Genomic DNA, 57,671 nt, shown 5'->3' on the forward strand with positions numbered 1-57,671 from the left:
GCTCCCCTAATAGTCTTACATCGTGCGAGCTAATGAACTGCGACACCATGTCGAACGGCTTATTGATGATAAAGTATCGATCCAAAATAAAAAAAATAAAATCAGTGTAATCAGTATAATCCGGAACAAGACAAACAGCTGCTTAAATCAACAGAATGTCGATCCGGTGTGCCTGTACCAGTTGTTGCTGGTCTGACCAGGAAAATACGGTGAAGTAGCCATCCTGGGAGGCCACCAGAGCATGTGAATCGCGCTGGTCATGCACAAACTGTGCAGCAGAGAGATGCCTTGTACCACCAATCGCAGATGGATGAATCAGGGTGGGTACGCCGCCTTCTATTGGCTCTGCCAGCAACACTTTATCTATCGGCGCAGCATCTCTGGCGCGGGTGATTTTAGCACCGAAGGCCAGCAGCTCCTGTTGGTCATTTACGATAGTGGCGCCATCAACGGCGGTTAGCCCGGTGATATTTTCTACTTCTCTGCGCAGCGCATTCTGCCAGAAAATTTCTGTTACACTTTTACCGTCATATCGCAACAAATCGGCTACGCCCGAAAAAGCCGGACTAATAGGATATTGCAGCGGGTGTATAATAGATTCCCGCCATGCTTCACTGTTAGAAGGGGTTACCAGCAAGATGCCGCCCCGCTTATGCGCCCGCATGGATACCGCAATTTGTATCAATACATTCACGCCGTTATTCCATAAACAGGAAGGCGTTAGTCCCAGCAATGATTTGAGGATATCCGGGCTGTCGGGCAACAGGCCACTGTCTTCATTCACTACTTTTACCTGATCGCCACGCAGTACAGCTACGTTGGTAAACTTGCCCAATCCTGCTGCACGCCGGTGTTTCACTACCAGCAATCCTGGTTCAGATACGTCCAGGACGAAACACAGGTTAGGTAATTTTATAGTGGTTCCCCATACATACAGTTCTTCGCCTTCGGCCCATACACCTACATGGATACCGGGACGTTCTACGCCCGGTCCCAGCTTGGTCAGCAGCTGCGGTGTTAACAGCAATGGCTGCTCAAACAGCAGGGGCTTGCCGGCTTGTGAGGGGGGTAAAAATGCGAGGGATATACGAATCGGATTGCCTTCTTCTTTCCGTAAGCTGGACCAGAACGCCACGTCAATCATTTTCTCTACCTGTCGCGCTGCAGGCACTACGGCGAGGTCATCTTCCCCATTTTCTTTCGCTAAACACAGATGCTTTCTAAAATGGGCTTCTATTGTTCCGGCTACTTTGGCGGCCGCCTGATAAGTCGCTTCATTAACTATTTCCATAATGCCAGGTTCACTTTTGGGTCCGGATTAAACTGCTAAATTAAGGGATTTTTCAGCGACTAGCGGCTTGCTTTTAGCTTTTGGCAAATACGGCGGGAATCAATAGCTGATAATCTTCGCTGCATTTGCCAATTGCTAACTGCCAATAGCTAAAAGCTAAAATACTATCACTCCCGGAGAATTTAGGACAAACAAGCAATATAATAATGCAGTAATTTGCTTCCGCTGTAACCACGGATGGAATCCGCGTAACCACGTATGGAAATCAATACCTATAATGAAAGGGAGTTATTATTAAGTCTGGCAGCAGGCAATGATGATGCCTTTGCAGGAGTGTTCCATCACTATCGTCATCGCATATACGCCATTGCTTTTCGTTTATTGGGTACCGCCTCTCAAGCAGAAGATACCGTACAGGATGTTTTCCTGAAGATGTGGCTGAAACGGCAGGAGCTGCATGAAATCAGTCACTTTAAAGCATATCTTTTTACGGTTACCCGTAATCATATTTTTACTTCTCTTAAATTATTGGCCCGCGAGCAACGGATGGAATCAGAGCTCTCTGCTACCATGGTGTATAATATCCGGGAAGCTGCCATTATTCAGAAAGAATATGAACAGATTTTGCGCAATGCCATCGCTCAATTACCGCCTCAACAGGAATTGATTTATAAATTAAGTAAAGAAGAAGGCCTGAAGAGAAATGAAATTGCRGACCGCCTGCAATTATCTCCGGAAACGATCAAAGTCCATCTGGCTAACGCTATGCGCTCTATCCGCGCTTTCTGCCTGGCACGTATGGACCTCAATACCTTCCTTATTTTAATATGCCTTTTTAGCTAAATCGAATTTTTTTTGAAAAGCACTAACCCATCCGCATTTTTTTATAGTCTCCTCTATTAGCCACGTTGATTTAAATCGCTATACATGACAGTATCCCGTTTCAGATACTTGTTCAGTCGCTATGCTTCCGGACAATGTACCCCGGAAGAACAGCAGGAGTTTATGCTCCTCGTAGAACAGACAGAACATGATGAAGAACTCAAGCAGCTGCTGGACGACCTCCTGTCAGGAGAAGATAACATCGGCGCCATGCCCGATGATGTTGCGGCCAACATGTTGCAGGCAATCATGCAAACCACGCCAGCCGGCGCAGTACCAGTACCGGTGCGGGTGATGCCTGTCTGGAAACGGGTCGCTATTGCGGCCAGCATCCTGGGGGTGATCGGTATTGCCGGATATAAACTATATACCAAAAGCAGCGCAGATAACAGGCCCATGGCCAACAGCCACCGGGCATCAACTAAAAATCAACATGCGCGACTGGTACTGGGTGATAACGCGGTGATTAACCTGGAGAAAAACGATACCAGTACCCTGGCCGTACAAACAGGCGTATCCATCAACAAACAAGGCAACCTACTTTCCTATAACAGCAATAATTCCATCCATCCCACTGTCAACACCATCTATACCAACAAAGGCGGCACCTACCAGGTGATCCTGCCTGATGGCACGAAAGCCTGGCTGAACGCCGCTTCATCCATTCGTTTCCCCACTGCTTTTAAAGATAGTACCCGCGAAGTAACCATACAAGGGGAAGTTTATTTTGAAATAGCTGCACAAGCCAACCAACCATTTATTGTAAAAACCAACACCATGAAAATCGCAGTACTCGGTACTCACTTTAATGTCATGGCCTATGAAGAGGAAAATAATATCTGTACCTCTTTACTGGAAGGCGGCGTGAACATTCATAGTGGTACTTCCGTAAAACGCCTGCTGCCAGGGCAACAGGCACTTGTCAACCGGGAACATAATGGTATCAGCATCAGTAATGCCGACGTCAACAATGCCATCGCCTGGAAAGAAGGCCGCTTTGAATTCAATGGCAACATCAAAACAATTATGCGGGAACTGGCACGCTGGTACGATATTCAGGTGAACTATGAAGGGGCGGTCACCGATAAAGCTTTCTCCGCTTCTTTCTCCCGACAGGATAGCTTGCAGGAAATACTGCGACAATTAGAATTAACAGGATCAATACATTTTAATATTGCTGACAACACGGTAACTGTCGGCCCATAAAAAAAAACCTACAATCTATCGTTATGTTATTATCAACCATCAGCCAAAGTCAACGCTAGCTTAGTATTTGGTACTACATCCGGACATGTGAACTACACTGACGACAAGTGCGTCCAGCCAATGTTTTGACCTCACGTTCCGGTATCCATTCACCTTATTAAACACTCATGATGCATTTTTTATCAGCACCCCGTCCGCTACATCGACGGGGGTTATCAAACCAAAAACTAATTCGCCGTATGAAATTTCTATTCGTATTGCTACTGACTGTAGTATTGCAGGCTAACGCCAACGGCTATGCGCAGGCGGTAACCCTGCATGTAAAAGCAGCGCCGCTAACGGAAGTTTTCAAATCCATCCGTCAGCAAACCGGCTATGTATTTGTGTTCGACCTACAGATCATGGAACATGCCCGCCCCGTTAATTGCTCACAGGATGGAGCACCCCTGGAACGTGTGCTGGAAGAGATATTCAGGGATCAACCCCTGGAGTATTCCATCGTTAAAAAAACGATCATCATCAAAAAGAAAACGACTACACCAGTGGCGACTGCTCCGGCCGTAGTCCGTATTAAAATAAAGGGACAAGTCACGGAGAACAACGGAAACCCTGTAGTAGGCGTTACGGTGGTCAATAAAACCGGACACTCCAATGCACTCTCCGATGAGCTGGGGATTTTTACTATTGAAGCCAACTTCGGCGATAGTCTCCTTTTTACCATGGTGGGTATGCAACCACAAACAGTAGCGGTAAAAAATGATAAGCTCCTGAAAATAGTGATGCAGCCCAAAGTATCCGATGTAGGCGAAGTAGTGGTAGTAGCCTATGGTACCCAGAAAAAAACCAGTATGGTGAGCGCGGTAACCAGTATCAATCCGAAAGAGCTGAAAGGGCCTACCAGCAACCTCACCACCATGTTGGCCGGCCGCCTGGCCGGGGTAATTTCCTACCAACGCAGTGGTGAACCGGGAAAAGACAACGCCAGCTTTTTCATCAGGGGTATCACCACTTTTGGTACCGGTAAAGTAGATCCGCTGATTCTGATAGATGGTATTGAATCCGGTACCAATGACCTGGCCCGTTTGCAGCCAGATGATATTGCTGGTTTTTCTATTTTGAAAGATGCCACCGCATCGTCTCTATATGGTGCCAGAGGCGCCAACGGCGTGGTATTGGTAACTACCAAAAGCGGCGTGGAAGCAAAAACATCTTTTAATGTACGGGTGGAAAATTCGCTGTCCAGCAATACCAGTAACCTGAAATTTGCGGACAACATCACCTATATGAAACTGGCCAACGAAGCCATCCTCACCAGGAATCCACTACAAGCCGTACAGTACAGCCAGGCAAAAATAGACCATACGGCAGCAGGCGATGATCCGTTATTATATCCTAACAATAACTGGATTAAACTCCTGATCAAGGACTACACCAATAACCAACGCTCTAACTTTAGCGTGAAAGGCRGTGGAAAGGTAGCGCAGTTTTATGTAGCCGGTACCTATAACATCGACAATGGTATTCTGAATATCGATAGCCGGAATAATTTCAATAGTAACATCAAACTGAAAAATTATTCCCTTCGCTCCAATGTAAATATTAACCTCACTCCTACTACTACTGCTATTGTACGTACCTACGGCCAGTTCGATGATTACAATGGTCCTGTTGGCGGTGGTGGTGCTTTGTTTTCACAGGCGGTATGGGCCAATCCGGTGATGTTCCCGGCCATATACCCTTCCAGCTATGCGCCTGAAATGAAGCATCCATTATTTGGTAATGCAGTAAAACCAGGGTTTCGCTCTGAGCCAGGTTCCGGAGACAACTTATACAATAACCCTTATGCCAACTCGGTGTCCGGCTACTCTCAATATAATTCCTCTACCCTGCTCGTACAGGGAGAGCTAAAGCAGGATTTGAAATTCATCCTCCCCGGACTGAGCGCCAGAGCGATGGGATACACCGAACGCTATTCTTATTTTGATGTTAATCGTCAATATATCCCTTATTTCTACAACGCCATTTACGATAAGGACGAAAAAACGGCGAGACTCAATTCTCTCAACACCATTGGTACCGAATACCTCAACTATGTGCCCGGCGATAAAAAGTTGAACACCACCACTTACCTGGAAACAGCCATCAACTATAATCAACAATTTAACGAGGTACACTCGGTATCGGGTATGCTCATTGGATTGGCCCGGAATTTCCTGACAGCCAATCCATATAACAATGACGACAACGACAGAAACAAAAATCAGCTACAACTGTCATTGCCACACCGCAACCTGGGTGTTTCCGGCCGTTTCACCTATGGCTACGATAACCGCTACCTGGCAGAAGTGAACTTTGGCTATAATGGGTCTGAACGATTTGCCAGTAATCACCGCTTTGGTTTTTTCCCCTCTGCAGGTGTTGCCTGGAATGTACAGGAAGAAGCCTTCTTCAAGCCATTCCTAAAAACCATTGATAAGCTGAAACTCCGTGCCACCTATGGTATTGTGGGAAATGACCAGATTGGTAACGAAAAAGATCGCTTTTTTTATCTCTCTGATGTAACGATGAATGACGGTGGTAAAGGCGCTACTTTCGGCGAGAAAAAAAGTGCCTCCAGCCCTGGCGTATCAGTAAACAGGTATGAAAACAGGGACATCACCTGGGAGAAGTCGTACAAAACCAACCTGGGACTGGAACTCAGCTTATTCAACGCCCTGAACCTGCAGCTGGACGTTTATAAAGAACACCGCACCAACATCCTGATGGTCCGTGAAACCGTTCCTACCACTATGGGGTTGAGTGCCAACCCACAGGCCAACGTGGGTGAAGCATCCGGCAAAGGTGTGGACCTTTCGTTAGATTATACTAAAGGCTTCACCAATAATTCGTTTGTGCAGTTCCGTGGTACCTTCACTTATGCCACCAGCAAAATGCTGGCAAATGAAGAACCCAATTACCCCGAATCCTATCGTTCCCGCATMGGACAATCGCTCAGCCAGAACTTTGGATATATCGGTGAAAGATTGTTTGTAGATGACCAGGAAGTGGCCAACTCCGCATTTCAGGGTTTTGGAAAAACGATGGGAGGAGATATCAAATATCACGATGTAAACGGCGATGGTCAAATCAACAGTGCGGATGTAGTGCCCATTGGACTCCCTAAAACACCGGAAATCACCTATGGCTTCGGGGTTACATTCGACTACAAAGGAGTCGACTTCAGCTTCTTCTTTCAGGGCTCTGCCAGATCTTCTTTCATCATGAACTCCTATATCACCACTCCCTTTGTGTTGAATGGTGGCGGACAACATGGCCTGTTAACGGAAATTGCCAACAGCCACTGGAGCGAAAGCAACCGAGATCTTTATGCTTTCTGGCCGCGACTGAGCGATTACTTCGTTGACAACAACAACCAGTCATCTACCTGGTGGCTGCGCAGCGGCGACTTCCTCCGCCTAAAGTCCGTGGAACTGGGCTACAAATTTCCCAAGCGTTTGCTGGACAGAATACATGTAAGCAATGCGCGGATTTATGCGAATGGTCTCAACCTGTTCATCCTCAGCAAATTTAAAACCTGGGACCCCGAAATGGGCGAAGATGGCCTGAAATATCCGGTACAACGTGTAGTAAATCTGGGCATCAACCTGGGATTTTGATTCATCGCTTAATTGTATAAAAAATGACTGCTTCAATGATCAACTATAAACACTCCTTCCGCAGAAATATGCAGCGGGCCTTGTTATGCCTGCTGCTTTTTCACCTCTCCGCCTGTAAAAAGTACCTGGATGTAGTGCCGGATAACGTGCCTACCATCGATAACGCATTTACCATGCGACAAGAGGCGATAAAATATTTATACACCTGCTATTCCTATCTTCCAAAAAGCTCCACCTTCTACGACAACCCGGCATTGCTGGCCGGAGATGAATACTGGATGGTACGCCCCTATAGCTCGGGCGACGCACCATGGCAGATAGCAGAAGGCAATCTCAGCCCGAATGCTACTTATATGTCGCAGTGGACACAAATGTTCAAGGCTCTTCGCGACTGTAACATCTTCATCGACAATATTAACAAAGTAGTAGACATGCGCCAGCCTGAAAAAGACCGGTGGGCGGCAGAAGTGAAATTCCTGAAAGCCTACTATCACTGGTATCTGTTACGCATGTACGGCCCGATACCTATCATCGATAAAAACATCTCCATTGTCAGCTCTATAGAGGAAACAAAAATACCGCGCGTACACGTAGACAGCGTGGTGAATTATATTTCGCGACTGCTGGATACCGCAGCTGCCGGCCTGCCAACGGTTATTGCCAACAGATCTACAGAACTGGGCCGCATCACCCGTCCCATTGCCCTGGCTATCAAAGCCCGCGTACTGGTAACCGCTGCCAGTCCACTATTCAATGGTAACCCTGATTATAACGGCTACAAAAATTATGATGGTAGTCCCTTATTTAATCCGGTCTATGACCCGGAAAAATGGACAAAAGCTGCAGCAGCCTGTAAAGATGCCATCACCCTGTGTGAGCAGGTAGGCATGCAACTCTATAAATTCAATCAGCTGGGAGTAACCCTTTCCGATACCATCACGCGGCAAATGTCGCTGCGCAATGCCGTGTGTGAAGAATGGAACGCGGAAGTAATCTGGAATAATCCTAACACCAGCACATACGACATGCAACGGCAAATGATGCCCCGCATTGATCCATCCAAACTCGGTAATGAATCCGTGGTAGGCAGCGTGGCCCCCACTATGAAAATGGCAGAACTGTTTTATACCCATAATGGCGTCCCCATTTCGGAAGACAAAACCTGGGATTATACCAACCGTACCAAACTAAGAACAGCTACTGCTGCAGAAGGAGAAATGATACAGGACGGATATACCACCGCCTCTCTGCACTTCGACCGCGAACCCCGCTTTTATGCGGATCTCGCATTTGATGGCTCCATGTGGGTAACGCAGAAAAAAGTATTTCATATAGAAAACAAATCCGGACAATGGCAGGCCAGAAAAAATATCTACGATAACAACGTTACCGGCTACTACTGTAAAAAACTGATCAGTTGGAAAAATGAAATCCTGGAACAACAAGGGCTGTACATCGAATCTTATGCCTGGCCGGAAATGCGGCTCGCTGAGCTTTACCTGTTATATGCAGAAGCATTAAATGAAGCAGGAGGTCCGCAACCAGAAGCATTTACTTACATCGATAAGGTAAGAGCCAGAGCCGGCATCCCTCCCGTGCAAACAGCCTGGAGTAACTATTCCAGACAACCCGGAAAATTCCAGACCAAAGAAGGCTTTCGCCAGATTATTCAGCAGGAACGACTCATTGAACTCGCTTTTGAAGGCGCCCGGTTCTGGGACCTGCGCCGCTGGAAAAGAAGTACAGAAGAGCTGAATAAACCAATTACCGGATGGGACGTAACACAAGCTGACGCCGCATTCTACTATCGTGTCAGGACATTGTTCCGTCAAACGTTCAGCCCCCGGCATTACTTCTGGCCCGTTTCCAACGATGATTTGCTCATCAATCCCAAACTGGTGCAAACCTTCGGATGGTAACCACATTTATTTACTTCAACTGCTCACCATATGCAACCATATAAATTATTATTACTGCTTAGCACCACTGCTTCCCTGCTGCTGGCTGCCTGTCAGAAAGATCTACATACACCTGTTAATACCAGCGGCGAAAAGCCAGATGTCATAAAAAACGTCTCCATCACCAATTTACCCGGTGCTGCGAAAATCTCCTACAGCCTGCCGCAAAATCCCGACATCCTGTACGTGAAAGCAGTATACACGATCAAAGGAGGCGAAGCCAGAGAAATGAGATCTTCTTATTACAACAACTTCCTGATAGTAGATGGCTTCGGCGATACCGCCATCCACAACATCCAGTTGTATGTGGTAAGCCGCAATGAAAAAGCTTCTGATCCGGTGACCGCTCAAATTAAGCCACTGACACCACCCATGCTGAACGTGCGTAAATCGTTGCAGGTAAAAGAAGATTTCGGCGGCATTAATATCCACTTTCTGAATGACGCCAAAGCAGATGTTGGCATCGTAACACTTACCACCGACTCCAACGGCGTATTTGGCCCCGCAGATGTACACTATACCAAGCTGCCAGGCGGTAGCTACTCTGTAAGAGGCTTTGCCGCAGAGAAAAGAAAGTTCGGTTTTTATGTAGTAGATCATTGGGGCAACCTGTCCGACACCATTATGCAGGACTTCGTCCCTTACTTTGAAAAGCAGCTCGAAAAAGTGAATTTCAAAGAAGTAAAATTACCTGGAGATACCGACTTCGGCTGGGGTTACCCTATCTCCGGTTTATGGAACGGCACCATGTGGCACTCCGCAGATAAACTGGACGGCTTCCCCATGTCTATCACCCTTGACCTGGGCGTCATGGCACAGTTAAGCCGTATTACGTTATGGCAACGCCCCGATGAATGGATTTACCTGCAAAACAACGTACGCAAATTCGAAATATGGGGCTCCACCAATCCGGCCACCGATGGTAGCTGGGATAGCTGGACGCGGCTGGTGGAACATACCGTGATCAAGCCTTCCGGCCTGCCAGTAGGGCAAACCACACAAGATGATATCGATGCAGCCAAAGCCGGAGAACAGATGGATGTACCTATTGAGGCTCCCCGAGTAAGATACATCCGCATCAAAATTCTCCGCACCTGGACAGATGGCGGATATGCCGCCAACATCCAGAAAATGTTATTCTGGGGTAACGACAAATAATGATCATCTACCTAAAAAAAAATTATGCGCACACTTAGCTATATCATAGGCTGCCTGCTGATTTTGTCCGCCTGCAGCAAACAGGATGACTACAAAAGATTTATTAAAAACGGGGAGATTCTATACACCGGAAAAGCTGATTCCCTGCAAATACATCCGGGCCGCGACCGAATAGAACTCTACTGGCTATTGATTGCTGACCCTAAAGTCAGCAAATCAAAAATCTACTGGAATAATCGCAAGGATTCCGCGATCATCGATATTAAACGCACTGAGGGCATAGATACCATCCGCTTCCTGATCGAACACCTGGAAGAAAGAGCCTACAGTTTTGAAGTCTATAATTTCGATAAAGAGGGACGCATCTCTGTAAGGTCAGAGGTTACCGGTTTTGCATATGGCCATTTATATGAGGATGCTTTACTCAACAGACCCCATGGTATGGTGGAAGTAAAAAACGGCACTGCCACCATTCCCTGGGTAAACGCTGACACTACCCAGGGCATCATTGGGATGCAACTACAATACACTACCAGCGACCATATCCTGCATGATACCATCATCCATGTTATTCCTGAATCACAGGTCACCAAACTGGATAATTATCTCTCCGGAAGTAATTTCCGCTATCGTACTTTATATCTTCCAGATCCACTGGCCATCGATACTTTTTATGCGGCCTTTGTTACTACTGGTGTAAAGGAAGACCTCACGGCGAAGTATATCGTAAACCCTGGTGCGCCATTTATCAGAGACCCCGCACATATGCCAGACGGACGTTTCGGGCAATTACAGGGCTGGCAGTATAACAGCGAAGCCGGCAGAAATGGCACCTACGATGAAATCGGCGGAAACAAAAACGGTATGCTCACGCTCTGGATCTGGGATAACGGCCCTATCATCAACGGCAAAATATACCAGACATTCACCCTGCAACCCGGCGACTACCGCTTTGAGGCCGATATCGCCAATATCGACAACTCCCTCGAAAATACCTTCCTGGTAGTAGCGGCAGGCAATCAATTGCCTGATGTGGAACAAATGAATACTGCGTTGGGGTCCGCAAAACTCTCCAACAACAGCCACAAATATGTGTCTGCTGCATTCAGTCTGACCACTGCAACCACTGTTACCGTTGGATTCACGGGAACACTAACATCTCCGGCAGAACAAACACTTCGTGTAAACAAAGTACTATTGATCAAAGATAAATAACGACAAATGCTAAAGAAACAATTGCTGATGGCGGCGCTGATGGCCAGTCCCTTCTTCTCTGTACAGGCACAGGAATTAAAACACATCGGCACGGAAACCGCCGCACAAAAAGAACAACGCATGGCCTGGTGGACACATGACCGCTTCGGTATGTTCATCCACTGGGGCCTGTATGCCATGCCCGCCAGACATGAATGGGTAAAACACAACGAACGCCTCACCAACGAACAATATCAAAATTATTTCGACCTGTTCAATCCCACACAGTTCGATCCGAAAGCCTGGGCCAAACAAGCCAAAGCCGCCGGTATGAAGTACGCCGTACTCACCACCAAACACCACGAAGGCTTTTGTCTGTTCGACTCAAAATTCACCGACTACAAAGCCACCAATACCCCCGCCCATCGCGACCTGGTACGGGAATTTGTAGACGCCTTCCGCGCCGAAGGTATTAAAGTAGGCTTCTACTATTCGCTGATCGACTGGCATCATCCGGACTTTACCATCGACTATGTGCACCCGCAACGCCCTGCTGATAACGCCGACAGCACCTATGCCCGCCTGAATGCCGGAAAGGATATGAACAAATACCGTCAGTATATGCGTGATCAGATTAAAGAACTGCTTACCCGCTACGGCAAAATCGATATCCTCTGGCTCGACTTCTCCTATGCCGGCAAAAACGGTAAGGGTAAAGACGACTGGGCTGCCGTTGACCTGCTCAAAATGATCCGCAAACTCCAACCCGGCATCATTGTAGACAACCGCCTCAACCTGGAAGAATACGAAGATGGCGCCGACTTCCTCACTCCTGAACAAGTGAAGGTAGAAGAGCTGGAACAATTCCGTGGTAAAACATGGGAAACCTGCCAAACCTTCTCCGGCTCCTGGGGCTACTATCGCGATGAAAACTCCTGGAAAAGCACCCACGAACTGCTGCAACTCCTGATCGGCTCCGTGAGCAGAGGCGGTAACCTGATCCTCAACGTAGGCCCTACCGCCCGCGGCGTATTTGATGCCCGCGCCCAAAATGCCCTCGGCAACATCGGCGACTGGATGAAAGGCAACAGCGAATCCATCTACGGCTGTACCTACGCACCCACCTCATTCGCCGTACCACAAAATTCCATGCTCACCTACAATCCCACCACCAAAAGATTGTACGTTCACCTGCTGGAATACAACACCAAAGTAGTACTGCCCGGATACAAAGGCAAAGTAAAATATGCCCAGCTCCTGCACGATAACTCCGAAGTGAAGTTTACCACAGATGGCGATAACCTGGCATTATCACTGCCGGAGAAAAAACCAGCTATGGAGATTCCGGTGGTTGAACTGATACTGCAGTAGCAGAAAGCAAAAAGCAGAAGGCAAAAAGCTATTGTTGCGAATAGACCAAAGCGGATATTATACGCACTGATCAATCGCAACAATAGCTTTTTGCCTTCTGCTTTTTCCTTTCTGCTCTACAGATCAACCTTTTMCGCTCCCTTTTGTTTAGTTGCTAAAAGCCATCATGAAAGCAGCACCAGGCATCCAGGTAAAAGTAACCACCGACGGTCCTTACGAAGTGAGCGGCAAGGTACCTTTACGGCTCGAAACCATTGGCACCAATGTGCACAAAGAATCACTGAAATGGATTCCCGGCAAAAGCTTTCAGCCTGCGGAACAACCCTTCCACCTTTGCCGCTGCGGCCACTCCAAAAACAAACCCTTCTGCGATAATACCCACCGGAAAATTAAATTCGAGGGCACCGAAACCGCCGGGCATACCAACTATATAGATGACGCGGAAGTACTGGAAGGCCCCACCATGCTACTCACCGACGTACAACACCTCTGCGCTTTTGCACGCTTCTGCGATCCTAACGGGCAGGTATGGAATATGGTGAACGATACCAATCATGCTGCTATCAAAGCGCAGTTTATTAAACAGGTAGGCGAATGTCCTTCCGGGCGCCTCGTTGCATGGGACCGCGCCACACAAACCCCGGTAGAACCCGAACTAACACCCGCCATTGGTATCATAGAAGATCCTGCCAAAGACATCAGCGGTCCGCTATGGCTGCAGGGAGGCATTGAAGTATTAGATGCGGAAGGCATTCCTTATGAAATACGTAACCGTGTTACCTTATGCAGATGCGGCGCCTCCGCCAACAAACCCTTCTGCGACGGCTCACATGCCGCCATCGGATTCAAAGATGGCATCGAACCGTAATTCGTAATTTGTTATTCGTAATTCTACACTATATTTAGCCCCAAATCCCGATAAGTTCCTTTATGAAAAAACTTATTTTCACCTCCTGCATCGCCGTGTCGATGCTATGCGGTGCTGCCAACGTCAACGCACAAACGCGCAGCTTATTCAACTTTAAAGACCTGAGCGGCTGGCATATTGATGTACCCGCCATGGACAAAGATCCAAACGTGAAAACCCCTTTCATACTGCGGGATGGCGTATTCGTCAGCCTGGCCAGTCCACAGGGACATATCATCACAGATGCCAGCTATGAAAACTTCCGTCTGGAAGTACAATACCGCTTCCCCGCCAAACCAGGCAACTGTGGCGTATTGGTATTTGCCTCCACCCCACGGGTGCTGTACGGCATGTTTCCTAAATCCATCGAAGTACAAATGCAACACCAGGATGCCGGCGACTTCTGGTGCATCGGGGAAGACATCACCGTGCCCGATATGGAAAAACGCCGCGGTCCTAAAAGTGAATGGGGCTCCGTGGATGGTAAAAAACGCCGCATCATCAATCTCACCGATGGCTCCGAAAAACCATTGGGCGAATGGAATACGATGATCATAGAATGCGTAGGCAACGCCATCAAAGTATGGGTGAACGGCGATCTCGTTAACTATGGTACCCAGGCTACTGCCCGTAAAGGCCAGATTGCCCTGCAGGCAGAAGGCTCAGAAGTGGAATTCCGCAAAGTAGACCTCACCCCTATAAAAGCATTTTCAGCAAAAGGACACTAATATGAAATCACCGGAAGCCTGCGAAAACATGCAGGATATACGCACCGAAATTGATGCCATTGATCACGAAGTAGTGCAGTTATTAGGTAAACGTTTTGCGTATGTAAAAGCCGCTGCAGCCTTTAAAACCAGCGCCTCTGCGGTACAGGCGCCGGAGCGGTTCAAGGCCATGTTAGAACAACGGAGAGCATGGGCGATCGAAGCCGGACTAAACCCCGACGCCATCGAAAAAATGTACAGTGATCTCGTTAAACATTTTATTGAAGAAGAAATGCTACACTGGCAGGCAAAGAAATAATTACGAATTACGAATTACGGATTTGTGGGTAGATATAAGCGAAGTTGATCTTCGCGTTTACCATCTACCCACAAATCCGTAATTCGTAATTCGTAATTATTTCTTTGCCTGCCTGTCTGCTTTTTCTTTGGCCTTCTGCGCCTTTCTTTCCCGCTTCGCCTGTTTTCTGAAATAGCCGCGGAAAAGGAAGTTATTCCGGATGGCCATCATATTGGTATCCAGCCTTTCTGTACTGGTTTCCAGATTATAGATTGTCGCTTTAAAAGCATCCGCCAGCAATGTGTCCTGTAGCAACATGCCTATAGGCGCATCGCTGTTGGACATGCCCGCTTTCACACCCGCACTCGTTGCCTGCAAATCCGATACTGCTTTGTTGGCATTGCCCGCCACCTCATTCATCTGTGATACCGCCGAACGCAATTTGGAGAATACCATCGTATCCGTTACCAGCTCATTGGAAAGTACGCCTTTGGTTTGGAGCTTATCCGCATATGCGGATAAGGCACTGGTAAGCCGGCGGGTATTGGCTACGGCGTTATTGAGTCCGGCCATGGAAGCATTCAGGTTTTTATACACCGAATCGTCTGTCAGTAGTTTACCCAATGTCCCTTTTCCATCTACCATCCCTTTGGTAATCACTTTAAGGTTATCTGTTATTTCCACCAGGCTTTTATTATTTACCTGCAACGTATTCATGATCTCTTCTGTACTCAGTCCACTGCCCACCGTGAGCTGATCCCCATCTTCAATCTGCGGCATGTTGGGCGTGCCACCGGACAACATCACAATTTTATTCCCCATCAACCCCTCAGAGCTGATACGGGCTACCACATCTTTATGTATAAACTCCTGCGCACTCTGATCAATGTTCATCAGCACCAGAATTTCATTAGCCCGCACAAAACTGATTTTCTTTACGGTACCTATTTTTACACCGGAATACAGAATATTCCGGCCCACCGCCAATCCATTTACATCTTTGAATATGGCGTTTACCTGTACAGATTTATTGAACAGCTTCTGTTGCTTGCCCAGCATCATCACGGCCGTTACAAAAATTGCCAACCCCAGTACTACGAAAATGCCGACAATCACTGCGCGTTTTTTTCCTGCTTCCATAGCTTATTGTATAAAGTTATAGTCGTAAAAACTTTTTATCAGTCCTTCCTTCTCTGTAAAAACTTCTTCAAAAGTACCCTGTCGTACAAACCGGCCTTCGTCCATCACAGCTACCCGGTCGCCCACTTCTTTGGCGCAGGTAAGATCGTGTGTGATGATAATGGAACTGGTGTTGAACCGCTCTTTCACGGCATTAATCAGCTTATTTAATTCCATGCAGGTGATGGGGTCCAGTCCGGCTGTAGGCTCATCATACAGCATAATTTCCGGACGCAGGATCAGCGTGCGCCCAATCCCAATCCGTTTCTTTTGTCCACCGGATAACTCAGATGGATACTGGTTAATCGTATCGGGTAGCCCAATCGCATCCAATACCACATCAATCGTTTTCCGGATCTGGTCCCGGGTCAGGCTACGGTTATTTCGCTTCAGCGGAAACGCCAGGTTTTCACCTACCGTCATACTATCATATAAGGCACTGCTTTGAAAGGAGAATCCTACTTTCAGTCGCAACGCCCGCAGCTCCACATCTTTGAGCTGATCTACTTCTTCCCCCAGCACATTGACGGTACCCGCATCCGGCATCAACAACCCAATGATAATTTTGATTAATACGGATTTCCCTGTGCCGGAGCGGCCCAGTACCACTACGTTTTCTCCTTTAAACACATCGAGGTTGATGCCTTGTAATACATGTTTATCGCCGAACGACTTATACAGATCACGTATTTGGATCACTGTTTCATTCTTATCGATATGGTGTTCGTTTTCTTTCATATGCTATCGGATAGAATTAAACACGTGAACAATAATCACTTCTTCAATAAAAATCAGGAACATGGATACAATCACGGACACATTAGCCGCCTTACCCACGCCCATGGTGCCCTGAGAAGCATTCCAGCCCTGGTAGCAGCTCACTATACCGATGGTAAAACCGTACAGGATGGCTTTGGTGAGTGCGGTGGTATAATCCAGGAAAGTAATTTGTGCAAAGGCATTATCGAAAAAAGCAATGAGACTGGTTTGTTCATGCGCATGTACATCGAAGTAAGAACCGAGGCAACCTATCAGCGCATTGTAGAACATCAGCAACGGCAGACAGATGGTCATGGCCGTTACCCGGGTAACAATCAGATAGCGGAATGGGTTAATGGCGGATACCTCCATGGCATCTATTTGCTCCGTTACTTTCATGGAGCCCAGTTCGGCGCCGATGCTGGAACCTACCTTACCCGCACAAATCAGGGCGGCGATCAATGGCGCCAGCGCCCTTACTACGGCAATAGCTACCAGTGAGGGCAGCCAGGCCGTGACCCCAAATTCTGATAAAGTGGGACGCGACTGTTCGGTAAATACCACTCCGGTAATAAAACCGGTGACCGTCACCAATGCCAGTGATTTATAGCCCACCTGGTAACATTGCCGTACAAATTCCCCCCATTCTACCGGCGGCCGAAATGCCTCCCGGAAGAAACGGGCTATAAAGACAGCGATATCATAGAAGGTGATAAAAAAACCATCAATTCTGGCGGTGATAACCGGCTTATCCTGTTTTTCGTTGGTAGAACTCATCTGTATGTAAAATGCTTACACACTAATTACAATTCTATGCCGCTTTTGTTAACGATGGCGGGGAATATGTTGGCGCCCGCCAGGAAAGGGAATTTGTTTTTATGGTGATAAATAATGCGGATCAGCGGGTATTTTTTTAAACACCAGCGCTGAGGATCACAATGCCCACTACGGTACATTCCTTCCACAACATGCCGGTATAACGGTTACCGTACTACGCGGATACCACCGAAATAATTTCTGCCGGGAGCAGGATTATAAAACCGGTTGCCCACGGCATTCAGGTCGCTGCCCAGGCTGTATTTTACATCCAGCAGATTGTCCGCGCCCGCACGTACATACACGGCATAGCGCGTATGCAACGGCAGTTTCCAGTTCACATTGGCCTGAAGCAGGTGATAGCTGCGGGCAAAAGTACTGTTAGCGTCATCCAGTGGAATACGGCTGGTAAAAGTATGTTGGATATATAGGGAGATGTCTGCCGGGAATTGCCATTGCACACTGCTTAGGAGCACGTGTTGGGGCACTCCGGTGAGTTGGTTGCCGGAATAATTTTTCGCACCGCTGATATAATCGTTGAATTTAAAATCACTGAACGTATATCCTTCCTGCCATTTAATACCCCGTAATACGCCTGAAGGCCGGGGCAACAAAATCCACCACATCCCCTGCAACTCTATCCCTTTCTGGTGTACGCCACCGGCGTTCACAAAATAATCTTCTCCCTGGGCATTCTGCCGTTTTACAATAGCGTTTCGCATCCGGTAGTAAAAGAAGGCGGCATCCACCATGGCGCGATGGCGGCGGGTAGCGGCGCGTACCCCCGCTTCATAGTTCCAGCCGGTTTCTGGTTGCAGCGTGGTATTAATAACGTTGTCGGATGCACGTACTTCGGCGGTGGCGGGTGGCGAATAGCCTCGGCTCACCGTGATACGTCCGGTCACCAGGGGTGTAAATGCATATGACATCGACAAGCGCGGCATCAGCTGCGGCGTAAAACGAATATTCGTGTGGCCCTGGCTGTTATAACTGTAACCATAGTAATTTAAGCTGGCGGCGGCTTCCAGGGTAAACTGCCGCAGGGTAGCATGAAAGCGGCTAAAGAAGAAATACTGATGTGCGGTAAGTTGATCGGCCGCCATCACCGTATCTCTTTTTCCGCCGCGGTTACCATAATTAATGACGTCGGTAGTGGTTTGTTGCCACTCTGCCCCATTCAGCCATTTCCATTGTATGTCATGGACTTTCGCCGGATCATTCACCCATTGGAGATAGGTGCGGAAGCCGGCAGTATTTTCATCTCTTGCTTCATAATTGGTAATGAACGGATTTTCGAAGTGGGTATTGGCGCCAAATACAGCAAGTACATGTTGCAAGCGGGGCGTAAATTGGGCTTCGTGTATCAGTCCGCCCTGGAAAGTGCGGTTGTAAATCCCCGCCTGTTGGGCAATAGCGCCGGGTAAAGTAGTCGTTGCCGGACGGGCTGCACGCGGATTCGCTTCACTTTGGGCGAGGGTTAATCCACCGGGCGTGCGGTACGACAAGTCCGAATAAAAAGCCAGCAGCTTCAATGCGTAACCGGGTTTGTATTCCCAGCGTTGTGCAGTTTGGGTATACGATCTTTTCATGGCGGTATTCTGGCGGTAGCCATCTGCCCGCTGATATCCCTGAAATACCTGCAGCTGGTAATTTTTCCATTGCTGTTGCCAGCCAATGCTGCCATGAAACAGGCCATAGCTACCGCCCTGCAGATTTACCTGCAGGTGCTGCGTATCACCCGGCAGTGGCGCCAGATCCAGACGTACCACGCCACCGGAGTTAGCACCAAACAGGCTGCCATCGGGTCCTTTCAATACTTCTGCCCGGCTGATGACATCCGGATCAAGGAGATTCAGATAAGTATTACCGCCCGCATCGGTGAGCGGAATTTCATCTGCATATATTTTAATATTACGGATACCAAAAGGTGAACGCAGCAAACTACCCCTGATGGATAAACGATAACTTCCGGGCGACCGCTCCTCCATGCGTATGCCCGGCACCGTATTAAAGGCCGGCAATAGGGAAGCGCCCTGCTGCAGCTGCATATCAGCCGGTGATAACACACTCAYGGCAGTGGGTACACGCTGCAAGGGTGTTTTGGATACATACGATTGAATCACTACCTCTGGTAGTTGTTGTAGTGTGTCCTGCGCAAGCAGGCGGTTTGTCATAAAACAAGTGGTCAATAAAACGCCTGCCAATAAAATTCTCATGCTTATGCCGTGTTAATCCTCAAGGGGCATAAGATAAATATATTTCCGGGAATGGCGCTGGTATTTGTGTTGAGCTTACTAGCTGATTGTTTTGGTGGTAATTCTCACCTGATGGGTATTAAACACCTGCGAAAAGGGCGGAACACTTTTAGTAATAAACACGCTGCCACCAATAATGCTGCCTTTGCCAATCGTCGTATTCCCTCCAAGGATGGTACTGCGGGCATAAATAATCACATCATCTTCTACTGTAGGATGTCTTTTCACTTCAGATAATTCCTTGGTAACCTGCAGCGCGCCCAGTGTAACGCCCTGGTAAATCACCACATTGGCGCCAATGATACTGGTGGCCCCGATAACAATGCCCGTACCATGGTCAATAATAAAAGGCACTTCAATTTGCGCATTGGGATGAATATCGATGCCTGTTTTGCCATGTGCATACTCACTGATAATACGGGGCAGTACCGGCACGTGCAACCGGGTGAGCCGGTGGGCAATGCGGTATACGGTGATGGCGTAAAAGCCGGGATAGGACACAATGACTTCATTCACGCTGGTAGCGGCGGGATCATATTCATGAATTTTGGTGGCATCCTGCCGCAGATCCTGATAGATGGTTCCCAACGAGTTATAAAAGGCGTTTGCAATATCTTCTATAGGTACTTCCTGCGGGTCCAGATAACTGAGCAGGATATTTTCCAGGTCTATCTGGTTCTTTTTGAGAATACCCTTATAGGAGGTTTGTTTGGGAAGATGATTACCTGGGAAGAGGAAACTCACCAGGTCATTCAACCAGGCGATGGCATCCTGCGCAGCAGGGGTAGCCTCCCACTCGGCATGATGGGTTTGGCGCAGCAAATTGATAAGCGATTGTGTATGACGACTATCCAAAACACTTGATTTAACAGTAAGATATGAATAATCTACTAAATTAGTAGGATAATGTTTTGCGGGATAAAAAAATAATGGTTGCGGGTCGTGAATGTCTTAATTTCGCAGTTATATTATAGGAAATCATGAAAAATCTATTGCTTGTTTTTGCAGGCCTGTTGGGCGCCACCGCTGCTTTTGCGCAGGATTCCCAACCGCCTATGCAAACGACTCATCTTACCGGGAATGTGTATGCGAGTGTATCTCATGGAGAATACAAAGGCTCCTGGGTACCGGCCAACGGCCTGTATATTGTAACAGACAAAGGGATTATATTAATTAATACGCCCTGGAGTGAAGATCAAACGAGGCAACTGGCGGATACACTGGAACAACGGTACCATCAAAAAATCACGCATTGTATTGTCACCCATTTTCACGCCGACTGCACCGCGGGCCTGGATTTCCTGAAAGAGAAGGGCGTAAAAACATACAGCACGCAACAAACACAGGATCTCTGCAAAGAACGGAATGAAAAAGCGGCGGAATTTGTATTCCGTAAGGATACCGTTTTCAATATCAATGGTGTGAAGCTGGAAACGTTCTACCCCGGTGAAGGACATACGAAAGATAACATCGTGATCTGGCTGCCGCAAACGAAGGTATTATATGGCGGCTGTTTTGTGAAAAGCATGGACGCTACCAATATGGGCTTTCTCGGGGATGGAAATCTGGCCGCTTACCCGGCGTCGCTGCGGAAGCTAAAAAGCAAATTTCCTCATCCGGCATTCCTGATTCCTGGTCATGAAGGATGGCAAGGTGGCATTGAACAAGTGAACCATTCCCTGCAATTACTCGCGAAATAGCGACTAACGGATATGGATAATCGCACTATCGGCGATTCCAGTATCATTATAATATACCATCACCCTCCCTGGCTTTATCTTCCTGATAAAGCCGGGGAAATGGGTAGTATCCCCACTTTCATGATTAGGGTCTGGTAGCTCCAGGTCATTTACCGGCAAACAATATAATTCTTCCCAGCGGTGATGACGCCAGGTCACCAAATGACAGGTATTGAAATTGGACCAATCCGCCCAATCTGATACATATGATACTTCATCGGTACCATCTCCATTTAAGTCCCCTTCGTTTTTCAACCACGACAACCCGAGTACCTGGCCACTGCCTGTATGCAATGTGTCAATATCATGGTTACTGCCGCTCACAAACACGTAAGGTTCCTTCTGATCGTTTAGTCGTACCTGTAAGTCGTAGTCAATGTCCTTATAATACTTATTCGTTTCCCGGTTATCAATCCCGCTGAAAAAGTGTTCGGTCAGTGTGTCAGGACGGCCATCGCCATCAAAATCACCATACAATACAAAGCGGTGGCCCATCACAGGGGTAAGGCCGCTATCTGTCAGTGGCTTATGATGTGTTGAATCGAACAACACCAGGGGACCTTTGGTACGATGGTTTAAGGTGTTTGGAGAGTGGCAGGCGAACAATGCCAGCAATCCGGCTAACAGCAGGTATTTCATACAGGTATCGTGATAATTAAAGGTAATCATTACTGTTATACAGCCTGCTCACACTTTTCAGCCATTCTCAAAAAAGCGGTTATGTGCTTATATATTTCAATATATTTACCCGCAAATTTATTAGATGAAACTTTATATGCCTCTGCTACTGGCTGGCTTGATCACTGCTTGTCATGGCACCGGACCTGTTAAGGAAACTCCCCCACAAGATAGTTTAGTTGCAACAACACCTAACGTAGTTTATACCCCGCCAGTAGTAAAGGATACCGCCGATCCCAGTCGTCCTCCGGCTGATAGCAACGCTATTACCGGCGACTTTAACGGTGACGGACAAACGGATACAGCGTATATTGTCCGCACCAAAAACGGCTATGGCAATCCAATGGAAGACGATGGTGTGGCCGATGAATACGCCGTGCGATTCGCTGGGAACAAATTACCAGATGCCAAAATCGGCTGCTGCGAAGCCCGGCTGTTTAATGAAGGCGATCTGAATTTAGATGGGGCAGATGAATTCAGCGTGTACCAGTGGCCCATGAATGGTACTGTATGCGACATGACTACGCTCACCTTTCGTGATCATCGCTGGCAGCCCCTGATTACACCTTTTGTCATTCCAACAGGTGCTGAATATTTGTCGGATGAAGACATTCAGCGTAGAGTTTTTCTCGAAAAAGGTATCATCTATTTCATGGATGTAGATCCGAATGATGACCACTTTAAACTGGTGAAAAAGAAAGCGACACTGCAGTAAGCATGCTTACTTTTTGCTTCAAGTATCACTTTAAATCAACTTAAAGCATCACTTTAAGCAAAGGCCTTTTTTCATTAGAATCGACTTCAGATAACCAGTTATAATTAAAAGACAATCAACAATATATGAAATCAACTTGGCTTAAAGCTTTTCTTCCTCATATTGCAGCAGTAGTGATATTTGTGGGACTGGCGCTGGCGTTTTGCAGCCCGGTACTGGAAGGCAAACAATTGTTTCAATCAGACATGATGCACTTTGAGGGCATGTCGAAAGAAGCATGGGATTATTACAAGGCCACCGGCGATTTACCAATGTGGACCAACAGCATGTTTGGCGGTATGCCGTCTTATGTGATCTTCACCGGACCTTCTACCAACAGGATAGGTGTTCTCAACAAAGCACTGACCTTGTGGCTGCCCAATCCGGCCGATATGTTTTTTGTGCTGATGTTGGGCATGTATATATTCCTCGCAGTGGTAGACGTAAAATACTGGATACGCATCATGGGTGCTATTGCCTATGGCTTTGCCACTTTCACCGTAGTGAGTATAGATGCCGGGCACATCACCAAAGTAATGAGCATGGCGTATATGGCGCCGGTACTGGCAGGAATGATACTCGCCTATCGCGGGCGTTATGTGGCAGGCGCCTGTTTAACCGCATTGGCAGCGGCAGTACAGATTTACGCCAATCACCCGCAGATCACTTATTATACTTTACTCATGGCCATATGCCTGGCGGTGGCTGCAGGTATTAATGCATTTCGGGAGAAGCAATTGCCAGCTTTCATCAAAGCTTCAGTACTACTGGCCATCGCAGGTGTACTCGCTGTACTCCCCGCCATGGACAACCTGCTGATCATGAAAGAGTATACGAAATATACCATTCGTGGCAGCCAGTCGGAACTCACCCTGAACCAACAGGATCAGGAACATAAAAAGTCCGGCGGCCTCGATATCAAGTATGCATTTCAATGGAGCTACGGTAAAGGAGAAACCTTTACCCTGCTGCTGCCGCACCTGGTAGGTGGCTCGTCCAACGACAAATTATCTACCCGCTCTCATACGTATCGGACCCTGACTGAAATCGGTATACCTCCTGCCAAAGCAGAAGAAGCCGTTAACAGCGCCAGCTGGCAGCTGTACTGGGGTGCCCAGCCGTTCACCCAAGGTCCGGCTTATATAGGCGCTATTATCTGCTTCCTGTTTGTTTTGTCACTCTTCATTATTAAGAGCTGGCACAAATGGTGGCTGGTAGCGGCTACTATAGTGGGCATCGTACTCAGCTGGGGGGATAATTTCCCGGAGGTCAATAACTTCCTGTTTTATCATCTCCCCCTGTACAGTAAATTCCGCGCTCCTACTATGGCGCTGGTGATCCCGCAGGTATCTATGGTGATATTGGCCTGCTGGGCCTTACAGGAACTGATATACGGTCATCAGCCGAAAGCACTGTTACAACAACACCTGAAACTGGCCCTGTTTGTAACCGGCGGACTGGTAATATTACTCGGCCTGATTGGTAGTTTCCTGTATCCTTTTGCTGGTCCTGGCGACAATGCTTTGCTGGCACGATATACTCAGATGCTGGGTGGCGAGATCCCTGCCGCCAAACTATTGGGCGCCCTCAAACAGGACCGTAGCGCTTTGTTAAGAGCTGATGGTATCCGGGCGCTGATACTCATCCTCATTGCTTTTGCGGCCATGTGGTATTTCCTGAAAGGAAAAATGAAAGCCGTCATAGCAGTTGCCATCATTACCGTGGCCGTGCTGTTCGATAGCTTCCAGGTGGATAAATCCTATATGAGTGAAGACAGCTTCAGCGAAGCGCCACTGGCTGATTTTATAACACCATCGCCCGCCGATGAACAAATTCTGAAAGATAAAGATCCTTATTACCGGGTCTTCAATCTTACTACCAATCCCTTCCTGGATGCCAACACCTCCTATTTTCATAAATCAGTAGGTGGACAAAGCCCGGCTAAATTGTGGATCTACGAAGATCTGATTGAGCACCAGCTCACCAAAAATAATAAGGCGGTGCTCAATATGCTCAACACCAAATACTTCATTGTACCGGATCAAAAAACAGGACAGCCTGTGGCGCAACTGAATCCTGGTGCATTGGGTAATGCCTGGTTTGTGAAAGCCATCAACTGGGTACCAGACGCCAATACAGAAATGCAAACACTGGATCACTTCAATCCGAAAGATACCGCCGTGATAGATAAACGTTTCCAGCCCGTTACCGGCACATTTGCGCCAGTGGCCGACAGCAACGCCAGCATCGTGCTAACGAAGTACGGATTGAACCAGTTGCAATATACTTCGCAAAATACCAGCGAGGGACTGGGTGTATTCTCAGAAATCTATTATCCTGCCGGCTGGAAAGCATTCATAGATCAAAAGCCTGTGGACATTATCCGGGTGGACTATGCGCTACGCGGCCTGAAAATCCCTGCCGGCAAACATGATATCACGTTCAAATTTGAGCCCGCCACTTTCTTCCTGGGAAGAAAAATTGCGGCCATTTCCTCCTGGTTTTTGTTGATAGCAGTTGCTATTGGCTTTGCATGGACCGCACTAGCTGTTAGGCGTTAGCAATTAGCTTTTAGCAAAATGCAGCGGAGATATATGCAAAGTATCATCACACTTACGTTTATATCTCCGCTGCATTTTGCTAAAAGCTAATTGCTAATTGCTAACAGCTATTCCCGGTTCATCACAGAATGTGATGCTTTAGTCACATTTGAATAACACTACCATTCATCTGTGGTAATTTTTGGATAGTTACTGATTCCAAACATTACCTCGTATGAAAAACATACCCTCTCCCATTACTTCCTTCTTCCTGCCGCCACTCAGCCGGCGCATGGAAGAAGGAAGGCGGCCGGAGGCCTCCCGGCCCACGCCATTCCAAAACAAGGACGCCTCTTTCGTATATCCATACTATTTACCATCTTATATAGAGAAGATACCTCTCTTTCCCGCTCCTGATCCTTCTTGTGGTTGTTCTGTAGAAAAATGAACCAGCGTTTAACCTTAAACAACTGTTATCTATGTTCAAAAGCTATTGGAGAAACGGATGGAAAAGTCTCCTGAAAAACAAATTATCCGCTTTGATTAATATCGGCGGCCTTTCCATTGGTTTGGCCACCGGCATTTTGATCCTGCTCTGGATCAACGACGAATTCAGCTTTGATGCCTTTCATCAAAACAGCGCCAGTCTTTTCCGGATCATGGAAAACCGCCAGCAGGAAGGTACCTGGCACACCAGCCCGGTAACACAGGGTCCGCTGATGAAAAAACTGGTGCAGGACCTGCCGGAAGTTAAATATGCTTCCCGCAGCGCTTTTGCGGGGCAAGGCCTGATGGTGGTAGGCAACAAAAGTCTTTACCAATCCAGCATTTACACCGATCCTGCCTACTTTAAAATGTTTACTTTTCCGGCTGTCAGTGGTGATCCTGTGGCGGCCCTGCAAGAGCCAGGCAACATTGTACTCACCCAAAGTGCCGCCAGCAGAATATTTGGCCGGGAAGATGCCATGGGCAAGATTTTGAAGTACAACAACCTATACGACCTGAAAGTGGCCGCCATCATCCGGGATGTACCACCCAACAGCACCACTAAATTCGATGTCGTACTCCCCTTCCGCCTTTTTGAAAAGGAGAACGCTGAATGGATAGAAAAGTGGGATAACTACCGGCTGACCACCTGGGTACAACTCCAGCCAGGCAGTAGTTTAGACGCCTTAAACAACAAGTTGAAAAACGTATCCAAACAAACTGCTGCCGCCAATGATGCGGAGCACTATTTGTTTGCGTATCCTTTTTCAGCCATACGCATGTATGGTGATTTCAAAAACGGGCGTCCCAACGGCGGCCGCATTGAGATAATCATGTTACTGGGCACCATTGGGCTGTTTATCTTATTGATTGCCTGTATCAATTTCATGAACCTCTCCACCGCCCGTTCTGAACGCCGTGCCCGCGAAGTGGGTGTGCGTAAAGCGCTGGGCGCGTCCAGGACAACCATCATTTTCCAATTTCTGGTAGAGGCATTACTGATTACTTTCCTTGCCATGTTCCTGGGCCTGCTGCTCGCAAAACTAGCCATCCCCGGCTTGAACCGGATATCCGGCAGAAGTATGGCGCTGGGTATGGGCAACTGGCAAATTTTGTTGGGCATCGTATTGCTGACCTTTGTTACGGGCCTGGTAGCAGGTAGTTATCCTGCATTTTTCCTGAGCAGCTTCCAACCCGTAAAAGTATTGAAAGGCCCTGTGGTAACGCAACGTGGAGGGGGCCTCTTCCGGAAGGCGTTGGTAACTTTTCAGTTTGTGATTTCTATTTTTCTCATCATCACTACCATTGTACTTTACCGGCAAATCCAATACGGAGAAAACAGGCCAGTGGGCTACAACCAGGATCAATTGATCGAAATACCAGTCCGGGGTGACATGAATCGTCAGTTCACACAGATCACCAATGAGTTTTCCCGCATCCCGGAAATAGAACAGGTATCGGCGGGATCAGATGACCTGCTGCGATTCGGCGGCGCCACCGATGGCATTCAATGGCCTGGCAAAACGGCCGACCAGAATTTCCCGGTGACACTTACCTGGGTACAATACAACTGGATAAAAACTGCCGGACTGCAACTCGCTGCCGGACGCGATTTCAGCCCGGAATATGGAAGTGATTCCATTGGTTGCCTCGTGAATGAAGCGGCGGTGAAACGCATGGGATTGAAGGAACCTGTCATTGGTACCCTGCTGGATAATCATCCCATTATTGGTGTGGTAAAAGATTTCGTTGCAAACGATCCTTATGAGGCGGCCAACCCGATGATGGTGCTCCTGAGCACTGGCCCGTTGGACCATCTCTTTGTGCGGTTGCAAAAAACTACCAACCCGCAAACAGCTTTGGTAAAAATTGAAGCAGCGATTAAAAAAAGTAACCCGGCTATTCCTTTTGAGTTTCACTTTATCAAAGAGGCCTATCAACAGAAGTTCAATGGTATCCGGTCGTCCGGGTTTATGTTGAACTGGACGGGCAGCCTCGCGATCCTGATTTCCTGCCTGGGATTATTTGGGTTATCCTCCTTCCTGGCAGAGCGGCGCACCAAAGAAATTGGTATCCGGAAAATTATGGGCGCCAGTGCAGCACGTATCTGGTTTATGCTGGCACAGGAGTTTCTGAAACCTGTTTTCCTGGCTTTTCTGATTACGGTGCCACTGGCAATACTGGCGATGCAACTGGCCTTAAAAGGTATCGACTACCGCGTTGAATTACAATGGTGGATGTTCCTGGCGGCAGGTGTACTCACCATCTTTGTGGCCCTGGCTACTATCAGCTACCAGGGGCTCAAAGCTGCAGCAGCCAATCCTGTAAAAGCATTGCAAATGGAATAATCATCGCTTAGCGGGGAGAAAGTACGTGTTTCGGTGTATCCAGTAATTGCTGCGTTTGCAACAGCACATCTTTCATCTTCATCTTAAAGCGGGCAGCAGCAGACATTTCATCTGGCACCACGGTTTCCTGCAAATCGCTCTGGAACAGGATGCGCAGGTTTTCCTTCAACAGCAGCCCGTTTTCCTGCTTCGCCAAACCGGCTGCAAAGCCTGCTTCCAACATGGCCTGCTCCTGTGCAGCGTTAAATGACGCCGCATACCAGATCAGCGGAACCTGCTTCAACCGCTTTATTTTTCTCAGCTCCCGTAAAAATAAAACTGCTTCATCTGAAGGTTGCAAGCTGTCTAAAAAAATGTAATCCGGTGTAAAGCCGGATTGCTTTTTTAGATAATCCAGCGCCTTGCTGGTATTATCCTGAGCTATACATGCTTTGCTAATCTGTAAAAGGTCCAGTGCAAGATAAAACTGGTTACGCCGGTCGCGGTCCGGGTCAATTAATAAAGACGACAATTTCTCTCTCATCGCAGGGTAGTTTTAATGGTAGGGTGTCTGGGTTTTGGTGCAAAATTACGGCTGTAAATGTTCTGGAAAAAATTTGGAAGTTCCCTTAAAAACAGCTTCATTCAAAAAACACCAATAATTAACAAAAGAACAACATGGCTACTGATGAACCGGTAAAACAACCCTGAATTCCGCGCCCTCTCCCGGCCTTCCGTTCGCGTAAATATGGCCTTTATGATTCATGGCAATTTTACTGCACAAAGCGAGGCCAATGCCCGTACCTTCAAACGCTGTTCTTTCATTTAACCGTTGGAAAATCTGGAAAATTTTCGCAGCATACATCTGATCAAATCCTATTCCATTGTCCTTTACTACGATTACCCAGTACGGTACATCCGGGTCCAGGTCTGGCAGACGAGCCAATTCAGCAGCAGATAACGGTTCCGCATATACTTTTATCTGCGGTTGCCTGCCCGGTGATAAAAATTTGAGCGCATTTCCCAACAAGTTGTGGAATAACTGATTCATCTGCAGCGGACTAACCAATAAATGTGGTAGCTCCCCTGCTTCCAGTTGTACGTCATGCAGGCTAACTGGTACTTCAAAGTCTATCAGTACGTTCTTTAATATTTCATTGAGATCTGTTGCTGCGAATGGTTCCTTTACATGTACCAGGCGGGAGTAATCAAGCAATTCATTGATCAGCTGCGACATGCGTTTGGCACTGGACATCACCTTGTCAAGATACATGCGGGAGATATCTGAAAGGATGTCTTTGTTGACATTATGCAGCATGCCGGCAAAAGTATGAATCTTCCGAAGCGGCTCCTGCAGGTCGTGGCTGGTCACATAGGCAAACTGTTCCAGCTCCCGGTTTGATTTTTCGAGATCGTAGTTGGCATCCTGCAGTTCTTTGGTTCGCTGCTCTATCTCTGCCTCCAGCTTTAAGGTGAGCTGAATGTACCTGGCCTCACTTTCCTCCAGGGCGGAAAACAATTGTTGCTGCTGCGTAATATCCCGGGCGATTTTAGAGGCCCCTATTACGTTGCCATTGATATCTTTTATGGGAGATATAGTTAAAGAAAAGTCTCTGATCTCCCCTTCTTTTGTCATGCGTTTGGTTTGGAAATGATCTACCCTTTGTCCGGATTTTAGTACCTCAATAATTTTGGGTTCTTCGTCCAGTTTATCAGGAGGGATAATGGCGGTAATGGATTGCCCGATCATTTCTGCCGCACTATAGCCGAATAGTTTTTCTGCTGCCGGATTCCAACTGGTGATTAGACCATCCAGCGTTTTGCTGACAATGGCATCATCTGAGTTTTCCACGATGGCGGCCAGTTTGGATAAATGTTCGTGCACTGTTTTCTCCTGTGTAACATCTACCAGCATGTTAACGGCGCCGGTGAGTTCTCCGTCTTCATCAAATAGAGGCACGGGATAGGGTGCGATGATCCGGCGGCTGCCGTCTGGCCGTTCTATCAATATAGTGCGTCCGGAAACTGCTGTCGCGGTTTTAATGGCCTGTGCCATCGGACAATTTTCCGGAGCCATGGGAGTGATGCCATCGGATTGATAAATTTTCCATGCGCCGTTCCACATGTCTACACCGGCTACGGGTTCGCGGCCCCAAAGGGCTACGGCTGCTTCATTATACAACAGCATACGGCCATACTTATCGCAGGTGTAAACGGCTGCGGGCAAACATTCAATCACCTGGCGGTAAGCGTCTACCCCTGTTTCCTGGAGTCTCCTTTCTTTGGACACACGGATATCAGCGACGACACCAGACAGGAAATCTTCATACTGTTTATATACCACGGTGCCATATCCATCCGTCACTTTATCTGCCGGCAGGTGCGCCTTTCCCACCGGGATCGTTACCAGGAAGGAGCTACCTTCCCCGGGAACGCTACTCATTTGTAGTTCGCCACCATGCTGCATTACCAGCTCATTTACCAAAGCAAGTCCTTTATTGTCTGCTTCTTCCCGAAGGAGGCTTTCCCGTACTGCCGTCATCAGGGCCGGGCTGAGCCCCATGCCGGTATCGGATACCGACAATTGTATGGTCTCTTTCTGCTGCGTCAATCTTACAGCAATAGCGCCGCGCAACGTATATTTGAGGGCGTTAGTCAGCAGGGTAAACAAAATCTTCTCCCACATATCCCTGTCTACATATACTTCCGCATTGACTACTGCAAAATTGGTGACCAKGGTAAGTTTCGCCTGCCGGATCACTGGCTCAAAGTGCGACAGCAACCCACTTGTAAAGCTGCTGATATCCGTTTTCACAAAAGTGACAGGAGATGGCTGATGCCATAGGGCACCAATCGCCAGGATGCCAGCCACCTGGCCGGATTCATCCGGAATGGCGCATGCATTAAAATGATAGTGTAGTCCTTCCCGTGGTACCAGCTGTAGCAATGAGGTATCTGCCAGGTTAGCTGTTCTTGCCATAAGGCTGCTGAAACGGGGTTGTAACTGATCCCATAAACTGCTCCAGGCAATTTCGGCTGGTAAGCCCAATGAGTCAGGATAGTGCGTAGCTAAGAGCTGCCGGCAGGCATCATTATGTATGTGGATGGCTTCCTCTCCCCACCATAAGAACATAGGTTGCGGGGAGGCCAGCAAAATACGTATCGCTGTTTTCAACGACTGCGGCCATTGAGCCACCGGGCCCAGGCTGGAAGTTGTCCAATCAAAAGAGCGGATCAGTTCACCGGCTTCTCCTCCACCGGACAGGCAGTCATCCACCCTGCCGACTGGTTCACGGAAAGCCGCCTCTATCGGGGCGTTTAACATTGTACAAAGAATAAAGTCATAAAAGATGTACTGGTTGATGGCTGTCAGGCTATTGTCTTAAAATTCCACAATCAGTAAAAAAACTGGGTAAAAAAATGCACATCAAATAGCTGGTAGTCTGCGTTTGATCCCTCTTCATTTATCCGGTTCCTTTCCTGCTGCTAACAGTTTCGGGGTGTTGGACCAGTCATCTTTTACAACCAACATGGTCCATCCGCTCCCGCTTCACCACGTAGTTGCAATAATCGTGTCAGTCCCGGATTAGCTACTTATCCGGAAATTTAATCTGCTCATAGGCCGGCGCAGCTTCAATATATCCCAATGGGGTAAACTGTTTACCCTCCTGTTCATTATAGGCAATAAAGAAATGCTCTATTTCCCGGATGGTTTGAGACGACACCGCATCTACGCCCTTAAAGACTTTAGATACGACGGGCACCGCAATGTAGCGGTCGTTTCGCACCACCGTCCCATCTCTTTCGCGCTGCTCCGCCTTAATAGCGCCCAACAGCCGACACTTCACCAGGCAACCAGGGAAACTTTTAAATTCTGAAATCACCATGACATCCAACGGATCGCCATCGGCTCCTCTGGTACCGAGGATAAAACCAAAATCATAAGGGAAAACCATCCCGGCAGGTAAAATCTTGTTGAGCACAAAAAAACGGGATGCCGGATCAAAATCATATTTTTCACTACTCCCTTTCGGGGTTTCAATGACAACAGGTAACTCTTTAATGATCATACGCACATTTTGTTGGTCAATAATAGGATAAAGAGGACTCGACTGCGAAGAAACAAAAAAAGCATCAACCAACAGCCATATAATACACAGGAGGGCATAATGATTGTACGAAAATTACAAAATGATTATCATGAGCGACTTCCATATACAGCTGCAAGGCCACGATATTGGCGTTACCCGCCAGGATGAAAATATTTTTATTGTCCGCCTCCGGGATAAGACCATTCACCTGCACAGAAAGCAGGACAATGAAGGCGCCAGTCACTGGTTCGAAGAAGGAAAGGATAACGAAACATCACAGACCGAAGCCATAGGCGTCGCCATTGAGGCCTGGCAGGCACAACACCACGACTGAAAAATCAAATGATTAAAAATACGGGACTAACGGTAAGGGCAACACGTAGTGCCTCCACAACCAACAGCATCCACCGGTGCCGCCCGACTTATTTATTTCCTTTATTATAAAAAATGAATAATCCATCCTTCCCTGCTACTATCACATCTTTTCGGCCAGAGCCGGTAAGGTCATGTACCTCAAAGTAAAGACCGGCTCCCTTCTCCCCATAACTAATTACCTGTTTGGTAAATGACTCTCCATTCCACTTAAAATAATAAATGCCACAAGGATCTGCCGACCCCGGATCATGATCGTTATGTGCGCGATACCGCTTTCCGGTCACCAGTTCTTCCTGCCCATCACCATCTATATCCGTCCATAACATGGTATGGTATTGAGAATTGTTAGGATCAATGGCATGTCTGATCCAGCTGCGTTGATTGGTTGCAGGATCTTTATGCTGCTCATACCAATCCAGTCCGTAATCATGCCCCTGGCCTGCAATTAAATCGGCTAATCCATCTTTGTTAACATCTGTAACGATCACGGGTACACTGGCAGTGCCCAGGTTAAACTCCGGGTGAAACGTCCAGGGCGCGGAGAAAGGCGCTGCCGGGGCTTCTACCCAGCCTTCCGGCAAAATGATATCAATACGGCCATCTCCATTGATATCACCGAAACCGAGGCCATGTCCTGATTTACGGTCCAGTATTTTATGAGCGGTAAACGCATGCGTGGCCTTGTTGTAGCGATAAATAACCAGTGGGTCGTTAGGGGTGTTGGGGATGATTTCCGGGATGCCATCTCCATCAATATCGCAGGAACGCGTGGTTTCTATATTTCCGGGGGTAGCCATCACATGCTCCTTCCACTCACTATCATTCCCCGGATTTTCTTTCCATGCCAGCGTTTTACCAAACCAGCCACCGGTAATGAAGTCCATGCGCCCATCTCCATTTACATCAAAAGGAATGGTGGAAAAATCGTCCCAATATTCGCCAAATTGCTTCACCGGACCTATGTAATGGCGCTTAAAATAAGCAGGCCCTTCATACCAGAAGGCGCCGGATACCAGGTCAGGTATATGGTCGTTGTTCACGTCGAACACGGCCACCGATTCATAACTTTCTGCCGCCACCATTTTTTTTTCGAATAACAGCGAGGGGATAGCGTGTTGCTGGGCGGGAAGGCTGCTGGCTAACAGTAAGCCGGCGATAGTGGGTATCAGTCGTTTTTTCATATCGGCGTAGAATCAGTTATCTCAACAAGATAATGAACACCCGGAATAAACTATCCTGTAGTATCCTGTAAGACTCATTTACCCAGCCACCGCTTAAAATCCGTCGCTCTCAAACGGCTGATAATAATATCTTCATAAGCTACTGGCTGTACCTGTAACTTTATTTTTCCATCAAACCAGGCAAATACCTGGTCAATGGCCGGATGATGTATAATAAACTGGCGGTTCACGCGAAAGAAATGAGCCGGGTCCAGCTGTGTTTCCAGCTCATCCAGGTTACTATCTATCAGATAATCCCGGCCGGTAAAGGTTTTCAGGTAATGCTGCCGCTCACGGGTATATATAAACGCTACTTCGCCCACGTTCATAGAATAGAGCCGGGAGCCGGCAGCCAACAGGAAGCGGGACTTGTATTCTTTTCTACGTAACGCCTGTACAATCACCGACATGTCAATCTCCCCTCCTGTTAACGCATAATATTGCCGGAACTTGGTCAGTGCAACCGACAAATCCACCTTCTTCAATGGCTTCAACAAATAGTCAATACTATTATACTTAAAGGCGCGGATCGCATATTCATCAAAGGCCGTGATGAAAATGACGTGTGCATTGACGCTTACTTCTTCAAAAATATCGAAGCTATTACCATCTCCCAATTCAATGTCCAGGAAGATCACGTCCGGGCCTGGGTTTTCGCGTAGCCAGGCAACGGATTTTTCTACCGTATCTAATACTGCCATCACGTTGATGTCTTCATTGTCTTTAGACAACATCTTGATGAGGCGGTCTGCTGCCAGTGTTTCGTCTTCAATAATCAACGCATTCATGTTCGTTACAGTTTGTAAAAAATGGGGAGCGGAATAAACCGGCCACTAATTTTCATAGATATTCGTCTGTATCAGGGGAATTACCACCGTAAAAAAGCCGCCTGTTGCGGCAATCCGGAGCCCTTGTTCTTTCTTCAACAGCTGGTAGCGGGTCCGCAGATTTTGTAATCCTGTTTTATCGGATGGCTCCCGGTGGGTCTTCGGCTGTAAGTTGTTCTGAATATGCAGGTTGTCTTCTTCATCTGAAAAAATGGTAATCGTCAATGGTTTATCTCTCGACACAATATTATGTTTCACGGCATTTTCTATTAATAGCTGTAATACAAAGGGCGGCAACAGGTACTGTTCCTTCCCGGACGCCACGTCAATCTGCACAATCAGCGAATCCTCAAAACGGGTGCGGAGCATCAGCAGATAGGATTCCAGGAAAACACGTTCTTCCCGGAAAGTAGTGAGCTCCCGGCTATTTTTTTTCAGGAGATACCGGTATACCGCTGCCATCTCTTCTACAAATGATTCCGCCTTTACAGGATCATTTACAATTAAAGCACTGAGGGTATTTAAACTATTAAATAGAAAATGAGGCTTTACCTGATCTTTCAAAAACTGGTACTGGCTATCCAGATTACTTTTTTTGAGCCGCTGTGATTCTATGAACAACAGCTTCCATTGTGCCACATAATACAATCCTTCGTAAGCCCCTACCACCAATAGGCTACAGAGAATCGTCAAACCAGCCATGAAGGCATAATCACCCATTGTTACCTGGTCATAAAAGCCAATCCATCTCCCCAAAAGCTGATTAGCCAACGCCAGTATACCTAATAGCGGCATCCCTATGGCAATGATCAATTGTAGCCGTTTTACCATATTACGATTACCAGGCCATTTGCGGCGGGAAAACAACACCAGGAACCGCCCTGCCTCGCTGGCTGCCACGGCATAAAACAGGGATATCAGTATACAATTCACGGCAGAATCCTTATCATGAATCAGCATACTATAGAAAAAAAGCAAGAGGAACAGGAAAAGAAAAAGCGGGGCATACCCTCTTATTTTTCGTTCGTACATCTTTTGGGATTGTGAAAACTAAGGTAGGTCATTCAGCGGAGAGCAGTATCCGTAGTACTACTGACTTGTTGCATACGCAGTTCTTCTTTTCTAGCTCCGGCTTACTTTCAAAAACAATCGACTAAATACTACATTTACAAAAACACCTATTGATGGAATCTACCCATACTGATATAGCAGCACTTATTCCGCACCGGGCGCCCTTTCTTTTTGTAGATGAAATCCTGTCCACCTCAACAGAAGAAATCGTTGGCGTCAAAACTTTTGGTGATGCGGATGCTATGCTAAAAGGCAGCTTTCCCGAATTCAATTTTGTACCCGGGGTGATCCTGATTGAGTCGATGGCCCAGTGTGGTGGCGCCGGTATTAAAATACTGGGGCTGGCAGAAGGCTTGTTTGGGCTGGCCAGTATTGAAACCGCTACTTTTTTAAGTGGTACTCCTTACCATACGCCCGTGAAATATGTGATCCGGAATATACGCGTCAGTGATAAACTCATCAAACAATCCGGGGTGGCCTATGTAGACGAAAAGCCTGTACTGGAAGCCCGTTGGTTGTGTGTAAAAATCGAATAAGATCCGGCCGCTTAAATATGATGGTCTTTCGGTAAAATCATTAACCGGGGTATTCTTACATGTGCCGGTTGTTGCATGATAAATCGTACGGTGCCTACAATATCATCCGTAGTGAGTGGTTCGTGAATGCCCATCCCTTCCTTTGGATGTACTTTCCAGTCTTTATGCAGCTCCGTCATCACCAGTCCGGGTTCAATACACGACACCTGTATATTACTCCCGGTGAGTTCCATCCGTAGTGCTTCCGACAAGGCTTCCAGCGCGAATTTGGTGGCAGCATAGGCGCCGGCGGTGGGTCGTACTTTGGTACCCAGTACACTGGACATATTGATGACGTGTCCAAATCCCTGTTGACGAAAACGTTTCAGCAATTGATAGGTGAGCCGGATGGTGGCCGTCACATTGAGTTGTATCATATCGGTGACTTGATCGATATCGATGTCTTCAATAGTGCCGGTGGCGATGGTGCCTGCACAATTAAACAGATAATCACAACGACCATATTTTTCATAAACAGTGGTGATCAGCTGATCCTGAAAAGCTGCGGCAGATAAATCACCGGTAACGATGGTCACATTCGTAGCGGGCAATTGCCGGAGCCGGTCTTCCCGACGGGCGGTGGCTACTACCGTATATCCATCTGCCTGTAAGGCATCAGCAATGGCATAGCCTATACCACTGCTGGCGCCAGTTACTACACATATTTTCATTTTACTGCAAGGTTTCTGTCAAGATAATAAAAATAGCAGAAAGCATAAAGCAGAAAGCAAAAAGCTATTGTAGCGATTGATTAATGCGTATAGATTCGCGCTGATCAATCGCTACAATAGCTTTTTGCTTTCTGCTTTATGCTTTCTGCTTACCGCAAATCCCAAATGCCGGCGGACCGTTCCAGCGCAATCAATGCGGCGGCGTAGTTATACAGGGTTTGATAGTAGTCCTGCTGCACTTCATTCCAGGTACGTTGTGCATTTAACACTTCCAGTAAAGAGGTTTCACCGCGTTTGTAACTGTATATTTTACCATCCAGTACTTTTTGTGAGGCTGATAGTAAACCGTTTTCGTACTGCCGTACCTGTTGGGCAACCGCATGATAATTCCACCAGGCTTCCCTTACCTCGGTATTTATCTGGAGTAGTACCTGATCATAGGCCAGGGCGGCTTGTTTCACCCCAAATTGTGCGGCATGTAACTCTCCTTTATAGTGATTGGAAAATTTCAATGGCACAGAAATACCTACGGTAGTGCCGATATACCTGGGCGTGGGTGCTATTTCGCTGGTGGCTTCTGCGTTGTAGCCCATGCCGGCGTTGAGGCCAAGGTCTATTTTCCGGTTGGCCTTTACCAGGGTGAGTGTTTTCCCTGCCACTATTTTTCCGGCGTTGGCAGCTACGGCATCGGCACGGGTATCAGTGGCGTTAGTGAGTAAATTTTGTAAGATGAATACCCGCTGCAGGTGTTCAAAGTTCCCCGATGGCCATAACAAGGTATCCGTTTTTGCCTGTCCGGTGTTCAGCTGCAGCTGCAGCAGTGCTGTTTTGCGGTCGGCCTCCTGCTGGTATAATTTATTCAGCCCGTTATCGGCTTCCARTTTGGATTGTCGTGCATCCGTTTCCGTGATAACACCTTTCTGAAAGCGAATCGCATCGGCAGTGGCCAGTTGCTGCATTAGTTGCCAGGACTGTTGCTGCACAGCGTACAGTTGTTGCTGTAGCAGCGCGTTAAACCAGGCCAGGGTGGCGTCTGCACGGAGATTACGAAAGTAGTCCTGTAACAGCGCCTGGCTTTGCTCGGCATTGCTGCGGGCCAGGCCAATGCGGGCCTTTCGTTTTCCACCCAGCTCTATGGTGGTGCCCAGTCCTACGTTGTAGCCGTAAGACAAGTGCAGTGCCCGGTGCTGATTGTCGAAACCTCCCAGAGAAAATTCCGGATCAGGAAATACCTTAGCGCTTTCTATCCCGGCCATAGCGATGCTGACGTTGTATCGTTCCGCGGCATAGCCCAGGTGTTGCGTACTCACCATATGCAGGTATTCTGGCAACGTGAGCGGCGCTTTAATAAAACTGGTGTCCGACTGCGCCGATGTGGTGTTGTACGCAGATAAGCCTATCACCAATATCAGATATCTTTTTAAAAACTGCATATAATCACTTTATACTTCAGGTGAAGAATTCCATTTTCTTTCGATGAGATAATACAATGCCGGCAACACAAATAGTGTGATAGCCGTGGCTACCAACAAGCCGTAAACAATTACCGTGGCCAACGGACGCTGCACATCCGACCCAATGCCGGTGGCAAAGGAAGCAGGCAACAGGCCCAAAGCAGCTACAGAGGCCGTCATCAGCACCGGCCGGAAACGATTGCCCGCCCCGGTGATCACGGCTGTTAGCAATGCATACCCCTGCTTTCTCAAATCATTGATCTGTGAAATGAGGATCACCCCATTTTGAATGGCCACGCCAAATAACGCGATGAAGCCCACGGCAGAAGATACGTTCAGCGTCATGCCTCGGATATTGAGCGCCAGCATGCCTCCGAATAATGCCAGCGGCACAATGCTGATGATCAGCCCCGCCTGCCGGAAAGTGCCGAAGGCGCCGTACAGCAACATGAACATGATGGCTAACGCCAACGGCACTACGACCACCAGCTTGGCGTAAGCACGGTGCTGATTTTCAAACTGTCCGCCCCATTTGATATGGTACTGATCATGATTGTAGCTTATCTGCTTGTCGATGCGCTGCTGTGCTGTTTGCAGGAAAGTCGTCAGGTCACTGCCCCGCAGGTTCAGCTTCACTGTGAGGTGTCGTTTGTTCAGCTCTCTGGTGATGGTACTTTCTCCGGTAGTCGTTTTCACGGTAGCTACCTGTGATAACGGAATCTTTGCACCGGTAGCGGAAGTCAGCATCAGTCCTGCTATTTTCTCCGGGGTATTACGACTCTCATCTGTATACCGGCAAATCACATCGTATACTTTGTTGCCGGAAAACACCTGGGAAATGGCTTTGCCGCCAATGGCCACTTCTATCAGTTCGGATACATCGCTTACGTTGAGCCCGTAGCGCGCAATGGCGGCGCGGTCAACAGATATCTGCAGCTGCGGCAGTGGCGGTTCCTGGTCGATGGCCACGTCGGCAGCGCCAGGGATTTGTTTTAACGTAGTGGCTACAGCTTCGGCGATGCGCCTGGTTTCTTTAAAATCTTCGCCATATACTTTTACCACCAGCTCACTGTGGGCGCCGGAAATTTTGTCCATCACGCCATCAATCATCGGCTGACTGAAACCTACGCTATACCCGGGCATAGCGGCATAGGCGGCCGACAGGTCATTGATCAGATCGGCCTTCGTGCGGCCTCGCTTCCATTCCCGGTATGGCTTCAACCCAATAGAACATTCGAAGTGCGCCGCCGTCCACGGATCAGTGCCATCATCGTTGCGACCGGCTTGTACCATCATGTAAGTCACTTCATCAAACTGCATAGTGCGTTGACGCAGGCTATCACTCATTTCACGGGAACGTTGCAGCGATATCCCCGGCGGCAGCTGCACCTGCAACCAGATAGAACCCTCATCAAGCGGTGGCAGGAAGTCCTTCCCTACTGTTACAGAGAGGAGGATGGCGCCGGTGAGGACCAATGCCAGCGGCAGAAATACCCGTTTAGGTTTTGCCATGATTTTTTGCAGCCGTTGCCGGTAGGTGTCCGTAAGCCGTTCCAGCCATTTATTGTGGTACAGTTTGCGGGGCTTGCGATAAATGGCAAATGCCAAACCGGGAATCAGCAACAATGCTACCGCCAATGCGCCCAACAACGCGTATCCTACCGTAAATGCCATTGGTGTAAACAGCTTCTTTTCTACTCTTTCAAAAGAAAACAAAGGCAGGTAAGCCGTAATAATAATGACAGTGGCAAAAAGCACCGGTTTGGCCACCGCCGCCGCTTTCTGCGCAATGGTGCTTTCTGTCAGCTCTTCTTCCGGCTGCTCTTCCCTTTTCTTCAAAATAGCTTCCATCATCACAATGGCCCCATCTACGATAATGCCGAAGTCGATGGCCCCCAGCGATAACAGGTTAGCCGGTATATGCGTAAAGTGCATTAATATAAATGCAATGAGCAACGCCAATGGTATGGTGATGGCTACAATCAAAGCGCCGCGCCAGTTGCCCAGGAAAATGATCAGCACAATGATCACCAATGCGATGCCTTCCAGCAGTGTATGCGATACCGTGTCCAGCGTATTATTAATCAGCTGCGTACGGTCCAGGTAAGGCCGAATGGTAACGCCTTCCGGCAAAATATGCTGATTGAGGTCATCTACCGCGGCGTGTATGCCTTCCAGTACTACAGAAGGATTTTGTCCTTTCAGTAACAGCACGATGCCTTCATCACCTTCGCTATAATTCACCTGCCGGTCTGTATAGCCCAGGATACCTTTGCGTTCCAGGTTGCCTAGTTTTAGCTGGCCCAGGTCTTTCAGATAAACAGGTACGCCATTGATCGACTTCACCACTACATCTCCCAGGCTTTCCAGCGTTTTCACGAGGCCTATGCCCCGCACTACGTAACCGAGGTCGCCGATATTGAGTACGCTGCCGCCGGCATTGGCGTTGTTATTGCTGATGGCGGTTTGTACGTCGGCCAGCGATACATGGTATTGCTCCAGCAGTTTGGGATCAATCTCTATCTGATACTGTGCGGTGATACCGCCGAAATTGGTCACATCTGCCACACCGGGCACCTGTTTGATCCGGGGAATGATGGTCCAGTTCTGCAGGTCGGTCAACGTTTTCAGATCATGTTGTTTGCTTTCAATGATGTAGCGGTATATTTCACCAATGGGCGATGTAAGTGGGTCCAGACCGGGTTTGGCGCCATAGGGCAGGCCTACATCATTGAGGCGTTCTGTAATTCTTTGTCTTGCCCAGTAATCTTCTATTCCATCTTCAAATACAATGGTGATCACCGATAAGCCGAAAGTACTTTTGCTGCGCATCACGTGCATGCCGGGCATACCGTTGAGTGCGCGTTCTACGGGAATAGTAATTTGTTGTTCTACTTCTTCCGCGGCCAGCCCCGGTACCTGGGTCACTACCTGAGACGTAACGTCTGCAATATCAGGATAGGCTTCTACGGCCAGTTGTTGCCAGGAATAATAACCAAACAGGGCCAGGAGCAAAAAGAGCGCAGCAAAGAGCCACCGCTTTTGAATGGCGGTAAAAATCAGTTTGTTCATAAAAAAATCTTGAAAAGAAAGGAGTACTTATTTTGCATCCAGCAGGTAAAACCCGCCTGTCGTCACTATCCGGTCGCCCGCCTGAAGGCCGGCAGTTACCACTACCTGATTATTAGTGGTGGCGCCGGTAGTCACCGGGCGTTTGATATATTTTCCGGGTGCTGCCGCTACAAATACATAAGGCGTTTCACTGGCCTGTAACAGCGCTGTAGCGGGTATCAGCAGGGCGGTTGTTGGCTGGTCCCGGAAACTAACAGTAGCATACATACCGGGTTTCAGGGTATGTGCGCTGTTGGGAACGGCAATTAATACCTGCACACTTCTCGTATCCTCATCCACTACCGCATTGATATGATATACTTTTCCTTTCAGCTGCATACCCGGCAACGCTACTACTTCAATCGTACAGTCGTCCCCGTTATGAATGAAGCGGATATCTTTTTCCTTGACCTGCCCGGCTACCCACACATCAGATAAATCAGCGATGGTGGCTACGCTAGCGGCATCGTCTTTGATAAACTGTCCCAGTACTACTTTGTTTTCAATCACCTCTCCTGCCACCGGCGCATGTACCACCAATGGCTGACCGAGGGATAATTTCTCCGGGCTGGCTTTGAAAACCTTCAGTCCCATCACCGCATTTTCATACTCCTTCTTTTCTACTTCATAAGCCGTTTGTGCTTCTTCGAGATCTTTTTGTGTGCCTACGCCGTTGGCCATCAGATCCTGTTGGCGTTTCCAGGTTCTCTCCGCCTGTTGCAGCTGTGCTTTTTCCTGGAAGAATACTTTCTGCGCGGCCATAAAATCCGGTGAACTGATTTCGAATAGTGGCGTTTCCGGCTGTGTTTTCATACCCAGACGGAGGTAACTTTTGGTAACCCTGCCCTGGAAAGGAGGCGCAATCTCTGCGTACTGCGTAGGAATGGCTTTCACTACTCCGGCGGTTTGTACTTCGTGCTGGTAGGGCGCGGAGAGCACGGCGTTAATTTTAATACGTTGCTCCAGCGCCGAGCCGGCAGGGAGGGTAATCGTATCTGCAGAAGGAACAGCCGTAGTGATAACGTCTTCCTTAACGGCATGACAAGCAGCAGCCGTGAGCATGCCAACAGCAATTAATCTTTTCTTCATGATGTTTGCGGATTGAAAAATAATAGGACAAGTAGCCGGGGCTGGTTATCTGCCTGCCCGGTGACTGCTGATCCAGCAGTCCAGGGCAAGCAGCAACACCACCACTACCAGGGCGATCATCCATCGCCTTTTTGCAGTACTCATAACCACTGATTAAATCTTTTGATATACCAGTTTTTGATGAGCTGTGTAAGCATACAGTAACTCAATAATATAGCGATCAGCCAGGGGAAAAAGGACAACGGCAGTGGCTCCATTTTCAGTGATGCCGCAAACGGCGTAAACGGAATGGCCACACCTATCAGCATAATCAGACTCGTTAAAGCCACCACAGGCGCCGTTGCCCAGCTCTGGATGAAAGGTATTTTGCGCGTACGGATCATATGTACAATCAACGTTTGCGATAATAATCCTTCTACAAACCACCCGGTCTGAAACAGGCTCTGGTGCTCCGGTGTAGCTGCTTTAAACACATAAAACATGATCGCAAAAGTGGCGTAATCAAAGATGGAACTCACCGGGCCAATGAACAACATAAACCGGGAAATATCAGCAGCATTCCATTTCTTGGGCTGGTCAATAAAGTCCTGGTCCATTTTATCCCAGGGAATAGATACCTGTGAAATATCGTACAACAGGTTTTGCACTAAAATCTGCACCGGCAGCATGGGCAGGAAAGGCAATAATGCACTGGCGCCAATCATGCTGAACATATTACCGAAGTTGCTGCTGGCCGTCATCTTGATGTACTTAATGATATTGCCGAATGTCCTTCTGCCATAGATCACCCCTTTGCGTAATACCATCAGATCTTTTTCCAGCAGGATAATATCGGCGCTTTCTTTGGCGATGTCTACCGCCGTGTCTACACTGATGCCTACATCGGCATCACGGAGTGCGGCGGCATCATTGATACCATCGCCCATAAAGCCTACGGTATGTCCTTTTGCCTGCAACAGCTTTACCACCCTTGATTTCTGTATAGGACTGAGTTTAGCCAGAATAGAAACCTGATCTATTTTTTGCGTGAGTGTAGCGTCATCCAGCTGCTCAATGTCGTGGCCCAGCAATACATCGGAGAAGGGAATACCTACTTCGCGGCATATTTTCTTTGTTACAATTTCATTGTCGCCGGTCAGCACTTTCACCTGTACACCTAACTGCTGCAATGCTTCAATGGCTACTCTTGCAGAAGGTTTCGCCGGATCGAGGAATCCGATAAAGCCGGTCAGCACCATGTCTTTTTCATCTTCTACGGTGTAAGTAAGTGCACGGTCATCAAACTCGCGGATGGCCACCAGCAATACTCTGAGCCCTTCTTCATTGAGCTTGCCGGAGATACGCAGGATGTTTTCGCGTACGTTCTCATCTATCGCAATAATTTTATCTGATTCGATGTGCAGCTCTTTATCTTCTCCCGGATCAAACGCATGGGTGCATAGATTCAGCATTTCTTCCACTGCACCTTTGCAGATGAGCAGTTGCTTCCCATTGCGTTGTTTCAGGATCACAGACATACGACGGCGTTGGAAGTCGAACGGAATTTCATCTGCTTTCAGATAATGTTCTTCCACTTTCAGGTAGTCGTGCAATTCCACGTGTTCCAGCACTGCCACGTCCAGCAGGTTTTTGAGGCCGGTTTGATGATAGCTGTTGAGATACGCCCATTTCAATACTTCTTCATCATCTTCCCCAAAAATGTTCAGGTGTCTTTCCAGTACAATTTTGTCCATGGTGAGGGTACCGGTTTTATCGGTACATAATACATCCATGGCGCCGATGTTCTGGATGGCATTCAGGCGTTTGATGATCACTTTGCGTTTGCTCATATTCACGGCGCCTTTCGCCAGATTGGCGGTAACAATCATGGGCAGCATTTCAGGGGTAAGCCCTACTGCTACGGCGATAGCGAATAACAGCGCATCCCACCAATTGCCTTTCACGAAGCCATTAATCAGGAAGATGAGTGGTACCATCACCAGCATAAAGCGGATGAGCAGGTAACTTACTTTGTTAACGCCTTTATCGAAGCTGGTTTCTGCGCGCTTGCCAGTGATAGATTTGCTGAGGGAACCGAAGTATGTTTGGTTACCGGTATTCACGATCACCGCAGTAGCAGCGCCGCTCACCACGTTGGTACCCATGAAGCAGATATTGTCCAGCTCCAGCACGGTTTTTTGAAAGGCATCGGGTACGGGGAAATAGTGCTTTTCCACGGGGAGCGATTCGCCGGTGAGCATGGCCTGACTCACGAACAGGTCTTTCGACTGCACCAGGCGGCAATCTGCTGGGATCATATCTCCGGCAGATAAGAAAATAATATCGCCTGGTACCAGTTGTTTGATATCTGTTTCTATTTTCTCTTTTGATTTGCGTATAACCGTGGCCGTAGTTTTCACCATGCTTTTCAGTTGTTCGGCCGCGCGATTGCTACGGTACTCCTGGAAGAAGCGAAGCAGGGAGCTCACCATCACCATGATACCCACCATGATCACGGTTTTATAATCGCCTTCGCCGGGAGCCGCCATCCATACATCAGTGATGAATGAAATCAGGGCGATGGCCAGCAGGATGGCTATAAACGGATTGACGAAAGCCGCCAACAATTGTTTGTACCAGGAAGGTGCTTTTTCGTGGTGTACTTCATTTAAGCCCGTCAGGGTTAAACGTTTGCGGGCTTGTGTGGGAGATAAACCCTCCGGATGGCTATCGAGCAAGGACAGGTAGGTTTCCTGATCTGCCGCCGCCACCTGCTGCAGTTTGCTGGTAGCGGAATCGTCATTGCCACCAGGAATCATTCTCCTGATATCAGGCATGCCTGATTTCTTTCTGAAGGCGTAGTTGCGCACGAAAATTGGGTGCTTGTTTACAGCAGTTGATAAGTATAACACAGCGCTATTTTTTCCCTGCTGATGGACACAGCAGCGCTATGAATCAGGCAGGAGATTAGAAAATAAAGTAACGTTCCGGACCAGCGTCCATAATTATTTGTTTTTTATTGCGATGCAAATGTACGCCAGCACTATGATAAGCGCAGTTAGAGGGTGGACAGAATTTTATTAGAAATTTATTAGAAAGAAAAGAAGGGATTATAAGTGTGGAAGGATCACGGTAAAAGTACTCCCCTCCTGCAACCGGGAAGTAACGCTGATAGCGCCCTGGTGCATGCCAATGATTTTTTCTGTTAAAGAAAGGCCAATACCATTCCCCCGGGTAAAGCTTTGGTTGGCCCCCCGGTAGAAGGTAGTAAATATATTGGGAAGATCTGTTTCGCTGATGCCAATCCCTTTATCCATGAAGCGCAGTATCAGATCGGTTTCCCCGTAACTGATAGATACCGTACACTGATGATCCGGCGAGAACTTACCCGCATTTTCCATGAGGTTAATAAAGGCTACTTTCAGGAGATATTCATTTCCATTCACGGAAATCACATCATCTGCTTCAATTTCCTGCTCAAATACAATATCTACCTTATAGTCATCGGCTGATTTGATCACGGCGTCGCGGGCATCCAGGAGTAATTCATCTACCCGTAATATTTTACGGCCTATTTCTGTATGGTCATAATTGGCTTTGGCCATATCCAGCAAGCCGTTGGACAGGCGTACCAGTCGCCGTGCATCGGCCAATGCCAGGCTGATGACTTCCTTATATTCAGCAGAGGTTCTGTCTTTTGTTAATGCAATCTGCAGCTCCCCTACAATGGTAGCCAGTGGGGTACGCAGCTCATGGGAAATATTGCTGACGAAATGCTTCTGTGCATCAAAGGAATGTTCCAGCCGGTCCAGCATTTTATTAAAGGTGGTAGCCAGCTCTCCTATTTCATCTTTTTCATTTTGCACCGGCACCCGCAAATCCAGATTGGTAGCGGTAATTTCTTCTACTTTATCAATCATGTCCTCTACCGGTTTCAGGGCCCTGCCCACAAAGAAATAGCCGGCGATGATGGTGAGACCAATAATACCTATGAAAGAAAAAATAAGGCTATATCGCAGGCGTTCCAGTCGCTGCAGGCCGTATTTATCGGTAGCGGCAGCGGTAATCACATAGCGACTTCCATTATGCTCATACAGGAGTCCTACCACCTGCAGCGATCCTTGCTCAAAGATGATAGTTTGCTGTAGCAGGATTTCGTTGATCATCTGCCGGGTTTCCTTTACCTTGTCGATCTGCACAGCATCATGATACAGAAGGTGAAAAGCAGTATCGTAGATGGCTACTTCTTCTCCAAACAAAGCATTGTCTGCGTTTTTATACATCAGCTGCAATACGTTGGGTGGCACGTTGGCGTCCAGCAGCATATTGGCTTTGGTAATGGCTTCCCGCTTCAGGTGTTCGTAGTAGTCTTCTTTGCGGGTGCTGGCAGAAGACACATACACGAATACCGCGAATGCCAGTAAGAGTACTCCGAAAAGCACCAGGAATAATAATATGAGGCGGACCCTTATTTTCACTCTGCTTTAAATATAAAACCCATGCCTGAGCGGGTATGGATTAGTTTTGTCGGAAAATTTTTATCGATTTTTTTCCTAAGATAGTTGATATATACGTCAATGAAGTTAGTACCGGAATCGAAGGTATCCCATACTTTTTCGGCTATTTCGTTGCGGGATAATACTCTTTCGGGGTTCTTCATCATGTATTCAAGTAAGCGGAATTCCTTTGGTGTAAGCGCAATCACTACCTGATTACGTTTTACAATCTTCGTTTGCAGATTCATTTCCATGTCGGCGAAACGTAGCAGGAACCCCTGGCTGTAAGTATTGGTATTCGCCTGATTACGTTTGGTGAGGGCGCGGATGCGGGCATGCAGTTCGCGGAAATCGAACGGCTTAACGAGGTAGTCATTGGCCCCGGCATCGAAGCCTTCTACTTTATCATCTGTAGTGCCCAGGGCGGTAAGCATGATAATGGGGCAGTCCGGCAGTACGCTGCGTATCTGTTTGCACAAATCCAGGCCGTTGATCTTAGGGAGGATCAGGTCCATGATGATGAGATCGAATGATTGGGACAGGGCCAGTTTTTTTCCCATCTCGCCATCATAGGCAAGGGATATCTGGAAGCCTTGCTCTTCCAGTCCCTTTTTAATCATTTCCGCCATCCTTTGTTCATCTTCAATTACCAGGATCTGCATAAGCCATGTTTAGATGGCAAAGGTAAAACAAAAGCAGAAAGCAGAAAGGTCAAAGCAAAAAGCTATTGAAGCGGTTGATCAGAGCGGATTTTGTGTGTGAACAGGATTAAACTGATTATACTGATTACATTTTTGAGATTTTGGGAGATAGATACATTAATTATCCATCTTTTAAAATCAAAAAAATAAAAATCAGTATAATCAGTTTAATCCTGTTCACAGATAAAATCCGCTCTCTTTATGTTTACTGGAGGCCTTTCCATTCTTCAAATCGTTGATCCATCAACGGCTTGATACGGTCGTAGTTTTCCCAGGTATCAGCTACGATATATAAATTGAATTCGGGAGAATTTTGTCCGAAGGCATTTTCATAGTCTTCAAAATAGCTGGGATACCTGGCAGCGGCGGTTTTCTCCTTACGGGCATAGTATGATTTAGCGAAATCATTGCCGGTTTGGTCCAGATCGTTGGTGGTGAATTTCTCATCACAATTGGCGATCAGGTATTGGGCGCCGGTTAAGGTTCTGTTCTTCACTTTTGCAATGTCTGCTTCACAATCATCGATTTGTTCTGCTGATAACAGATTATGTTCAATGCACCAGGTTAAGAACATACCGATATGCGTAGCCGCATTTGTGCGGGGTAAGTCAGCAGGATAGTTGCCTCCATAATGCCAGGAAGCATCGTCGTATTTGGCCATAGGTATATATTCAGTTAGCTTTTAGCTTGTCTAATGCGTATGTGCGGTAACGTTATATGCTGCCGGGGGTGGCTGCCGGCATACAAATATAGCATAAATTAATAATCCTTCTGATACAAAGTTTTCCGGTGCAGTGCGGGTTAATTAGCCGTAGCCGGTTCATTGGCGGGGATATCCCCTCGGCGGAGTTGTATAGTAAATGTGGTGCCACTTTCCGGTGCACTTTCTACTTCAATGGCACCATTATTCAGTTCGGCAAACTCGCGGCAAAGCAGTAGTCCGATACCGGTGCCTCTTTCCCCTGTAGTACCATAGGCGGGCTGTTGCTGGGAGGTGAACAGTGTTTTCAACTGCTGCATATCCATGCCAATGCCGCCATCCATGATGCGAATAAACACCTGTTCCTCCGTTTGCCAGGCGTTTACCGAAATTTTTCCGCCGGCATAGCTGAATTTAAGGGCATTGCTGAACAGGTTACGGAGAATAACGGATACCTGGTCTCTATCGGCATACAGGGCGGTACTCACCGGCACCTGTACATCTACCTTCATATTTTTCTGTTGGATGACCAGCTCAAAGAAAAGCAGGATCTCACTCATCACGGGCGCCAGTAAAAAATGCCGGGGCCGCGTTTGAATACCTTTCATGCTGCGGGCACTCCAACGCAATACGTTATCCAGCGTACCTCCCAGCTGGGATACCTTTCGATGCAGAGTGGCAGCCGCTTCCTCCATATCGTTTTTCGGATACTGCCCCTTCTGGAACATATCCAGCAAACTTTCTAAAGTAGACAAGGGACTACGGATATCATGCGCCACAATAGAGAATAGCTTTTCTTTGTCTTTGTTCATGGCTAACAGCGCCTGTCGCTGCTTCTCTATTTCCTGCTGGTAATCCGACTGTATATATTTGAAGAAAAGTAAGGCCACAATCATGGATATCAGCGATACCGCCACGTTGCTCCATACCCGGTGTTCCGGCACAGGCGCCGCCAGGTACCACGACTGCGGCATAAATATAATCAGCAAAAACGCGGACAATATCAATAAGCTCAGGCATCCTATCACCCATTTGTTATCATACACCATAATGGTGACCACCAGGATGTTTAACAGAAAGTATTCTGCCCCATTGTGAAAGTATAAGCCGGTAAAAGTATACAGCACTACGCTGAAAAAGATGAGTACAATCCTGGCGCTGAGGTACATCCGGTATTTATGCAGCAGCAATACTGCCACAGCGGTTAAGGTGGTCACCGCATTCAACATGGATAACAGGTACCTACCCTGGAAGGCATTCACCAGGCAATAGCTGAACATGAAAGGAATACAGGGAAGCGACAGCAGGTTGAGTAACATGGTTCGCCTGGCCTCAATAAAAGGCATGGTCGGATACACACCGAGGTGTACGATGTGATTCCAGAAGTTCACCGCCGTTTGGTATATGAATCGCTTTGGCCCCTGCAGCATAGATGCACCAAAGATACTCCGAAAATTCACAGTTTTACTTATCTTGCCCTTTCTTCCCCCTTCTACTCCTCACATTAATATTTTCCAAATATTACAGCATGAAAAAAGACAATTTTTTTGTCATCACCGGTGGTCCGGGGATGGGCAAAACGACCGTGATTATGGCTTTGCAGGAACTAGGCTACACCTGCGTACCAGAAAGCGGCCGGGATATTATTCAACAACAGGTAGCCAGCGGCGGCGAAGCCCTTCCCTGGCGCAACCGGGAAGCATTTGCCGCGTTGATGTTTGACCAGTCGCTGCGCGACTTTAACGCACATGCCGGGCAAACCCAGCCGGTATTTTTTGACCGGGGCATTGCCGATACTATCGGCTACCTGACGCTGTGCGGGCTGCCAGTACCGGCAACGATGCCCGAAGCTGCCCGACGGTACCCCTTTAATAACCGGGTGTTTTTCACCCCGCCATGGCCCGCCATTTACGAACAGGATAACGAACGAAAGCAATCGTTCGATGAAGCCGTACGCACTTATGAACAACTGTTACGCACCTACGAAGAACTGGGCTATGAAGCAGTGATACTCCCGAAGGCCAGTGTAGACGATCGGGTGCAGTTCATTTTATCGGTGATAGATCCTACTTCTCTTGTGCGGATATGAACAACCGTGTGCAAACACGAACAAAATGAATTCCCGCAAATGCGCTATCTTACTGGTTGTCAAGCCGCCAAAAGACGGCATCTTTTCTGAGGCAGGGCGCGGAGAAAAACGAAACTATGTTCCTAAACTATTTTAAGATAGCCTTCCGTCAGCATAAGCAACACAAATTGTACGCACTTATCAATACCCTGGGACTGGCCCTGGGCATGGCGGCTATGGTTTTAGCGCTGCTGTACCTGATAGACGAACATAGCTTTGACACCTTCCATTCCTCACAGGTTTATCGTATCACCACCACCGTTACGCCTTCCGATAACACGCCACAGCTAACCGGTAATACCGGTCAGCTGCAAGGCCCTGTATTCAAGGCGCAGGTGCCGGAAATGGTGAACTACAGCCGGGTGATGGGTGGAGGTATTTACGGCGATATCATCGCCAATGATAAAGTGCTGAAACAACAACTCCTGTTTGCAGATGACAACTTTTTCTCCGTACTCAACTTCCCGTTGCTGAAAGGCGATCCGGCTACTGCACTGCAGGACGTTGGCTCCGTTGTGATTACGGAAAGGACGGCGTTGAAATATTTTAACCGCACCGATGTGGTGGGTCAGCTGCTGCGAATGGATGCAGATCCTTCTGCCCGGGCGCTCGGAAAACCGCTGGTGATCAGTGGTGTGGTGAAAGATCCGCCCATGCATTCCTCTGTGCAGTTTGATGTATTGCTACCCTTCCGCTTTCTGCAATTATCATTTGAAGATAACGACTGGTTCAATATGTACCTGAGTACATTTGTATCTATCCGGCCGGATGCTGCGCCCGAGGCGGTGGCGGCCAAAATGAATCACATACAACGTACCTATGCCGGCGCCGGGAAGCCCCTGCTGTCATTTGGATTACAGCCCATCACAGCTATGCACCTGCATCCACTATACAATGCAGAAGGCAGCCGCGAAGGCGGTATTATTAATGGCAGCAATCCTGTCTTCTCTTATCTGTTTCTTGGTATTGCGGTATTTATCCTGCTGATGGCCGCCATCAATTTCATCAATATTACGCTGGCGCGATCTTTAAAACGGGTGAAAGAAGTAGGTGTACGAAAAATAAATGGCAGCAACCGCCGGCAAATCGTTGGGCAGTTCCTGGTGGAATCCGGCCTGTTATGTGCACTGGCACTGGTATTGGCACTGTTGCTCAGCGCTGCCGCGTTGCCTTTATTTAACCAGGTGGCCGGCAAAGCAATTCCCGTAGCAGCCATCTTTAACAAAACACTCCTGTTATCTGGTGTGCTCTTACTATCAGGCATTGTGCTGCTCACCGGTGTATATCCCGCTTATATACTGGCCCAATGCAGCGCCCTGCAAGCCTTTTCCGGCAAGCAGCACCTGTTTGGCCGACAGCTGCTGGGACGTGTATTAATAGTGACCCAATTTTCACTGGCAGTTTTCTTTATCATCGTGACCTTGTTGTTTTACCGGCAAATGGATTACGTGCGTACCAAAGACCTCGGCTATCATCCGCAACAGGTAGTGGTAACACCTATTAGTGGCGCCCGTGAGCTGGCGCCGGTACAGGCATTGCTACAAAATGAGCTATCTAAAGAACCGGGTATCCGGGTACTTTCCTTTGGTGGTGAACGGGGCGGCACTTCCGCGGTACAACTGGCCGGTAAAGAGATTCCGGCTATCCATCGGGTCATCGACCCCCACTACCTCGACGCCATGGGTATCCATTTGAAGGAGGGAGAAAACTTCCAGGGGGCCATGTCTTCCGGCGCTATTGTGAACGAAGCCTTTGTGAAAGCAGCCGGGCTGCAACATCCGATTGGCACGCCTATTCATACCGATGCTTACTTTGATTCCTTGCCCCGCATCATTACGGGAGTGGTCAAAGATTTCCATACCGGCTCCCTGCGGGAACGTATTACCCCGCTGGTGATGATACAACATCCTACTTTTGGTGGTCAGGTGTGGCTGAAACTGGACCCACTCCGCCAATCTGCTGCGCTGGACGCACTGGCAGCCGCCTATAAAAAAGCATTGCCAGAAACCGCGTTTTCCTATCAGTTCCTGGATGAAGTAAATGCCCGCGAATATGCGCAGGAACAGCGCTGGAAGGAAATTATTTATATCGCTGCGTTGTTGTCGGTGTTGATTTGCTGTTCCGGATTGTTTGGCCTGGTGCATATAGCCACCCAGCAACGGATGCGGGAAATAGGTATCCGCAAAATATTAGGCGCCAGCATGACTAATATGGTCGCCCTATTTTCAAAAGATTTTATGCAATTGGTGGGCACCGCCTTCCTGCTGGCGGCTCCCATTGCCTGGAGCGTGATGCAGCATTGGTTAGCGGGGTTTGCTTACCGCGTCACTATCGGTGCGTGGATATTTATTATTGCGGGCAGCTTTGCGGCGTTCGTTGCCTTGCTAACGGTAGGCATACAGGTAATGCGGGCCGTAGCCGCTAATCCCATGAAAAATATCAATGCCGCATAAATACCGGCGCCGCAGTGAATGAATACTGCGGCGCTGATAACTTTACTTAAAACGAAGAGAGGCCTCTTCCACTCACTTCCCATCAGGTCCTTCTTTCACCGGTACAAAAGCGCATTGCCTGTTTTGGTCAAAGTACCAGCCGGTGCTGTCAGCGATGATGCCGATGCGTACATTTTCCTGTTTATCATCTTTATAAATAAACTGCTTTATCTGTACCTGCATCAGCAAGCCCAAAGCATCTTCGGCAAAGGGTTGAATATTTTTCTTCAGACTGGCAAGGGAGTTTTGCAGAAAGCCAGTAGCGTTCAGGTTACCGGAGGCATCGCGCTGGGCCAGGGTGTTGGCTACGGTGGGGATAGAGGGAGTGAAGAGTTTTCGTCCCTGATGGCCCGCCCCGTCAGGCTTTTTTGCATACCAAAAACACATAATACATTCGAAAAATATTAATGCTCAGAAAAACTATTTTTTCCGCATCTTTGCTTGCAGCACTCCGGAACATGGAGTAATAAGTGAACAAACAACTGACACCAACAAACCCCCACCAGGTTTATGTGAATACTAACAAGGCCGGACAACCACCGGCGCCAGGAACTATTAATATTTGACAGTGGAAAATTCAGCTACACGTGATGAGAACATGTTGCTCTCCAGGATTGCTTCCGGAGATGAACGCGCCTTCAAACAACTGTTTGAGCAATGGCATCCTTTGCTGGCTACCCATATTTACCGGGTCACACAATCCCGCCCACTCACGGAAGAAATAGTACAGGACGTATTCCTGAAAATCTGGAACAGCCGGGAAACACTGGGCGACATCCAGCATTTCTGGTCCTGGCTGCTGGTGATTTCCCGCAACCACGCCCTCAATGCCCTGCAACGCAAAGCCCGGGAATATAAACACTGGGAACAATGGGTAAAAGATAATGCCACCGAAACCAGCAGCATTGATCCTACCCACACCTTCTACACGCTGATTGATGAAGCCATCGATCAGTTATCACCGCGTCAGAAAGAAATTTATCTGCTGCACCGGCATGAACGCATGACCTATCAGGAAATTGCCGTCCACCTGAACATTGGCAGGGAAACAGTAAAAACGCACCTGGAGTCGGCCACCAAAGCCATTTCCAAACACGTAAAACTGCAGCTGGCGGTTACCATGACGGCCATTCATTTATTATTATAACTTTTTTTTAGACACCCCTCCCCCTTTTTGATCCGCAATTTTGTCCTAAGTATGGAGAAAGACTATTTCTATGGATCAGCAACAGCTGCAGGAACTTTTTGAACGATACTATAACCGGACCGCCACGGCGGAAGAAACGGCCACGCTCATGGCGCTGATAGAACAGGCCCCCGCAGAAAAAATTGCGGAGCTGATACATGCTCAGGGACTGCAACTATCGGCACCAGAACCGGTGATTACACCGGATGCAGCAGACCACATCTTACAAAATATTTTAACCAGCCACACACCCGTAAAACGGTTCACCTGGTGGCCCTATGCCGCCGCAGCAGCACTCCTGCTCACATTTGGCATCACCTGGCTGATGCGGGAAAAAACCACCGCACCTGTCACTAAAGCGCCCATCGCAGATATTGCACCCGGCAAAGAAAGCGCCACCCTCACCCTCGGCGATGCTTCCGTAATAGGATTGGATACCGCTGCCAACGGCGTTATCACTAAACAAGGAAATACCGCTGTGCAGTTGGTGAACGGACACCTGATTTATTCCGGTAACAATACCAATACCGCCACCACCTATAATACCATCAGCACCGGCAGAGGAAACCATTACAGCATGGTACTCTCCGACGGCACCAAAGTGTGGCTCAACTCCGCGTCCTCCTTACGTTTCCCTGTTACCTTTTCTGGTAAGGAACGTTTGGTAACTGTTACGGGAGAAGTATACTTTGAAGTAGCTGCTGACGCCCAACATCCTTTCCTGGTGCAGCTGCCACGCAAAGGTACCGTCACCGTACTGGGTACTCATTTCAACGTGCATGCATATGAAGATGAAAACGATATCACCACTACCCTGTTGCAAGGCATGGTACGCGTGAATAAAGGTAGCCAGGAACAGTTGCTTCAGCCGGGGCAACAAGCCATTATCAACGAACAACCAGCCATCGGCTTCCGCCAACAGGCAGATCTGGCGCAGGTGATGGCATGGAAAGAAGGATACTTCTGGTTCAACGACACCGACATCTATACCCTGATGAAACAAATTGCCCGGTGGTATGATGTAGAAGTTCGCTTCACCGGAAAAATCACCGAGGATGGCTTCTCCGGAAAAATATCCCGGAACGTACCGCTATCAAAGGTGTTGCAAATACTGGAATTAAATGGAATACACTTCCAGGTAACAGGAAAACAAATTACCGTTATGCCATAAATCATTATCAGCCAAAAAGAAAAAGCCGGCAGTGTTCCCGCACTACCGGCCGAATTCAGGCAAGTTCAAAACTAGTCGCTTAACTACTTATTATCTCACCTAAACCAAACAAATTTATGCTTTTAGGAGCTAAGTTCACTCCCCCCTTCCTGAAAAGGCCGGGAATCACCAAAATCGTAATGGCCATGAGGCTTGTCATCGTGTTGCAATTGGCGTTGTGTTTGCAGATAAGCGCCAAAACCTATGCACAGAAAATTTCCATCTCTGCTACTAACACGCCACTAAAATCAGTGTTACGGGACATTGAAATACAAAGCGGATATCAGTTTTTCTTTAAAGAAAAATTAGTAAAATCCGCCGGCAATGTTGCCGTACATTTTACGAACGCCGATATCAAAACGGTGCTGGACCAATGCCTCCGGCCCAAAGGACTCACCTACGATATCGTCGATAAAATAGTAGTCATCCGCGAAGCAGCTGTGGTACCGGCAGCTCCTGCCACTACTGCTACCCCTTTATCGGAATTAAAAGGGATAGTGAAAGATGAGAACGGCACACCGCTCCCGGGCGCCACGGTACGTGTGAAAGGCTCCAACAAAGGCGCCACCACCAATGCCGACGGTACGTTTACACTTTCGCTGGCAGATAATAATATCATCCTGGAAGTATCCTTTGTGGGCTACGAAACCATGGAAGTACCTGTCAATGGCCAATCCACGCTCTCCATCGTAATGAAACGCCGCGATATAAAAGGAGATGAAATAGTAGTGGTGGGATATGGCACCCAGAAAAAATCACAGCTGATTGGATCTGTTTCCCAGATCAACAGCAAAGACATTAATAACCGCCCCGTTACACAGCTGTCCCAAGCCCTCACCGGACAAATGCCGGGAGTAACCGTAGTACAAAACGGCGGCCAACCCGGAGGCACTAAAAATAGCTCCATTCAAATCCGCGGTGTAGGTTCCTTCGGCGCCTCCGCTGATGCGTTGGTGTTAGTAGATGGTATTCCTACCGGATCATTCAATGATATTGATCCCAACGATATTGAAAGTATTTCCGTGTTGAAAGACGCGTCTTCTGCCGCTATCTATGGCGCCAGGGCCGCCAATGGCGTCATCCTCATCACCACCAAAACAGGTAACTCACAAAAGCTGCGCATCAGCCTGAACAGCTATGTAGGTCAGCAAAAAATTACCTCTACACCTCAATTCGTTAATTCATGGGAATACGCCACCCTGATGAACGAAGCCCAGCCTGGCTCCTATACCGCTGAACAAATTCAGAAATTTAAAGATGGCAGCGATCCCGATAATTATCCCAACGCCAATTATCTGGACGCGTCCTTTAAAAAGAATTTCCTGCAAACAGGCCATAACCTGTCGCTCTCTAACGGTAACAACAAAACACAATACCTCATCTCTGCCGGCTACCTCGACCAGGACGGTGTTGTAAAAAATAACAACTACAAAAGATACAATGCCCGCCTGAACCTCGAAACAAAAATCAACGACCGGCTCAAACTCAACACCCGCTTCTCGCTGATGCAGTCCAACCGACAGGAACCTAATACACCTGCTACATTGGATGCTACCGGTATGCAGGATATCATCTCTAACGTGATCAGGTATACGCCGAATTATCCTATCCAAATGAGTAACGGCGACTGGGGCGTAGGAAATGTGAATAAAGKAAACCCTGTAGCATGGCTCAACAGCGGCGCCTTCTATAATATCAGGAATACTGATTTTAATGGTAACCTCCGGCTCGACTGGTTCGTGATCTCCGACCTGAAATTGTCGGTGATTGGCGGTTACACCCAATCGCAGGCGCAGGACAAAACCTTCCTGGCTACACAACGCATCAACAACAATATTTTCCTCGGCCCTTCCAATCTCACCCAGGGTTCCAACTTCTCCAACTACAAAACCATTCAGGCACTGGCAGACTATCACAAACAGATTGCCCGGCATGAAGTGGCCGTACTAGGAGGCTACTCTTTCGAAGGATCACATTCCGAAGACCTCTCCGGATCACGCAGCAACCTGCCCAGCAATGACCTGACAGTATTAGGTTTGGGAGATCCGGGCACACAAACCAATAATAGCTCTGCCACCGAATATGCACTCAAATCATTCTTCGGCAGATTACAATATAACTTTGGCCGCAAATA

46 protein-coding genes (2 of these 46 running past the window's edge) are annotated in these 57,671 nt (G+C 47.9%); 22 read left to right on the forward strand and 24 right to left on the reverse strand.

Features of this window, described 5'->3' with window-relative positions:
• Together AC1DFM_RS24720 and AC1DFM_RS24725 are read right to left on the reverse strand one after the other, a co-directional pair.
• Positions 1 to 85, reverse strand: partial view of a pseudouridine synthase gene (locus AC1DFM_RS24720; RefSeq protein ID WP_477079447.1) — the beginning only. It extends 521 nt beyond the left edge of the window; 85 of the gene's 606 nt are visible here — the first part of the coding sequence; it begins with the start codon at positions 83 to 85; the stop codon falls past the left edge of the window.
• A 57-nt stretch (positions 86 to 142) separates the two neighbouring features.
• On the reverse strand, positions 143 to 1,291 hold the full coding sequence (locus AC1DFM_RS24725) for a putative sensor domain DACNV-containing protein (protein WP_477079448.1): 1,149 nt from the start codon (positions 1,289 to 1,291) through the stop codon (positions 143 to 145).
• Between the two features lie 258 nt (positions 1,292 to 1,549).
• On the opposite strand from AC1DFM_RS24725, the gene AC1DFM_RS24730 reads away from it, so the two are divergent.
• From AC1DFM_RS24730 to AC1DFM_RS24775, 10 genes are all read left to right on the forward strand, one after another.
• Complete coding sequence (locus tag AC1DFM_RS24730; RefSeq protein ID WP_477079449.1) at positions 1,550 to 2,134, forward strand: RNA polymerase sigma factor; 585 nt, start codon at positions 1,550 to 1,552, stop codon at positions 2,132 to 2,134.
• Positions 2,135 to 2,218: 84 nt separating this feature from the next.
• Positions 2,219 to 3,379 (forward strand): FecR family protein, encoded by a 1,161-nt coding sequence (locus tag AC1DFM_RS24735; RefSeq protein WP_477079450.1) that lies wholly within the window; start codon positions 2,219 to 2,221, stop codon positions 3,377 to 3,379.
• Between the two features lie 239 nt (positions 3,380 to 3,618).
• Entirely contained in the window at positions 3,619 to 7,035 is a 3,417-nt protein-coding gene (locus AC1DFM_RS24740) for a SusC/RagA family TonB-linked outer membrane protein (protein WP_477079451.1), read from the forward strand.
• A 35-nt stretch (positions 7,036 to 7,070) separates the two neighbouring features.
• On the forward strand, positions 7,071 to 8,954 hold the full coding sequence (locus tag AC1DFM_RS24745) for a RagB/SusD family nutrient uptake outer membrane protein (protein ID WP_477079452.1): 1,884 nt from the start codon (positions 7,071 to 7,073) through the stop codon (positions 8,952 to 8,954).
• A 30-nt stretch (positions 8,955 to 8,984) separates the two neighbouring features.
• Entirely contained in the window at positions 8,985 to 10,151 is a 1,167-nt protein-coding gene (locus tag AC1DFM_RS24750) for a DUF5000 domain-containing lipoprotein (RefSeq protein ID WP_477079453.1), read from the forward strand.
• A 24-nt stretch (positions 10,152 to 10,175) separates the two neighbouring features.
• On the forward strand, positions 10,176 to 11,366 hold the full coding sequence (locus AC1DFM_RS24755; protein WP_477079454.1) for a DUF4998 domain-containing protein: 1,191 nt from the start codon (positions 10,176 to 10,178) through the stop codon (positions 11,364 to 11,366).
• A 6-nt stretch (positions 11,367 to 11,372) separates the two neighbouring features.
• Positions 11,373 to 12,716, forward strand: coding sequence for an alpha-L-fucosidase (locus tag AC1DFM_RS24760; RefSeq protein ID WP_477079455.1), 1,344 nt, complete (start codon positions 11,373 to 11,375; stop codon positions 12,714 to 12,716).
• A gap of 166 nt (positions 12,717 to 12,882) precedes the next feature.
• Positions 12,883 to 13,584: a CDGSH iron-sulfur domain-containing protein gene (locus AC1DFM_RS24765; protein WP_477079456.1), complete on the forward strand. Its 702-nt coding sequence runs from the start codon at positions 12,883 to 12,885 to the stop codon at positions 13,582 to 13,584.
• A gap of 62 nt (positions 13,585 to 13,646) precedes the next feature.
• On the forward strand, positions 13,647 to 14,351 hold the full coding sequence (locus tag AC1DFM_RS24770) for a 3-keto-disaccharide hydrolase (protein ID WP_477079457.1): 705 nt from the start codon (positions 13,647 to 13,649) through the stop codon (positions 14,349 to 14,351).
• Position 14,352: 1 nt separating this feature from the next.
• The gene (locus tag AC1DFM_RS24775) at positions 14,353 to 14,649 is read left to right on the forward strand and encodes an isochorismate lyase (protein ID WP_477079458.1); all 297 of its coding nucleotides are present in this window, start codon (positions 14,353 to 14,355) and stop codon (positions 14,647 to 14,649) included.
• A gap of 96 nt (positions 14,650 to 14,745) precedes the next feature.
• Here AC1DFM_RS24775 and AC1DFM_RS24780 read toward each other — a convergent pair whose 3' ends face one another.
• The 5 genes from AC1DFM_RS24780 to AC1DFM_RS24800 all read right to left on the reverse strand — a co-directional run bounded on the left by AC1DFM_RS24780 (position 14,746) and on the right by AC1DFM_RS24800 (position 20,492).
• Positions 14,746 to 15,768, reverse strand: coding sequence for an MlaD family protein (locus tag AC1DFM_RS24780; RefSeq protein WP_477079459.1), 1,023 nt, complete (start codon positions 15,766 to 15,768; stop codon positions 14,746 to 14,748).
• 3 nt (positions 15,769 to 15,771) lie between these two features.
• Entirely contained in the window at positions 15,772 to 16,545 is a 774-nt protein-coding gene (locus AC1DFM_RS24785; RefSeq protein ID WP_477079460.1) for an ABC transporter ATP-binding protein, read from the reverse strand.
• A gap of 3 nt (positions 16,546 to 16,548) precedes the next feature.
• On the reverse strand, positions 16,549 to 17,343 hold the full coding sequence (locus AC1DFM_RS24790; RefSeq protein ID WP_477079461.1) for an MlaE family ABC transporter permease: 795 nt from the start codon (positions 17,341 to 17,343) through the stop codon (positions 16,549 to 16,551).
• Between the two features lie 206 nt (positions 17,344 to 17,549).
• Entirely contained in the window at positions 17,550 to 19,598 is a 2,049-nt protein-coding gene (locus AC1DFM_RS24795) for a TonB-dependent receptor (protein ID WP_477079462.1), read from the reverse strand.
• 78 nt (positions 19,599 to 19,676) lie between these two features.
• Positions 19,677 to 20,492: a serine O-acetyltransferase gene (locus tag AC1DFM_RS24800; RefSeq protein WP_477079463.1), complete on the reverse strand. Its 816-nt coding sequence runs from the start codon at positions 20,490 to 20,492 to the stop codon at positions 19,677 to 19,679.
• 125 nt (positions 20,493 to 20,617) lie between these two features.
• Here AC1DFM_RS24800 and bla point away from each other — a divergent pair, with 125 nt between their 5' ends.
• Complete coding sequence (bla, locus tag AC1DFM_RS24805; RefSeq protein WP_477079464.1) at positions 20,618 to 21,337, forward strand: subclass B1 metallo-beta-lactamase; 720 nt, start codon at positions 20,618 to 20,620, stop codon at positions 21,335 to 21,337.
• Positions 21,338 to 21,340: 3 nt separating this feature from the next.
• Here bla and AC1DFM_RS24810 read toward each other — a convergent pair whose 3' ends face one another.
• Positions 21,341 to 22,015 carry a hypothetical protein gene (locus AC1DFM_RS24810; protein ID WP_477079465.1) on the reverse strand — a complete coding sequence of 225 codons (675 nt, stop codon included), beginning with the start codon at positions 22,013 to 22,015 and terminating at the stop codon, positions 21,341 to 21,343.
• A 124-nt stretch (positions 22,016 to 22,139) separates the two neighbouring features.
• On the opposite strand from AC1DFM_RS24810, the gene AC1DFM_RS24815 reads away from it, so the two are divergent.
• From AC1DFM_RS24815 to AC1DFM_RS24830, 4 genes are all read left to right on the forward strand, one after another.
• Positions 22,140 to 22,769 (forward strand): hypothetical protein, encoded by a 630-nt coding sequence (locus AC1DFM_RS24815; protein WP_477079466.1) that lies wholly within the window; start codon positions 22,140 to 22,142, stop codon positions 22,767 to 22,769.
• Positions 22,770 to 22,894: 125 nt separating this feature from the next.
• Positions 22,895 to 25,369, forward strand: a complete 2,475-nt coding sequence (locus AC1DFM_RS24820; protein WP_477079467.1) for a YfhO family protein — start codon at positions 22,895 to 22,897, stop codon at positions 25,367 to 25,369.
• A 214-nt stretch (positions 25,370 to 25,583) separates the two neighbouring features.
• A complete protein-coding gene (locus tag AC1DFM_RS24825; protein WP_477079468.1) occupies positions 25,584 to 25,796 on the forward strand; it encodes a hypothetical protein in 213 nt (70 codons plus the stop codon).
• A gap of 31 nt (positions 25,797 to 25,827) precedes the next feature.
• Positions 25,828 to 28,182: an ABC transporter permease gene (locus tag AC1DFM_RS24830; RefSeq protein WP_477079469.1), complete on the forward strand. Its 2,355-nt coding sequence runs from the start codon at positions 25,828 to 25,830 to the stop codon at positions 28,180 to 28,182.
• Positions 28,183 to 28,189: 7 nt separating this feature from the next.
• Here AC1DFM_RS24830 and AC1DFM_RS24835 read toward each other — a convergent pair whose 3' ends face one another.
• The 3 genes from AC1DFM_RS24835 to AC1DFM_RS24845 all read right to left on the reverse strand — a co-directional run bounded on the left by AC1DFM_RS24835 (position 28,190) and on the right by AC1DFM_RS24845 (position 32,231).
• Complete coding sequence (locus tag AC1DFM_RS24835; RefSeq protein ID WP_477079470.1) at positions 28,190 to 28,705, reverse strand: response regulator; 516 nt, start codon at positions 28,703 to 28,705, stop codon at positions 28,190 to 28,192.
• 138 nt (positions 28,706 to 28,843) lie between these two features.
• Positions 28,844 to 31,486 carry a PAS domain S-box protein gene (locus AC1DFM_RS24840; protein ID WP_477079471.1) on the reverse strand — a complete coding sequence of 881 codons (2,643 nt, stop codon included), beginning with the start codon at positions 31,484 to 31,486 and terminating at the stop codon, positions 28,844 to 28,846.
• A gap of 265 nt (positions 31,487 to 31,751) precedes the next feature.
• Positions 31,752 to 32,231, reverse strand: a complete 480-nt coding sequence (locus AC1DFM_RS24845; RefSeq protein WP_477079472.1) for an inorganic diphosphatase — start codon at positions 32,229 to 32,231, stop codon at positions 31,752 to 31,754.
• Positions 32,232 to 32,361: 130 nt separating this feature from the next.
• On the opposite strand from AC1DFM_RS24845, the gene AC1DFM_RS24850 reads away from it, so the two are divergent.
• Positions 32,362 to 32,586, forward strand: coding sequence for a hypothetical protein (locus AC1DFM_RS24850; protein WP_477079473.1), 225 nt, complete (start codon positions 32,362 to 32,364; stop codon positions 32,584 to 32,586).
• An 88-nt stretch (positions 32,587 to 32,674) separates the two neighbouring features.
• Here AC1DFM_RS24850 and AC1DFM_RS24855 read toward each other — a convergent pair whose 3' ends face one another.
• From AC1DFM_RS24855 to AC1DFM_RS24865, 3 genes are all read right to left on the reverse strand, one after another.
• Positions 32,675 to 33,808 (reverse strand): FG-GAP-like repeat-containing protein, encoded by a 1,134-nt coding sequence (locus tag AC1DFM_RS24855; protein ID WP_477079474.1) that lies wholly within the window; start codon positions 33,806 to 33,808, stop codon positions 32,675 to 32,677.
• A gap of 74 nt (positions 33,809 to 33,882) precedes the next feature.
• On the reverse strand, positions 33,883 to 34,635 hold the full coding sequence (locus AC1DFM_RS24860) for a LytR/AlgR family response regulator transcription factor (RefSeq protein ID WP_477079475.1): 753 nt from the start codon (positions 34,633 to 34,635) through the stop codon (positions 33,883 to 33,885).
• A gap of 45 nt (positions 34,636 to 34,680) precedes the next feature.
• Positions 34,681 to 35,706, reverse strand: a complete 1,026-nt coding sequence (locus AC1DFM_RS24865; RefSeq protein WP_477079476.1) for a sensor histidine kinase — start codon at positions 35,704 to 35,706, stop codon at positions 34,681 to 34,683.
• Between the two features lie 152 nt (positions 35,707 to 35,858).
• On the opposite strand from AC1DFM_RS24865, the gene AC1DFM_RS24870 reads away from it, so the two are divergent.
• The gene (locus AC1DFM_RS24870) at positions 35,859 to 36,281 is read left to right on the forward strand and encodes a 3-hydroxyacyl-ACP dehydratase FabZ family protein (protein WP_477079477.1); all 423 of its coding nucleotides are present in this window, start codon (positions 35,859 to 35,861) and stop codon (positions 36,279 to 36,281) included.
• An 11-nt stretch (positions 36,282 to 36,292) separates the two neighbouring features.
• Here AC1DFM_RS24870 and AC1DFM_RS24875 read toward each other — a convergent pair whose 3' ends face one another.
• The 9 genes from AC1DFM_RS24875 to AC1DFM_RS24915 all read right to left on the reverse strand — a co-directional run bounded on the left by AC1DFM_RS24875 (position 36,293) and on the right by AC1DFM_RS24915 (position 49,981).
• On the reverse strand, positions 36,293 to 36,991 hold the full coding sequence (locus AC1DFM_RS24875) for an SDR family oxidoreductase (RefSeq protein WP_477079478.1): 699 nt from the start codon (positions 36,989 to 36,991) through the stop codon (positions 36,293 to 36,295).
• Between the two features lie 149 nt (positions 36,992 to 37,140).
• The gene (locus AC1DFM_RS24880; RefSeq protein ID WP_477079479.1) at positions 37,141 to 38,424 is read right to left on the reverse strand and encodes a TolC family protein; all 1,284 of its coding nucleotides are present in this window, start codon (positions 38,422 to 38,424) and stop codon (positions 37,141 to 37,143) included.
• A 9-nt stretch (positions 38,425 to 38,433) separates the two neighbouring features.
• A complete protein-coding gene (locus AC1DFM_RS24885) occupies positions 38,434 to 41,517 on the reverse strand; it encodes an efflux RND transporter permease subunit (protein WP_477079480.1) in 3,084 nt (1,027 codons plus the stop codon).
• Between the two features lie 27 nt (positions 41,518 to 41,544).
• A complete protein-coding gene (locus AC1DFM_RS24890) occupies positions 41,545 to 42,645 on the reverse strand; it encodes an efflux RND transporter periplasmic adaptor subunit (protein ID WP_477079481.1) in 1,101 nt (366 codons plus the stop codon).
• A gap of 140 nt (positions 42,646 to 42,785) precedes the next feature.
• On the reverse strand, positions 42,786 to 45,536 hold the full coding sequence (gene mgtA, locus AC1DFM_RS24895) for a magnesium-translocating P-type ATPase (RefSeq protein ID WP_477079482.1): 2,751 nt from the start codon (positions 45,534 to 45,536) through the stop codon (positions 42,786 to 42,788).
• A gap of 198 nt (positions 45,537 to 45,734) precedes the next feature.
• On the reverse strand, positions 45,735 to 47,102 hold the full coding sequence (locus AC1DFM_RS24900) for a HAMP domain-containing sensor histidine kinase (protein WP_477079483.1): 1,368 nt from the start codon (positions 47,100 to 47,102) through the stop codon (positions 45,735 to 45,737).
• Positions 47,099 to 47,782: a response regulator transcription factor gene (locus AC1DFM_RS24905; protein ID WP_477079484.1), complete on the reverse strand. Its 684-nt coding sequence runs from the start codon at positions 47,780 to 47,782 to the stop codon at positions 47,099 to 47,101. The genes AC1DFM_RS24900 and AC1DFM_RS24905 overlap by 4 nt, the downstream gene beginning before the upstream one ends.
• A gap of 244 nt (positions 47,783 to 48,026) precedes the next feature.
• The gene (locus AC1DFM_RS24910; protein WP_477079485.1) at positions 48,027 to 48,482 is read right to left on the reverse strand and encodes a DUF7832 domain-containing protein; all 456 of its coding nucleotides are present in this window, start codon (positions 48,480 to 48,482) and stop codon (positions 48,027 to 48,029) included.
• A 140-nt stretch (positions 48,483 to 48,622) separates the two neighbouring features.
• Positions 48,623 to 49,981: a sensor histidine kinase gene (locus AC1DFM_RS24915; RefSeq protein ID WP_477079486.1), complete on the reverse strand. Its 1,359-nt coding sequence runs from the start codon at positions 49,979 to 49,981 to the stop codon at positions 48,623 to 48,625.
• Between the two features lie 68 nt (positions 49,982 to 50,049).
• Here AC1DFM_RS24915 and AC1DFM_RS24920 point away from each other — a divergent pair, with 68 nt between their 5' ends.
• Together AC1DFM_RS24920 and AC1DFM_RS24925 are read left to right on the forward strand one after the other, a co-directional pair.
• Complete coding sequence (locus AC1DFM_RS24920) at positions 50,050 to 50,610, forward strand: AAA family ATPase (protein WP_477079487.1); 561 nt, start codon at positions 50,050 to 50,052, stop codon at positions 50,608 to 50,610.
• Positions 50,611 to 50,726: 116 nt separating this feature from the next.
• Entirely contained in the window at positions 50,727 to 53,102 is a 2,376-nt protein-coding gene (locus AC1DFM_RS24925) for an ABC transporter permease (protein WP_477079488.1), read from the forward strand.
• Positions 53,103 to 53,174: 72 nt separating this feature from the next.
• Here the strand turns inward: AC1DFM_RS24925 and AC1DFM_RS24930 are convergent, their stop codons facing one another.
• A complete protein-coding gene (locus AC1DFM_RS24930) occupies positions 53,175 to 53,528 on the reverse strand; it encodes a tail fiber domain-containing protein (protein ID WP_477079489.1) in 354 nt (117 codons plus the stop codon).
• Between the two features lie 181 nt (positions 53,529 to 53,709).
• On the opposite strand from AC1DFM_RS24930, the gene AC1DFM_RS24935 reads away from it, so the two are divergent.
• The 3 genes from AC1DFM_RS24935 to AC1DFM_RS24945 all read left to right on the forward strand — a co-directional run.
• The gene (locus AC1DFM_RS24935; RefSeq protein WP_477079490.1) at positions 53,710 to 54,288 is read left to right on the forward strand and encodes an RNA polymerase sigma factor; all 579 of its coding nucleotides are present in this window, start codon (positions 53,710 to 53,712) and stop codon (positions 54,286 to 54,288) included.
• Between the two features lie 70 nt (positions 54,289 to 54,358).
• Entirely contained in the window at positions 54,359 to 55,498 is a 1,140-nt protein-coding gene (locus AC1DFM_RS24940; protein ID WP_477079491.1) for a FecR family protein, read from the forward strand.
• 116 nt (positions 55,499 to 55,614) lie between these two features.
• On the forward strand, positions 55,615 to 57,671 hold the 5' portion of the coding sequence (locus AC1DFM_RS24945) for a TonB-dependent receptor (protein WP_477079492.1). It continues 1,342 nt past the right edge of the window; only the first 2,057 of its 3,399 coding nucleotides appear in the window; it begins with the start codon at positions 55,615 to 55,617; its stop codon lies off the right edge, out of view.

It is taken from the genome of Chitinophaga sp. 05T412, from assembly GCF_056396465.1.

What these genes read in the sequence shown, in the direction of transcription:
- AC1DFM_RS24725 (WP_477079448.1), bottom strand. Translation starts at nt 1,291, where the DNA reads ATGGAAATAGTTAATGAAGCGACTTATCAGGCGGCCGCCAAAGTAGCC.
- AC1DFM_RS24735 (WP_477079450.1), top strand. Translation starts at nt 2,219, where the DNA reads ATGACAGTATCCCGTTTCAGATACTTGTTCAGTCGCTATGCTTCCGGA.
- AC1DFM_RS24745 (WP_477079452.1), top strand. Translation starts at nt 7,071, where the DNA reads ATGATCAACTATAAACACTCCTTCCGCAGAAATATGCAGCGGGCCTTG.
- AC1DFM_RS24750 (WP_477079453.1), top strand. Translation starts at nt 8,985, where the DNA reads ATGCAACCATATAAATTATTATTACTGCTTAGCACCACTGCTTCCCTG.
- AC1DFM_RS24755 (WP_477079454.1), top strand. Translation starts at nt 10,176, where the DNA reads ATGCGCACACTTAGCTATATCATAGGCTGCCTGCTGATTTTGTCCGCC.
- AC1DFM_RS24760 (WP_477079455.1), top strand. Translation starts at nt 11,373, where the DNA reads ATGCTAAAGAAACAATTGCTGATGGCGGCGCTGATGGCCAGTCCCTTC.
- AC1DFM_RS24765 (WP_477079456.1), top strand. Translation starts at nt 12,883, where the DNA reads ATGAAAGCAGCACCAGGCATCCAGGTAAAAGTAACCACCGACGGTCCT.
- AC1DFM_RS24770 (WP_477079457.1), top strand. Translation starts at nt 13,647, where the DNA reads ATGAAAAAACTTATTTTCACCTCCTGCATCGCCGTGTCGATGCTATGC.
- AC1DFM_RS24775 (WP_477079458.1), top strand. Translation starts at nt 14,353, where the DNA reads ATGAAATCACCGGAAGCCTGCGAAAACATGCAGGATATACGCACCGAA.
- AC1DFM_RS24780 (WP_477079459.1), bottom strand. Translation starts at nt 15,768, where the DNA reads ATGGAAGCAGGAAAAAAACGCGCAGTGATTGTCGGCATTTTCGTAGTA.
- AC1DFM_RS24785 (WP_477079460.1), bottom strand. Translation starts at nt 16,545, where the DNA reads ATGAAAGAAAACGAACACCATATCGATAAGAATGAAACAGTGATCCAA.
- AC1DFM_RS24790 (WP_477079461.1), bottom strand. Translation starts at nt 17,343, where the DNA reads ATGAGTTCTACCAACGAAAAACAGGATAAGCCGGTTATCACCGCCAGA.
- bla (WP_477079464.1), top strand. Translation starts at nt 20,618, where the DNA reads ATGAAAAATCTATTGCTTGTTTTTGCAGGCCTGTTGGGCGCCACCGCT.
- AC1DFM_RS24810 (WP_477079465.1), bottom strand. Translation starts at nt 22,015, where the DNA reads ATGAAATACCTGCTGTTAGCCGGATTGCTGGCATTGTTCGCCTGCCAC.
- AC1DFM_RS24815 (WP_477079466.1), top strand. Translation starts at nt 22,140, where the DNA reads ATGAAACTTTATATGCCTCTGCTACTGGCTGGCTTGATCACTGCTTGT.
- AC1DFM_RS24820 (WP_477079467.1), top strand. Translation starts at nt 22,895, where the DNA reads ATGAAATCAACTTGGCTTAAAGCTTTTCTTCCTCATATTGCAGCAGTA.
- AC1DFM_RS24825 (WP_477079468.1), top strand. Translation starts at nt 25,584, where the DNA reads ATGAAAAACATACCCTCTCCCATTACTTCCTTCTTCCTGCCGCCACTC.
- AC1DFM_RS24830 (WP_477079469.1), top strand. Translation starts at nt 25,828, where the DNA reads ATGTTCAAAAGCTATTGGAGAAACGGATGGAAAAGTCTCCTGAAAAAC.
- AC1DFM_RS24835 (WP_477079470.1), bottom strand. Translation starts at nt 28,705, where the DNA reads ATGAGAGAGAAATTGTCGTCTTTATTAATTGACCCGGACCGCGACCGG.
- AC1DFM_RS24845 (WP_477079472.1), bottom strand. Translation starts at nt 32,231, where the DNA reads ATGATCATTAAAGAGTTACCTGTTGTCATTGAAACCCCGAAAGGGAGT.
- AC1DFM_RS24850 (WP_477079473.1), top strand. Translation starts at nt 32,362, where the DNA reads ATGAGCGACTTCCATATACAGCTGCAAGGCCACGATATTGGCGTTACC.
- AC1DFM_RS24855 (WP_477079474.1), bottom strand. Translation starts at nt 33,808, where the DNA reads ATGAAAAAACGACTGATACCCACTATCGCCGGCTTACTGTTAGCCAGC.
- AC1DFM_RS24860 (WP_477079475.1), bottom strand. Translation starts at nt 34,635, where the DNA reads ATGAATGCGTTGATTATTGAAGACGAAACACTGGCAGCAGACCGCCTC.
- AC1DFM_RS24865 (WP_477079476.1), bottom strand. Translation starts at nt 35,706, where the DNA reads ATGTACGAACGAAAAATAAGAGGGTATGCCCCGCTTTTTCTTTTCCTG.
- AC1DFM_RS24870 (WP_477079477.1), top strand. Translation starts at nt 35,859, where the DNA reads ATGGAATCTACCCATACTGATATAGCAGCACTTATTCCGCACCGGGCG.
- AC1DFM_RS24875 (WP_477079478.1), bottom strand. Translation starts at nt 36,991, where the DNA reads ATGAAAATATGTGTAGTAACTGGCGCCAGCAGTGGTATAGGCTATGCC.
- AC1DFM_RS24885 (WP_477079480.1), bottom strand. Translation starts at nt 41,517, where the DNA reads ATGAACAAACTGATTTTTACCGCCATTCAAAAGCGGTGGCTCTTTGCT.
- AC1DFM_RS24890 (WP_477079481.1), bottom strand. Translation starts at nt 42,645, where the DNA reads ATGAAGAAAAGATTAATTGCTGTTGGCATGCTCACGGCTGCTGCTTGT.
- AC1DFM_RS24905 (WP_477079484.1), bottom strand. Translation starts at nt 47,782, where the DNA reads ATGCAGATCCTGGTAATTGAAGATGAACAAAGGATGGCGGAAATGATT.
- AC1DFM_RS24910 (WP_477079485.1), bottom strand. Translation starts at nt 48,482, where the DNA reads ATGGCCAAATACGACGATGCTTCCTGGCATTATGGAGGCAACTATCCT.
- AC1DFM_RS24920 (WP_477079487.1), top strand. Translation starts at nt 50,050, where the DNA reads ATGAAAAAAGACAATTTTTTTGTCATCACCGGTGGTCCGGGGATGGGC.
- AC1DFM_RS24925 (WP_477079488.1), top strand. Translation starts at nt 50,727, where the DNA reads ATGTTCCTAAACTATTTTAAGATAGCCTTCCGTCAGCATAAGCAACAC.
- AC1DFM_RS24930 (WP_477079489.1), bottom strand. Translation starts at nt 53,528, where the DNA reads ATGTGTTTTTGGTATGCAAAAAAGCCTGACGGGGCGGGCCATCAGGGA.
- AC1DFM_RS24940 (WP_477079491.1), top strand. Translation starts at nt 54,359, where the DNA reads ATGGATCAGCAACAGCTGCAGGAACTTTTTGAACGATACTATAACCGG.